Here is a 57,671-nt window from a genome sequence, read left to right as displayed (position 1 = left end):
TGAACACGAATCTGATGGGTCCGCCCCGTCTCCAAATGCACTTCCACCAGAGAGGCCTTGCCAAAAGCTTCAAGTACCTCATAGTGAGTTATTGATGGGCGACCGTCTTCAATGACGGCGAAACGCCAGTCATAGCCCGGGTGCCGGCCAATGGGGGCGTCGATAGTGCCCTTTAAGGGATCGGGCAGTCCCTGCACCATGGCGTGGTAAATCTTCTCAACAGTCCGCTCCCGGAAAGCCTGCTTTAGGACCGTATAAGCGTGTTCGGTTTTTGCCACCACCATGGCACCGGATGTACCAACATCCAAACGATGCACAATACCGACACGCTCTTGGGCACCGGAGGTTGAAATGTTGTATCCGGCGGCTGCCAATCCACCCACAACGGTGGGGCCAACCCATCCCGGCGACGGGTGCGCAGCAACACCAACGGGCTTATCGACCACAACGAAGTCATCGTCATCCAACAAGATGTTCAGACCATCAACAGCCTCAACGACAACCTCGAGTGGGTCGCGGCGCTGTGGAATAGTAACCTCTACACTGGCTCCGGCTACGAACTTCTCGCTCTTGCCAACTGCAGTGCCGTTCTGGCGAACATTCCCTTCGTTGCACAACAGGGCCGCAGCGGATCGTGAGATGCCCAGCAAGGCCGCCAGAGAGGCGTCGGCCCGCCGTCCTGCAACGTCCTCGGGAACGGTGAACGTTTCAGTCATTGTTCCTTTTTCCACTTTCGGTATCGGCAATGGCCGGATTGTTCTCAACAACCAGTTCCGTGTCTGCTTCTGAGCGCACGACTTTTTCTTCTGCGACTTCTTCTTTTATCGCGCTGTCCACCGGCTTAACCCCGCTCAAAGGAATTCCCAGGAGGGTGAGAATACAGATGGCTATGACCCCGCCCACAACCCCCATATCTGCCATATTGAAGATGGCGAAGTTGGGGAAGGAAATGAAGTCAACCACGTGTCCCATGCCGAACGACGGCGGACGGAACAGTCTGTCGGTCAGGTTCCCTAATGCCCCGCCCAGGACTAAACCGAGGCCGATGGCCCACCAAGCCGAGCCGATCCGACGGGCCAAAATGATGATGGTGATGGACACAGCTGCCATGATCAAGGTGAAGAACCAGGTGAAATCTTCACCGATCGAGAAAGCCGCACCCGAGTTGCGAATGAAGAACCATTGCAGAACGCCCGGGATCACCGGAGTTCTCTGTCCCTCAATCATGGTGGAGGTAACCCACCACTTAGTCATTTGGTCACAAGTATAGGCAAAGGCGGCAAATCCCAACCAAAGCCACCAGAAACGCCGGAGGAACTTCGGTGCGGTAGTGCGGTCCTGCAAAGAGTTTTCGCTCATGGTGCTTTCATTAGTTCTTGGGCAAAACGTTCTTCTCAATTATAGGTGGCCGTTTCAAGAACGTGACGCGCAGGTCACGTTCGGTCCAGCCACCGCGTCCAACCACAACCATTGCAGCATAAAGACTTTATTGAGGTTAATAAACAAAAAGACCGGTGGCACAAGTTTCCTTGCACCACCGGTCTTTAGTTTTTCCTTAGGATGCCGAGTTGCCCTCGGCGAAGTCCGGTGCTGCCACCGAACCACGAGCATCCAAATCACGCAGTTGACCTTCAATGTAGGTCTTCAGGCGTGAACGGTAGTCGCGCTCAAATCCGCGCAACTGCTCAACCTTGCGCTCAAGCACCGAACGCTGCTGTTCCAGGGCACCGAGCGTTTTACGGCTCTTCTCCTGGGCGTCGTTGACAAGCGTGCTGGCTTCGATCTGTGCTTCAGCAATGATCTTGTCGCGCTGCTCAACACCTGCATTGACGTATTCGTCATGGAGGCGCTGGGCTAGGGCGATAACGCCGGTAGCGGATTCAGCGGAGTTGTTTGTAGCAACTGCCGGGGCAGGTGCTACAACTACTGGCGCTTCCTCAACAACAGGCTCCGGCTCAGCCTTGACAGGCTCAATAACTTCAGGCTCAGCCTTGGCTGGCGCTTCCGTTACGACTTCTTCCTTGGCAAGCAGCGGGGCCGCTTGTGCGGGAACTGCACCAGTGTCGGATGAAGACTGTGCAAGTTGTTTGCGCAGGTCCTCATTCTCTTGATGCAATCGGCGAAGCTCTACGACGATCTCGTCAAGAAAATCGTCGACTTCGTCCTGGTCATAGCCTTCGCGAAACTTGGTCGGCTGGAACCGTTTGTTGACAACGTCTTCTGGCGTAAGCGCCATCTGGTCACCTCATTGGTCTTAGTGAGTCTGAAACCGGTCGAAACCGTTCCGACTGCGGTACCGAATACATATCTGGAGATCTGCACTTGGGGTCTATCGCTTTTTACAATATAGCTTTTCGTCGGCGAAAACTAACGACGCGGCGCTAACTGACAAAACTTTTTGTGACACTCATCCCAATACCCACCGCAACGAGCAATAAAATGAAGCCAATATCAAGGGCAACTGAGCCGATACGCAATGGAGGAATCATCGCCCGCAGCTTTCGAAGCGGCGGGTCGGTCATCCGATACACCACCGAGGCGCCTACGAGCGCGGCACCCTTTGGCCGCCAATCACGGGAAAAAACCTGTATCCAATCGAACACCATACGCAATAGCAGCGTGAGGAAGTAGAGCAGCAGCAACAGGTAGAGAAGAGCAAAAACAATTGTCACGTGAGTGCACACAATCCCTAAGTGGATGAAATCTGAAACGTCGTTTTTAAGAATAGCCCAGCACCAGCCAAGTCGTCATGGTGGAGCAAACTCACGCATCCATGATTCGGCTGGCAACTCATACAACGAACTGCCCGGGCACAAAGTGCCCGGGCAGTTCTAAAACGTGTGGGACTACGATTTAGCTTTGGTTGAAGAAACTCGCCTGGGTGTCCGAGATCTTCTTGTCGTCACCAAGGACTTCAATATATGACGGGGATAGCAAAAACACCTTGTTGGTCACGCGCTCAATAGAGCCACGCAGTCCAAAGACCAGCCCAGCCGAGAAATCAACCAGTCGCTTGGCATCCGCTTCGCCCATGTCCGTGACGTTCATGATGACAGGTATGCCATCCCTGAAGCTCTCGCCAATGATTTTGGCATCATTATAGGATCGGGGATGTACGGTGGTGATTTGACGCAAACTGACTGCCTCTTCCCGATTCGATGCGGCGCGCTTGATAGGGGTCACGGGCGCACGATACTCTTCGTCGCCGGCTTTGGGTGTTGTCGCTTCAGCGGCAACAGCTGGCGCAGAATCACGCTCATATGTCTCCGCGTTCTCTTCATCCCTGGAGAAGGACGGAGCATGCTCCGCGTCGTAGTGCTCGTCACCGTCGGCGAGCCCAAGAAAGATCATTGTCTTGCGCATAGCGCCAGCCATGGTAGCTCCTCATTAGTCTGCAAAGCACAAGCACTCTCTCCGGTACGTGTGCGGTAAAACAAGTTGTTGCCAACATACAAAACGCTACAGCACCTCAGGACGAGGGCCGAGTATATCCGAACCGACACGCAGGTGTGTCGCCCCGACGGCCAGCGCTGCTTCAAGATCGTGACTCATGCCAGCTGAGATCCCGCCAGCTCGCGGATGTATGGCTTTCAAAGCCGCGGAGGCAGAGGCCAACAACTCAAAGGCCGGCTCCGGAGCGACTCCTCGTGGCGCAACCGCCATGAGACCTGCCAGTGCGAGCCCGCTTGTGTTCGCAATCAGCTCTGCCAGTTCCTCAATGCCCGACGGCGCGACCCCTCCCCTGCCGCCGTGGCCAACGGCGCCGCTGGTGATTGGATCCGGGTAGGCCTGCGAGAGGTCCACTTGAATAAAGCACTGCAGATCCGTCCTGCCGTTTTCCTGCTGCCTCACAGCCATGGCTCGGCCAAGAGATGTCACTAACGAAGGCCTATCAACAGAGTGGACGGCGTGGGCGTAGGCGGCCACTGACTTTGCCTTGTTTGTCTGCATTTGTCCAATGAAATGCCAGCGCATGTCAGGGTCATTGACCTGCCCAGCCTTTGCCGCAGCCTCTTGATCCCGATTTTCACCAACGTCTCTAACCCCCAAGCTCCGCAGTCTTAGGACGTCAGAGGCTGGATGGAACTTCGTCACAACAATGAGCGTGGGCTTGAGCTCATTCCCAGCGGCGGCATTGATCCGCTCCTTCACGGCGGTGAGACTGCTGGCCAGTTCCGCTGTGCGGGTTTCTTCCGAGGTCATTCTCTGTTGCTCTTTCCATCCGGTCACACAGTGCTTGCTAAATAGATTCGGGGGGGTGTTATTCGCCTGCGTTGTGAAACAGCCCGGAAGCCGCGGCGATAAAGCCGATGAACCGGCCTTCGGGCTCCCCGTCCCGCTGTGAACGCCTATGCGAGAAGTACCTTTGATCTTCAAGGGTGCAGATACCAGATGGGTGCCCCGTCACACCGGCATTCCTCAACTGTGCCAGAACCGCCGCGGGAAGGTCTAGTGCGGGCGTTCCCCAGGATGTGCTTGCAAAGGCTTCCAAAACCTTCTGCGAGACTGTTGCGCGCATTGCTTCAGGGACCTCATAGCAACGCCCGCATATGCTGGGGCCAAGCCAGGCCTCGATGTTAACAGCTCCCGAAGCGCGCATCTGCGCTACAACGTTGGCAATAACACCCTGCTCCACCCCCGGCCGTCCAGCGTGAGCAACGGCAAGGACGGCAATACCGGTGGCGGTCATGCCAAGGCACACCACGGGGACGCAGTCAGCAACCATGACTGAGAGGCCGGTTGCAATGAATTCACCACCGCCCGATTCTTCACCAAGCGGGCCAGCATTCTTCGGAGCCGCACTGTTCGGAGCCGCACAGCACAGCACCATAGCATCAGCCATGGGGGCCTCACTGCGGGGTCCCCCTGCGTCAATAACCGCTGCGTCAATAACCTCTACATGACTGCCATGCACCTGGTTCATATAGGTCAGGTGCGCGCTGCCACCCAAACCCGGACTGTGGTTTGCTGGCAGCTCTTGAGCCAGGTCCTGACACACGTTCGAGGCCAGGGACGCCCTGCGGAGCTTCACACCATCCGGGTCGTCATTAACATGAAAAGCCAGGTTGCCAGCAGAGGTATCGGTGAAGCCCACCCATATTCCGGGGCGAACCTGCATTGAAGACCACATACCAACAACCTGACCATTCAAGGGTGCCACCAGTTCACACCGGCAACGAGAGACAGATGTACTGAGATAACTTGGGTTTACTTCAGGAAGTCAGGGACATCCAAGTCATCGGAACGATGCCCGGTGAGATCCGGTTCCACGATGGCAGGGAGTTCAACATCAAAACCTCCGTCAGCGGGAACCTGAGTACCTGACTGCTGTCCCCACTGGTTGAGGTTTGTCACTGAGGCACTAGCAGGTACAGCTACCGGGACGGGTGGTGCCGTTTGGGCAGCTGGTTCATGTGTCTCGGTAGCCTGATCAGGGGCATCGAAGCCGGCCGCGATAACCGTCACGCGCACTTCGTCACCGAGCGCGTCATCAATGACGGCACCGAAGATGATGTTCGCCTCCGGGTGTGCAACTTCTTGAACCAGTCGAGCAGCCTCGTTGATCTCGAACAAGCCCAGATCGGAGCCACCCTGGATGGACAGCAACACACCATGTGCGCCATCAATGGATGCCTCAAGCAGCGGGGACGCGATGGCCAGCTCCGCAGCCTTGACCGCGCGATCCTCGCCACGGGCGGAACCGATGCCCATCAAAGCAGAACCTGCACCTTGCATCACGGATTTCACGTCAGCAAAGTCAAGGTTGATCAAGCCGGGCGTTGTGATGAGGTCCGTGATGCCCTGAACACCGGACAACAGCACCTGATCTGCCGTACGGAACGCTTCAATGACTGAGACGTTGCGGTCGCTGATGGAGAGCAGACGATCGTTGGGGATAACAATCAACGTATCCACTTCATCGCGCAGAGCCTCGATACCGCTGTCGGCGCTAGTAGCACGACGGCGACCCTCGAAAGTGAATGGACGCGTGACCACACCGATTGTCAAGGCACCCAAGCCACGGGCGATCCGGGCCACTACGGGCGCGCCACCCGTTCCGGTGCCACCACCCTCGCCTGCTGTCACGAACACCATGTCGGCGCCGCGAAGCACTTCTTCGATTTCCTCTGCGTGGTCTTCCGCCGCCTGGCGCCCGACGTCCGGATTGGCTCCGGCCCCCAATCCACGGGTCAGCTCACGGCCGACGTCAAGCTTAACGTCGGCATCACTCATCAGTAGTGCCTGCGCATCTGTGTTAATGGCGATGAACTCCACGCCGCGCAGACCCACGTCAATCATGCGGTTCACTGCATTTACGCCGCCACCGCCGATACCGACGACTTTGATGACTGCCAAGTAGTTCTGGGGTGCTGCCACGTTAGGTGTCCCTTGTTCGTATGTTGCTGAAAGATCAATATTTGCTGCTTCTGACACAGAATTTACCCCTTTTCAAGGCGCCGGCTGCGGTTCCCGGGGTAACCTTGAAGCGCTGCTTGAAACTTTGCGTAGCTTAACCCTCAACTTGAAGGTTATAGTTATGTCAACTAGTTCTTGTCACGACGCTATGGTGCATCCGTGCTGCATGCAATTACCATCGCCGCGTGTCGCCCTAATCCCATCAAAAAACACAGAAAACTGTCGCTCTCGAAGTTAAAGCAGTCATTCGCCGAACTTTGTCACCCCATCATCGTGTCACAGGGTGCCGCGGTGCACTGACATCAAAAACCTTCACAGGTGCCGGTTCAGGCTTCCCCTCCGCAGCCGTGGGTGGCGGCGCACTCAGCAGCGCTTCCAACACCTGGGCCTTGAGCTCCATGTCATTCGCATTGCCCCAGATGATGGACCTGCCGTCTGCGAGTTTTAGCTCTACCGCATCCGGGGACTTCGCCGTTGCATTGGCAAGCTGTCCAAGAATCGACTGGGGCAAATTGGCCAGAACGGCTGTCATAGCTTGAAACGTATCTTGTCCAATGGCCGCTTTGCCACCGTCGATCAGCGGCAGAGCCACGGATCCAGGGTCCTTGGTGGAGCCCAGCTGTACGCCGTCCTGGTCAACCAACAGGTAATCATCATCGTTTTTTAGCAAGGCAACCGGCACCCGCTCCACAATATGGATCAGCAAGGTAGAAGGTGGTCTTGCTTCTATACGGGAACTTTTGACCTGAATAACGTCACTGAGTAAATCTTGCACCTGCACGTCTGTGACCTGCGGGAGGGGTTTAGCAAGAATAGGTGCAACCGCATCTTGGAGGACTTGGTCGCTAACTAACTTGCTGCCGTCAAACACGACTGTCTTCACCGCCAACACTGGCGAAAACAACGCGATCACCATCACCAGGACCAACACGGCGAGCACCCCGGCTGCTGTAAACACAAGGTTTCGGCGACGCCGCTTATATTCAGGGACAGGAAAAGCAAGCACCGTGGCATCACGGCCCGAGCCTGAATCGCCGTATGCCGTGTTCGTTGGCTCTCGTGGCATCACGGCTTTGGAAGTACCAGTACCGGGCTTCGCAGTGCCCGTCTTACCTGGGCCCGACTTGGCTGGGCCCGGCTTAACTGGGCCAGCCTGGTTGCCAGACTTCGCCTCGCCAGACTCAGTTGCGGCCGGCTGAACCTTGGTACTTTCTCCGGCGCCAACCCTAGCCAGGAGTGACTTCCACTTGGGTGTCTTGGGGCTCATAATCTGAGCAGCGCCGGCGTCTTCCGATTCAGTGCTGGGCACCCGCTCCACAGAAACTTTGGCGCTGGTGCTGCGCACTGACCCTGCAGGCGGCGCTGCTGCCATATTGGCCCCTGACGCCTCGGCGGTCCCCACATCAGCGGTCCCCGCGTCGGCGGTCCCCACATCGTCTACTGAGCCACTGGTTCCTGGCGTCTCGGCTGCCGCCGGGGGCAAATCTGTTGGGCGGGTTCTTATAACTCTCGGTTTACGGGGCTCAACCATGGGTATTTCCGTTGGCCGTGCCTGCATCCGAGAGTTTGCCGCTGTTCAGCTCGGCTACCAAAGCAGGACCAAACTCAGTGACATCACCGGCACCAATGGTCAAAATAATGTCCCCTGCCACTGCCAACCCGGCCAGACGCTGCACCGCGGCAGCACTATCAGGAGCATAGCCAAATGGCTTATGCAAAGCCGCAGTGATCAATTCACTGGTGACCCCCGGGATGGGCTCTTCACGTGCAGGATAAATATCCAGGACCGCCACGGTATCCGCGAGATCCAAGGCGCGAGCAAATTCCGTGGCAAACTCGGCAGTCCGTGAGAAAAGGTGCGGCTGGAAAAGGACATGAACCCGTTTGTCTCCGGCCACAGTTCTTGCTGCCAGCAGCGCAGCTGTCACCTCGGTTGGATGGTGGGCATAGTCATCAAAAACCGCGACCCCCCGCCCCTCCCCCTTGGCTTCAAACCTTCTGGCCGCACCGCTGAAAGCAGCCAGCGCTTCCACGGCACGGCCAACATCGACTCCCAGCACAACGGCCACTGCCACCGCTGCCGCGGCATTGCTTAGATTGTGCTTACCCGGAACTTGCAAAGTTAACGTCAGTTGAGCTGTTTGCCCTGCAGCAATAACACCTTCTTTGAACACCACAGCGGCCGTGGTGTGCAGTCCGGCCTGCGTGCCAGGAAGGAGCCGGATATCGGCAGTTGGTGCAAAACCGTAGGTCAGGCAGCGCTGCCCGGACGCGCGTGCGTGGGCTGCCAAGGCTGCTGACCCGGCGTCGTCGGCGCACGCCACCAAAGTACCCTCCGCAGGCAGCAAAGTGATGAACTGCTCAAACGCTGCGAAAACTGCCTCAGCGGTGCCGTAATGGTCAAGATGGTCTGCTTCAAGGTTGGTTACTACTGCAATGTCGGGGCAGTAGTTCAGGAAAGATGCATCTGATTCATCCGCTTCGGCTATAAAAACCCCTGCTGCGCCGTGGGCAGCATTGACACCTATGCCCTGCACAGTCCCACCCACGGCAAAGGAGGCGTCAACTCCCGTGCCTCTCAACATGACAGTGATCATCGATGTGGTGGTTGTTTTGCCGTGTGTTCCGGCCACGGCCACTACCGTGTCATTGGCCATGGTGGCTGCCAGCGCCTGAGAACGGTGCAGGATGCGCAGTCCCAAGAGACGGGCAGCCGCCAACTCAGGATTACTCTCTCGGATGGCTGTGGAAATCACCACGGTGTCAACATCTTCAACGTTGGCTGCGCTCTGGCCGATGTGAACAGTTGCACCGAGGGTGCCAAGCTCAAGGAGTCCGGCCGAGTCCTTCGCGTCTGAACCGCTCACAGGCACTCCCTGACTGAGCATGATTCTGGCGATTGCCGACATACCGGCACCGCCCATACCGATAAAATGGACGCGACCGAGTTCGGCCAATGTGGGTGGACTGTACGCAACGGCGTGGCTGTTGTTCATCATGTGGTTCACTTTCTGCCAGCCGCAAATATCATGTCCGCCATGCGCTCGGCCGCATCTCGAATTCCCAGTTCTATAGCCGTTGCCCCCATGCGGGCCAGGCGCGGAGTGTCCAGACACAGCGGTATCAGCTCGGCTTGGATCCATTTAGCATCCAGCGTTTCATCTAGGACAAGCAAGGCAGCACCCGCTTCCACTAGTCCGGCAGCATTACGGGCCTGTTCACCGTTGCCAATGGGTAGGGGAACAAAGACGGCAGGAACCCCAACGGCTGCCACCTCTGAGACGGTGCCTGCCCCGGAACGGCATAATAAGAGGTCCGCTGCCGCGTATGCGTCCTCCATACCATCAATGTACTCAACCTGTCGGTACAGCTCTGCGCGAAGCGGCTCTTCGCTCTTATCAATCACAGCCTTACCCTTGCCCGTGATGTGCAAAGTTTGGATGCCCGCTGCGGCCAAAGCATCAACACACCCGGCCACAGCCTGATTAAGCCGAAGGGCACCCAGAGAACCGCCTGTGACAATGAGAGTTGGTTTGTCTGCAAGTAAGCCCAGGCGTTCACGAGCACTGCGCTGCACAGCTAGTCGATCCAACGTTGCAATGCTGGCACGCATGGGCATTCCCACCCAGTGGGCGTGACGAATCTTTGTCTCAGCAAACGCCGTCCCCACATAAGTTGTGTATCTGGCACCGACTTTGTTGGCCAGCCCGGCCCTGGTGTTGGCTTCATGGATCACGATTGGTACGCCCAGAGACTTGGCGGCAAGGTACATGGGGGTACAGACGTACCCGCCTACACCAACAAGAACATCCGCGTGGGCATTGCGCAGGATCGTTTTAGCCGCAAAAACAGCCCTGATCATCCGTAGTGGGAGTTTAATTACGTCAAGGGATGGCTTACGCGGTAACGGGATGCGCTCAATGAACGCCAGCTCATAGCCGGCCGCCGGAACAAGGGTTTCTTCCAGTCCGCCCTTAGTACCTACAGCCACAATGCCGGTGTTAGGATCGCACCGCCGAAGGGCCGCAGCCATGGCTAGCAGTGGACTGACGTGCCCGGCGGAGCCACCCCCGGCAAAGACAACGGACAGGGCTGGCTGTGAGGAGTTGGAATGGCCCGCGGCTTCACCCGGTGTTGTGTTGTTGGTGTTGGTGGTGTTGTTCATGAAGGACTCGAGGCACTTTCTTGTTCAGCGTCGGCGGCAGGGTCGGTTCGGGCAAAGGACAGGACTACCCCAATCGCCGCGAGCACCATCACCAATGCGCTGCCGCCATAGGAAATTAAGGGTAAGGGAACCCCGATCACGGGCAACAGTCCAGTGACCATGGCGATGTTGACAAAAGCCTGGCCAATGATCCAGGTCAGGATAGAACCACAGACCACGCGAGCAAAGGAGTCATTGCGCTTCATGATGACACGGAAAACGGCGAATGCCAGAGCACCATAGAGGGCAATGATCACCAGGCTGCCAAGCAGACCCAGTTCCTCTCCAAGGATCGCAAAGATGAAGTCGTTGTGAGCCTCGGGGATCCAGCTCCATTTTTGCCTGCTCTGGCCCAGGCCTACTCCAAACCAGCCACCAGAGGCCAAAGCGTACAAACCATTTTGGGCCTGGTCACACAGCCCCTGCCCGTCGTCGCAATTGCCCAACCAGCCAGAGAGCCTGGCGGTCCGGTTTCCACTGACAGCCGCCATAACTACAGCGGCAGCGAGTCCTATACCAACGGCCCCCAACAGCACACGCTTGCTGCCTCCACCGAAGAACAGCCCGACCCCCACAACGCCCATGACAATGACAGCGGTACCCAAGTCATGTCCCCACAGGATCAACCCCACCAGGATCACCCCGACGGGTACCACTGGCAGTAGCGTGTGCCGCCAGTCGCCAACCAAGCGTCCTTTACGCGATAGCACCATACCCATCCACAACGCCAAGGCCAGTTTGGCTGCTTCCGATGGCTGAAAGCTGAAGGATTCTCCGAGTTTGATCCAGTTTCGGTTTCCGTTAATTTCCGACCCCAGTGGGGTCAGCACGGCAACCAACAGAAAAAATGACAGGCCCAACGCCGGCCAGGCGAACTTCTTTAGCAACGCCGGAGTGGCGAAGGACAAAGCCATCATCAGCACCAGCCCAAAGCCGGCAAACATGGCAGCCTTTAAAAACAAGGAATATGGGTCTACGCCAGCGGATATCGATTCAGCCGCGGAGGCAGAAAGCACAGCCATCAAGCCCACACAGGTGAGGGCCACGGTAGTGGCAATGATCCAGTAATAGGCAGCGCTTGGCCGGCCAGAGAATGCATATAACCTGCCGCGCAGACGCGTCCAATGTCCGTCCACAGCTGGCGGCACAGTGGTGGCTGTTTTCTTCTTCGTTGGTTTTGCAGGCTTTGCACTGATCGCTTGGGTCGTGCCGGCATCCGGGTGCGCGCCAGCCCTGGTCCGCAGTGCGCGTGCGCGTGCAAGCGATGAGCCCGGCTGTGCGGGGGTCTTGGCCACTATGACTCCTTATTAGCGCTTGCCCGAGTTTCCAGCAGCTCCCGCACGGCATCAATGAAGGCCTGGCCACGGTGAGCATAGGAGGTGAACTGATCCATCGAGGCCGACGCCGGGGCCATGAGCACCGTGTCCCCGTCACTGGCCAATGACGCCGCCGCTGCGACAGCCTCGGCCATTACCGCCTCGCCACGCAGGAGAGCTGAGTCTGTGTGCCTGCCGCCCTGAGCTCTTGTCAGAATCACCGGAACCCCGCTGGCATGACGCGCCAGCGAACTGGCCAGGTCGGTGCTGTTTGCACCGATCAGAACAACTGCTTTGAGACGCGGTGCTTGCTCCCGAACCAGTTCGTCATAGTCAACTCCCTTGGACAAGCCACCGGCGATCCAAATAACAGGGTCGAACGCTGATAGTGAGGCTGACGCCGCGTGGGGGTTGGTCGCCTTTGAATCGTTGATCCACAGAACGCCCTCAGAGCTGGCCACCGGTTGAATTCGGTGCTCCCCGTTGTCATATTCTCGCAGTCCCTTGGCAACATCTGCTGGTGTGAGCCCATAGGCAAGCACCAGAGCCGCCGCGGCAGCTGCATTGGCCACCAGGTGACGCGGCACCAGGTCTCCAATGTCGCTGATTTTGGCGAGTTCGGCGGCGCTATCTTTGCGTTCTGCAATAAATGCCCTGTCAACCAGGAGACCTTCAACAACCCCGACCATGCTGATGGCTGGAATGCCTGTGGTGAAACCAACTGCCCTGCAGCCTTCTTTCACGTCGGCTTCCTGGACCATGCGTTCGGTTTCAATCTGCTCGGCGTTGTATACACAAGCCACTTGGGTGTTCGCGTAGATCTTGGCCTTATCCGTGGCGTAAGCGGCAAAACTTCCATGCCAATCGACATGATCCTCAGCGAGGTTCAGGCACACACTTGAGATGGGCTCCAAGGACTCGCTCCAATGCAGCTGGAACGAAGAGAGCTCAACTGCCAGCACGTCATAACCCTCCGGGTCACGAACAGCGTCAAGAATGGGCGTGCCAATATTACCTGCCGCGATTGCACGCAGGCCAGCACCCTGGAGCATCGCTTCAACCATGGTGGTTGTGGTGGTCTTGCCGTTGGTCCCAGTGATGGCAATCCACTGCGCCGTTTTTCGCCCCTCTTTGACCCGCACACGCCAAGCCAGCTCTACATCTCCCCAAATGGGGATACCGGCAGAGGCTGCTGCGATGAGCAGTGGGTGGCTGGGTTTGAACCCCGGGCTGGTGATAACAAGCTGTGCCTGCTGCCCATCAACCAGTGGCAGGGCAGTGGAGGAATCAGCCCCAAGGATGACTTCCTTGACCCCTACAATCTTGAGTGTATCGGCATGCGCCCGGGATTCGTCGTCATCCGATGCTGCGATGACAACCACGTGCGCACCCAACTCCGCCAAGGTATCGGCAACCGAGAACCCTGTTTTGGAGATACCGGTGACAACCACACGCAATCCGGCCCAATCAGCGTCCCAACTCGTCAGTGCACCCAAACGATTCTCGCAGGCACTCACAGTCGGACAATCCATTCAGCGTAGAAGGCACCGAGGCCCACAGCCACCATCAGTCCTGCCAGAATCCAGAACCTGACAACAACAGTGACTTCCTTCCAGCCCTTGAGCTCGAAGTGGTGTTGCAGAGGTGCCATCAAGAAGACTCGTTTACCTTTGGAAAGCTTGAAGAAACCAACCTGGATGATGACGGAGAGGGCAATGAGGACGAAGAGTCCGCCAATGATTGCCAGCAGAATTTCGGTGCGGGAGAGAATGGCAAACCCCGCCATGGCGCCGCCAATGGCCAGCGATCCGGTGTCGCCCATGAAAATCTTGGCGGGAGAGGTATTCCACCACAGGAAGCCGATCAGTGCGGCAAACATGATCACGGCAAGTAGGGACAAATCCAACGGATCCCGAACTTCATAGCAAACGGTTTCGGAAGGTACTTTGCGGGATCCGCAGGCCTGGCTACTCTGCCAGAGACCGATGAGTGTGTAGGCGCCAAAAACGAGGATCGAAGCCCCTGTGGCCAGACCGTCAAGCCCGTCAGTGAGGTTCACACCGTTCGTGGCTGCAGTAATGATCAGGTTTGACCAAATCACAAACAACACCACGCCTAAGCCTGCCCCGGCAAATGCCAGGTTCAACGAGGGGATGTCCCGCGCAAAGGAGATGAACGTACTGGCCGGGGTGCGCCCAGAACTGTTCGGGAACCCCAACGCCATAATAGCGAAGGAGATGCCTACAACAGCCTGGCCAATAAGCTTGCCTTTGGGATTCAGCCCGGTGTTGTGTTGTTTGGTGATCTTCAGGAAGTCATCCAAGAACCCAACCAATCCCATACCCACCATCAGGTAGATCATGAGCAGACCGGACGCAGTTGGTCCAGAAGTGCCAGGGTTAATCAGCCAGACGATTAAATGCGTGATGAAATAGGCAGCAACCACGGCGCCAACAACGATCGTGCCACCCATGGTGGGGGTACCTCGTTTGATCTGGTGCGTGGTGGGACCATCTTCTCGGATGATCTGTCCGTAACCTTGTTTAACAAGGAATCGAATGAATATGGGAGTGCCGACCATGGCAAAGGCCAAGGCCAAGCCGGCACCGATGAGCAATGCAATCATGGCTTGGAGGTCCTTTCGCCTGGGGTAGGGTCACTAGTATTTGCGGGGTTGTTCCCCGTGGGTAATGCTATCCGATCACCTAGGAACCGCAGTCCGGCGCCATTCGAAGACTTAACTAAAACAATGTCTCCCGGTGCCAGCTCGGCGGAAAGTAGGGCGTAAGCGGCTTCCGCGTCGGGAACAAACATGGATTCGTTTCCCCATGAGCCTTCCATGACGGCGCCCACGTGCATGGCACGGGCTCCGGCCCCAACAACAATCAGCCGAGAGATATTCAGCCGAACGGCCACCCGGCCAACCGCGTCATGATCCAGCACTGAGCTCTCGCCCAGCTCAAGCATTTCACCCAGCACTGCCCAGGTACGGCGCGCTCCGCTTCCGCCGAGCTCGGCCAGAGTACGCAGTGCTGCACGCATGGACTCCGGGTTGGCGTTATAAGCGTCATTAACAATGCTCACGCCGTCACTACGGTCCGTGCGTTCCATCCTGTACCTACTTACCGCACGCTGCTCACTAAGTGAGAAGGCAATACGCTCAGGGGAAACGCCGAGGACATGTGCGGCTGAAGCTGCAGCCAATAAATTTGTGACATGGTGCAAGCCGAGTAGTTTGCTCTGCACTTTTAGCGTTTCTATCCGGTCTGGAAAGGCTAGATCAAAAACTGGCTGACCATCCGCATCCGTGTGCACGTTACGTGCCTGCAAGAATTCGGCGCCACCGGGCACGTCAGTTTCTGGTGCATCAGCGCTGCTGAAGAACGTCACGGGCGCCCCTGAACGGGCAGCCATGCTCCGGACTCTACCGTCATCGTAGTTCAGCACGGCCCGGCCCCGCGGGGTTAGCGCTGCAACCAGCTCCCCCTTAGCAACCGCAATGTTCTCTATGGAGCCAAACTCCCCCGCGTGCGCACTTCCCACACACAGGACAACACCGAGATCAGGGTTCACGATCTTACTAAGATATGAAATCTGGCCCATCTTTGTGGCGCCCATTTCAATGATCAGATACCGCGTACCCTCAACGGCCCGAAACACTGTCATGGGGACACCGACTTCACCGTTATAGGAACCCACCGGCGCTACGGTAGGGCCCTCGGTGGCTAGTATTCCAGACAACAAGTCCTTCGTGGTGGTCTTGCCGGCTGACCCGGTGATGCCGATGACGCTCAGTGGCGAGTGCGCCCGAATCCTGCGGACAACCTCGGCCGCCAGCGTCCCCATTGCAAGCACAGCGTCGGTGACGACAACAGCTGGAAACACACCTCCGGCGTCGTCCGCGGGCGGCGTGCGTTCGGCCAGTGCCAGCACAGCACCGGCTTCAAAGGCAGCGGCAATAAAGCCGTGTCCATCAGTATTTTCCCCAGCTTTAGCCACGTACATACTGCCCGGAGTCACATCTCGAGAGTCGGTTGCAATCTTTGCCACGTCCAACAGCATGGCCGGATCAGTGCCGAAGGAAAGTGTGCCTTGGGTCAGTTCGGCAATCTGTGCCGCGGAAATTTCAATCATTAGTTGAGGATTCTATCTTGCTTGCTCCACTGAGCGGGAATCCGTGGGAAGTCAGGGCTGCCCGCAACTCCACCCTGTCATCGAGAGAAATATTGACTCCTTTGACCTCTTGATAGATTTCGTGGCCGCGTCCAGCCACCAGAATCACGTCCTCGGCCCTAGCAAGTTCCACGGCGCGTTCGATCGCGGCTGCCCGTGAACCATGTTCCTCCACAACTCGTCCCAAGCACTCTTGTTCGTTAGTTTCACGGGCTCCGGCCAGCACGTCGGCACGAATTGCCGCCGGATCTTCGTCATGCGGGTCATCGTCGGTAATAATAACCACGTCTGCACCCCTGGCAACGACGGCACCCATCAGCGGACGCTTGGTGACATCACGCTCTCCGGTAGCGCCAAAGACAACTATCACCTTGGCAGCCGGGGAGTCCGGGCGCACTGCCGCCAGCGCCCGCTTCAGTGCATCCGGATTATGCGCAAAATCAACCACGGCAACCGGTGCTGTGCCGATGAGCTGCATGCGTCCGGGGACCTCGATCGTAAACGGGTCATGGGCGTCAAGCACTGATTGTAGCTCTGTCACAACGTCTTTGGCACTCTTGCTTCCATAGCGGACGACGCCGGAATCTTCTTCCGTGGCAACGGCCAGCAGGCGGGTGAGAACCATGAGTAACGCAAGGGCTGCGTTGGAGACATTGAACTCTCCCGGCAGCCCAGTGCGGACCGTGAGAGTTGCGCCATCCGGACCGCAGAGGTTAAAGCGGGATCCTATCCCGTCCCGGCGGATGTCCTGAACCTGCCAGTCGGCGCTACCTTCTGTAGCCGCATGCTTGAGAGTTGAAAGAGTCACTGTAGGCACCGTGCTGGTGCGCGCCATCCGCTGACCCCAGGCGTCATCAATTGTTATGACAGCCGCCCCTGCATGCGCGGGGGTGAAAAGGGCCGCCTTGGTGGCAAAATACTCTTCCATGCCTCCGTGGAGGTCAAGATGATCCTGGGTGAGGTTGGTGAATCCAGCCACGTCAAACACCACTGAGTCGACCCGGCCAAAGGCTAGTGCATGGGAGGAGACCTCCATTGATGCGGCACCGAGGCCTCTTTCAGCCATCACGGCTAAAAGAGCGTGCACATCCGTGGACTCCGGTGTTGTGAGCTTGCTGGGGATGGATTCACTGCCAGCTAAGATCTCGATGGTGCCAATTAGCCCGGTCGTTTTTCCCTGTGCTTTCAAAAGAGAGTTCAGGAAGTAAGTTGTGGTTGTTTTTCCGTTGGTGCCTGTCACCCCAAACAAGTCCATGTTTTCCAAAGCGTTTTCCAAAGCGCCGCCCCCGGACTCCCCTGCAGTCCCGGCACAGGTGCCATAGATAGTGGCGGCAAGTACTCCAGTGACTGCACGAGGGTCCGCCACTGTCAGAACAGGCACCGCGCAAGCCTTCCCTAGAACTTCCGCGCCTGCATGGTCCGTTAAAATCGCGATAGCGCCTCCGGCTACGGCCTGCGCGGCGAATTGCGCGCCATGAGCCCGTGTTCCTGGCAAGGCAACATAGAGATCACCGGCACATATAGTGCGCGAGTCCAAGCTGACACCATTCACTGTCACGGGCTCAATACCTCCCTCGCGTTCAGCACCCACGACCTCGGCCAGCTGCGCCAGCGTTACTGACCCGCGGTGACTGGGACGCAGGGGGGCAGACGAATTATTTACAGGCACTTCTTTAGAATCCTTTGCTTGCATAGAGTGCATTGACGTTTCTTTGGGCTACCAGTGCGGAACCCATCAGCGGGAACATCATTTGTAGAACTTTGGGAGCTTTACCGGCGGTGTGGTTGACGGCGGAACATCGTAGCTGCGCAACACCTGCCCCATGACCTGATTAAAGGTATACCCCTGGGTGACTCCATAGATGCTTCCTTGCGGGCGTTGGACAGTAATACCAACCACATACTTGGGATCCTCCATGGGAGCCATCCCGATAAATGAGGAGGTGTAGCCGTCAAAACCCACACCATTATCTGCCGGGGCCTCAGCGGTTCCTGTTTTGCCGCCTGTGCGGTAACCGGGGATGTTGACAACCTTGTAATCGCTCATGGTGACAACACCTTCAAGCATGTCCCTGGCTGATTGCGCTGTTGCCGGGCTGATGACTTCCACTCCCGGGGCCTGCGGGACGCTCTGCACTGCACCGTCAGCTGCGGTGAATGAGTCAATGATCGCCGGCTTAAGCCGCACACCGTTGTTGGCAACCGTCTGGAAGATCATGGTTGTTTGCAAAGGTGTCTGCGCTACGCCCTGCCCGAACAACACCGTATAGCGTTGGCGACCATCCCAGTTCTGCCAGTCGGCCAAAATACCGGGGCTTTCGCCGGGAAGAGCTATTCCGGTTTTTTCGCCCACACCAAATTTTCGCATGTAGTCATAGCGTTGCTTAAGACTCAGCTTGGAGCCCGCCATCACAGTTCCCGTGTTCATTGAATCGGCAATGATGCCCGCCAGTGTGCGCTGCTCAGTTCCATGTACAAAGGAATCGGAGAAGTTCTGTCCATCAATGTTTAACGTAGGTGGCACAAGATATTGGCTCATAGGAGTGGCCAGACCCTCTTGAACCAAAGCTGCGGCTGTCATGATTTTACTGGTTGACCCCGGCTCAACCACTGAACTCACCGTGCGTGAGCCGACGTTGGCTTTGTCGGCGGCCCCAACGTTATTTGGGTCATAGGAGTCGCTGTCGGCCAGCGCAATGACTTTTCCGGTCTTCACTTCAATAACACTGATGCTGGCCCAACTGGCATTGTACTGTTCTTTTTGCTGCTGGGCAGCTTGCTGTGCGTAGTACTGAATGTCTTGGTCTATTGTCAGTTTCACTGTCTGACCGTCAACCGCTGGTTCGGTCCGCACGGGAGCGGTGGGAATGATGATGCCGTTCTTACCTGCTTGGTAAGTCCGGGTTCCGTCGATCCCGGTGAGTTTGTCATTCATGGTTTGTTCAATGCCAGCCAACGGCGTGCCCTCAGCATCGACGAAACCAACGATGGGGCCACCTACGGCTCCCATGGGATAGACGCGTTTTGTCACTGCCTCGGAATAGATGCCGGGGATCCCCAGTTCAGCAACGTCCTTTTCAAGCAACGGGCTGACGTCCTGGGTAATGTAATTGAAGTTTTTATCTCCTGTGGCGTTCTTTTTTACGTCCTCGAACTTCAGCCCCAGTAGGTCTGCTAACTTCTGCAGTCCTTCGTCTTTGGTGATCTTTTCAATGCTGGACTTACCCGTTTTTTTATCAACGGTCCTGTGCTTATAGGTTGGGTACTCTGCCATGTTCACCTGGGAGACGGTGATGTTATAGCGAATAATACTCTCGGCTAAAACCTTACCCTTGGCATCAATAATCTTGCCTCTAACAGCGGGTAACTTTTGTACTACCGTGCGCTGATTTTCAGCAGCTTGGGCCATATTTGCAGTGTCTAGACCTTGAACCATGACCAACCGGCCAGCAATGACAAGCAGTAGGGCCATCATAAAGACAAAACCGACGCGCATCCGCCCGCGGCCAACCTTATTCAGTTGTAGTGGCTTAGCACCACGTGCTGACTTGATGGATTTGTTTGCCACTACTGTTTTCCTTGCGTTTTGACATTGGGAAGATCACTACTTCCCGTCGCGGTTATGACAGTGGTTAAACTTTAGCTGTCCTTTTGGCTGGGTGCCGGTATGGTTCCACCGTTAAGGTCCGGAGTCGCTGTAGCTGGTACGGGCGCGGGCTCAGATTTGGCGGCAGCCTTCTGGGCAGCCTGCTCCTTCTGGGTAATTGCGCCCGGGCTCAGTGGAACAACTGCTGGTGGGGTATCCGCCGCTGGCACAGGCTTGTCAATCAATGCAGGTGGGATACTCACCAGGCCTTTGGTGTCAGGTGAGGCAGGCTGAGGAGACCCACTAACTTTTTTGGTCCGTACATCAATCTGCCCTGTCGAACCAGCAGGGACCATGCCTAACGCGGCAGCACGGGAGACAAGCTCCTGAGGCGCCTGCTTCGCAGCAATTTCCTGCTCCATCGTTTGATTAGCCTTGAGTAAGTCAGACTGCTGGTTCTTCAAACCCACCAATTCATATTGGCCTTTTGTGACGGAGATGCTCATCACAAGGACAACAGTCAGCGCGGCGACGACAACCAAGAACAAGATCACCACCAGTGAGGAACGGCTCCGCTTGGGAACGGAGGCCACCAGAGACAGCGGGGCGCGGGCTTTCCACGACGTCGGTTTCGGTGCTGTTACTCCAACGTCCGGGGTAGCCACTGGCATGTTCAGGGCCCGGGCATTGTTACCTACGGTCACCGCTGTGGTGCGTGGTGCAAGCTGGCTCATTTGGCGCTCCCGACCCTGATTTTTTCAACTGCCCGAAGGCGCGCTGATGCGGCCCTGGGGTTTTCTGCAATTTCTTCACTCGTGGGAATCTCGGTGCCCTTGGTGAGGCGTTTAAGTGTCGCTTTGTGCTCGTCCAACTCCACGGGAAATCCTGCCGGAGCAGATGAACGTGAACCTGCGGCGAAGACAGCTTTGACGATCTTGTCTTCCAAAGAGTGGTATGACATAACAACTGCACGCCCGTGCAGAACCAGGGCATCAACCGCTGCCGGGATGGCTGTATCGAGAGCACTCAGCTCCTCGTTAACCTCAATGCGTAACGCTTGGAAGGTTCGTTTTGCTGGGTGTCCACCTGTCCGCGCGGCCCCTGAGGGCACCACATTGCGAATGATTTCCACCAATTCACCGGTGCGCATCAGGGGTGCCTTGTCGCGGGCCGCCACAATGTGGTTTGCGATGCGACCGGCAAATTTTTCCTCGCCCCATTTGCGGATAATCCGCACCAGGTCTTCTTCCGAGTAGCTGTTAAGGATGTCGGCTGCGGTTTGGCCACGACTGGTATCCATGCGCATGTCAAGGGGCGCATCAAAGGAATAAGCAAACCCGCGGTCGCGCTCATCCAGTTGAAGTGATGAAACACCTAGATCCATGAGGATTCCGTCAATACTGGGAATACCAAGATCAGCCAGCACCTCGGTGATCTCGTCGTAGACCGCATGCACTAGATCAGTGCGGTCCTGGAAGGGCGCCAACCGCTCCCCTGCCAACCCCAGCGCTTCTGTGTCCCTGTCAATGCCGATCAGGTGCAGGTCCGGGTAGCGTTGCAGCATGGCTTCGCTGTGCCCACCCATCCCCAAGGTGGCGTCAATAACCACAGGAGTGCGGCCGGCGGATCGGGCCAATTCAAAGGCTGGGGCCAACAGGTTTACGCATCGATCTTTCAGAACCGGAGTGTGGCGTTCAGACGTAGGTGGCGTGGGCAGTTCCGACGTCATCACGACTCCGTTTCTCTTGGGTCAAAATCGCAGGGGGTTGTGGACCCTCGCGGAAATCTAAATCTGGTAAAAGAAAATCTAATCCTGCAATTTTTCTAGCCTTACATTGGACAGTTGTCCTCCGTTAGTCAGCTGGCCTTGCTGGTTCACTTCACGCAACCGCAGGATTGGAATACGTGTCCTTAAACCAGATCCCCCTCCGCGCCGAGCCTTACCACGCCTGGCACCGGGGAAGGTGAGCCAGGATTGGTGTTGCTGGGCGGCTGGAGATCTCATTCAAGAGCACCTGCTAAGCCGAAGGAACTGCTACGTCGAGACGAGATTTTTCAAATTATTCCAACTGCGGGTACTTCATGTTGTGCAAACTTCCCGTAGGAGGCTTTCCTCAGTTAACGCCGGGTATTGCTGTTTCGTCAGTAGCCGAGAATCCGCTCTCCTTGGCTTCCAAATATGCATGCCACGAAGTTGCATCCCAGATCTCTGCCCGGCTGCCGGCGCCAATGACCACCAGTTCCTTCTCGAGACCGGCGTAGGAACGAAGGGTTCCAGGGATTGTCACCCGTCCTTGCTTGTCTGGCACTTCATCAGACGCACCAGAAAGAAAGATACGAATGTAATCCCGTGCCGCCATGTTGGACAGTGGAGCATCCTGCATCTGGGCTAGTACTTTTTCAAACTCTCGTGCACTGAAGACGTAAATGCAGTTTTCCTGCCCCTTAGTAAGGACAAGTCCGCTGGCTAGTTCCTCCCGGAACTTGGCGGGAAGAATGATCCGACCCTTCTCATCAAGGCGCGGTGAGTGTGTTCCAAGAAACAATCCCCCACCACCTTCATTTGTCGAGTCTGGAAACTACTCCAACCCATTCCCCTCTTACCTGCTCCACATTACTCCACAATCCTCCACCGTCAACTCAAGACATACCCATCTTTGCTACGTGTCGTGCATCAGTTCCTTGTTGTAGCGGCAATTTTCTCGGTGGGTCGGGGGTGGAGGAAAAAATTCAGATGTGGACGTTGCTGCGTGTCCGGGGTGCCTTGGAAGCCACTTTTATGAAGAGTTTCAGCGGCAAATGCCCTCTGGTGGGGCAAAGTGGAGGATGTTCTGGCCCGTGCAAGTTCTCAGCTAGAGCCGGTTCACGGATTCCGCAGGAAACTCAGCCGCTCACTTCTCCAGATCTCCAGATTGTCCCCGGTCGCAAAAGCAACGATGGGCACGCAGGCTCACCCCGTCACGCGGCCGGCTATCTCTTCTGCCCGCGACAAGGGTTGACTTCGTTTCAAGTACCCCGCTGTTTTAAGTACCCCGGTCATCGCAGCACTCGGAATCCTGGAAAAAATGTGCCGCAGCAGAAACTACGACCCATAAGAGCCATTGGAGTGCGGGGCGCCAGGGACGCAGGAAAGCGGAGGGAAAGATTTGATTTTTCTAAAAAATCTAGGGAACCCATAGTGGTTTCGCACGCATCAACGTAGGTCACTCAGCGCTGGAAGCGAACATTTTTGAGTGCATTTTGTGAGCATCTGGTCCGAATTGGCCATCTGTCCCACCGCAGGTGTTCCACTGCAGGTGTTCTACTGCAGGTGTTCTACTGCAGGCTGGCGGGAGTTGCTACGGAGACGCTGATGATGGCCCACACCTCTGGGCACTGGAGGGAGCGAGCGTGTTCTCAGTGAATGGGCACAATGCAGCGCTGGCCAGTTTGTGAAGTCCGTAATGGGAACACCAGCACAACAGCACTGTGCAGTGCGTACTGGAAGAAACCTACTGAAGGTGCCTACTGCAGGTGCGTACTGCATGAAAGGTCTACGGCTGGCGGCGACGCTCTTCCCATTTTTCTTCAAGACCGTTCATAAATCCGCTTTTTTGCTTGGCCCGGGTCTTATCCCCTGGCTTGTGCTCAGTCTGGTGCTGCGAGCCAAATCTCGGCTTTGAGACAGCCACGTAGACACCTCCACCCATGACTAGGAAGCCAACGATTCCAAGCGGGATCAAATGCAACGCCACACCGGCTAATAGCACCAACAAACCTGTGATCATGATCAACACACCAATGACGATGTTGCGTGTTGACAATGACTTCGTTGGGGCCGTTGACAGGGCGTGGGCAAACTTGGGATCTTCCGCATGCAGCTGCTGTTCTAATTGGTCCAGCAGTCTCTGCTCGTGCTCAGAGAGGGGCATGACGACCTCCTTCAGGTCAGGGCCATGGGCGTGTTAAAACGTTAACGAACATACTTGCCTATTGATTCCCACTGAACCGAATCCGCAATGCACTAGGTGCAATCTGGGTCCCGAGCGCCCGGGTATGAACAAGCGACGAAGTCATCTATGAATTAACTCCTACCACTAACAATAGGCTTGATTCTCTGGAACGGAAACCCATATCAGGTGCGTCAGCGATCGGGGTGCTGGGAACATTTTTTGATCACGTACGGATCACGTAGGGAACCCTTGGATTTGGGCACTTTTTACCCGCGTTGAGATGAGAGCCATGCGCTTTTATTGGCGTCGCTAGGGAGCTCTTTACGCTCTGTCGCGAGGCTTAATGAGGCGTGCGGGAACAATTTTGGCGCTACCGAACCTTGCCGCAATAGCATCACCAACCACTTCGGCATTGCGTGAGTTGTCATCCCGAGGGTCCAAGGTGAACTGCAGCGGTGCGCCCGCAAGAGCATCCAGCTTTTCCATGCGCACCCCAATCAATCGCACACTTTGGGACCGGACTCCTAGCGCGCGCAGAAGGGTCACCGCGCCGGCATAAATTTGTGTCGCACTGTCAGTTCCTGCGCTGAGCGTCTTGGACCGCGTGATGGATGAGAAGTCGGAATACTTGATTTTCAAAGAAAGCGTGTGCCCGCTCAACCCTGCTTCTCGAAGACGCCCTGCCACACGGTGGGAAAGTCTCAACAGTTCCCTGGTGAGGACTTCGTCGTCGAAGGTATCCACGGCGAACGTTTCCTCAGAACCGATGCTCTTCTCCTGGCGTTCACCGGTCACCGGCCTCGGATCTATCCCCCAGGAAAGCGAATGCAGTGCAGCCCCCGTGCTACCTAGCGCCTTCTGCAGGGAGGGCAGGGGTGTTGCAGCCACATCTGCCACAGTAAAGATCCCCAATCGAGCAAGGACCTGGCGCGTCTTTACTCCTACACCCCACAGGGCCTCAACAGGCAGGCTGTGGAGGTACTCCACGGTTTGCTCTTTTTCGATCAGGAGCATTCCGTTGGGTTTGCAACGCGTTGAGGCGACTTTAGCCACAAATTTACTGGCTGCAATACCCACCGACGCCGTGATGCCCACCTCTGCGGAAATGCGCGACCGAATCAACGCACCAATTTCTAGAGGTGTTCCCAACCGTCGCAATGAGCCACTGATATCAAGAAAGGCTTCATCCACGCTCAATTGCTCAACTTTGTCTGTAATGGAGCGGAAGACCGTCATGATCTCTCCTGAGACCTGCTGGTAAAGCTGGTGTCGAGGTGGGATTACGACGGCGGTTGGGCACAATCGCAGGGCCGTCACCATGGGCATAGCGGAACGAACCCCCACGCTGCGCGCTTCATAGGAAGCTGAAAGTACCACCGAACGTCCCTCAGGCTGGCCAACGATCACCATTTTGCCTCGTAGATCCGGGCTATCCCGCAGTTCAACAGTTACATAAAAGGCGTCCATGTCCACATGCATGATTGTGCAACCCTCTTGCTGGGACCCTCGGCGCTGCTGCGGTTGCTCATTCACCTCTCAAGTCTAGTGAGTGAACTTCTCTTGAACTCACTAGCGTGCTTGGAGCTCATCACAGTGACGGGCACAACACCTCCAGTATGCCTGGGCCTCTTCTTGGGTAAACTGGAGCCGATGCCATCGCACCAGCTCCGGCAGCTAAGGAAACAGTCATGACCAAATTCATCCCCCGCTCCTCGCGCATAGTGCCGTTATCGCGCATCGTGCCGTTATCTCGCAGATGTCTCTGGGCAGCTGGCGCAGTTTCTACCATTGTCCTTCTGACGGCTTGCACCAGCCAGAGCACTCCTGTTTCGTCCGCCTCGGCCGCTTCGTCTGCTTCGTCCGCTTCGGCCTCCGCTGCCGCAACATCACCATCGGCGCCCATTAGCGCCGCCGCGGAAAGTTCGGCCACCCCGTCAGCACAGTCTGCGGTGAAGAAACTGGTTGCGGGTTTCCCTACAACAGTTTTGCCGCTCATGCCGGACGCCACAATTCAAGCTTCAAGCCTTGAGCACAACACTGACGTTTCGATGGCTTCAATGACAGCAAGTGTCACGGCCAGTTCAGCAGATGTATTGGCTTACTACACCAAGTCGTTGACCAGCCAAGGCTTTGAAGCGCAGCCTGGCGACGCAGTGGACGGCGTTCCGTTGAAGACATTCGTTCGGGCTCAGGGTCAGGAAATTGCCACAGTCTCTATAGTCCAGAGCGCGTCCACCGCGACCTTCACTATCGGCGCAACACTCCTGCCTGCCTCGTTTAGGTAAACCATCGACTCAAGTGACTACTCGATGTAAATACTCACTGACGCTGTCCAGACACTGGCACAAAGTCAGAACTCCAGCATTTTTGATCCCACAGGAAGGAATCTTGAAAGCATGAACACTACTTCCGTCCAAACCGGAGAACCCATGCGTGGGGAACACGACGCATTTATTACGGCTGTAGCGCAGCAATTGACTGAGTTCCTAGCCGAAAAGCACCAGCTACTGACGCAAATATCCCCAGCAACATTGGTTTTGGTGGATTCGATCTCGAAGCTCGTCACCGGCGGGAAACGGATGCGGGCGCTACTGTGCTATTGGGGATGGCGTGGTGCAGGGGGCGCTCCTGAGGCAAAGGCCATCATTCAGGCGGGGGCGGCGCTTGAACTGTTTCAGGCTGCGGCATTGATCCACGATGACATCATTGACCGCTCTGATACCCGCCGCGGAAGTCCAAGCGTGCACCGGCAGTTCAGCACTCTGCATAGCGAGAGCCAGTGGGCTTTAGATGATGAACGGTTTGGCCAGGCAGCCGCGATCCTTACTGGTGACTTGTGTTTGTCTCTCAGTGAAGAGATGTTTGCACGGATCAGCTCCGAAGGCGACAACCGCGCTCGGGAAATTTTTAATCTCATGCGCACGGAAGTCATGGCAGGGCAGTACCTGGATATTTTGGAGGAGGTTGCTGGCCCGTCCCAACCGCATAGCACTGCGGTGGCTCGAGCTTTGGCCATTATCCGTTTTAAGAGCGCAAAGTACTCCTCCGAGCATCCGCTGGTGCTGGGAGGGGCCTTGGCCGGTGGTGAAGATAGTTTACTGGCAGGCTACAGCTCGTTTGCCCTGCCACTGGGAGAGGCTTTCCAGTTGCGCGATGACGTCTTGGGAGTCTTTGGTGATCCGGTTCAAACCGGCAAGCCTGCTGGCGATGACCTGCGTGAAGGCAAGCGGACGGTGTTGGTGGGCTTGACTATAGATGCAAGCGTTGGGGCCGAACGAGAATTTGTTGATAGGAACTTGGGGAACCCTGAGCTAAGCGAGGACGACGTGGAGAGAGTCCGTTCCATCATGGTCCAGTGCGGTGCCCTTGAAAGCGCCGAAGAGCTGATTGCCCAGAGAAGCGATACTGCATTTGCTGCCCTTGCTCAGCTGCCCATTGAGGAGACCGTGACTGCTGCACTTGCGACTGTGGGCCGAGGCGCCGTCGCTAGAACGTCCTGAGCCTCGACTGATGGTGCTTAACTACTGATTCTTAACTAGTAGTAAAGGCCGGTGTCTTTGCGGGTTAGCAACCTCTGGCTGTCAACCCGCAAAGCTATCGAAAAATCTACCAGCCCAGGGCTGCCGCACGGCGGCGGATTTCAGTTTTGCGGCCCTCGCGCAGGGCATCTATTGGCCGCCCTGGCAGTGAATCATCCGCGGTGTAGAGCCATTCGATTGCTTGATTGTCCTCGAAGCCGGCATCGTGAAGCACGGAGATGGTGCCACGCAGGCTTTCCAGGATGTGGTCTCCTGCAATGAACTCAGCGGGAACTGCCCTGATTGAGCGCTCACCCACGCGGGAGGCCAGAAGGGAACCATCTTTAACCAAGGCATGAACTTTAGTGACCGAGACGTCAAGCATCTCGGCAACATCGGGTAGGGGCAACCATTCGCTAACTACTTTTTCAACATTACTCACAGATAAATGTTCCCACATATTGCTCTCAAGCATGCAAACACATGGGCGCTCAACCGATAATCCCAACAATTCCCACGTTCTTGTGTTCATTTTGTGCTCAATCCACATTGAAATTACCATCGAAGTCCCATTCGCACGGACTTTAGTGTAAATTCACTTCTAGTCACATGAGTAACATAAACACCAATGGCATCATCCGTAACGGAAATTTGAGGTACGCCCCGATGACTCCCCCACGCCCATCGCCCACTAGCGCCAAACAGTTGGTCGCAGTGGCCACAGCAGCCATTCCCGTGGTCATGCTTTCCTCCTTGGCTTTGGCCAGTCCCGCGACAGCGGCTCCGACGCAGATCAAGCCCCACGGCAGTCATGGCACCCTTGACGCACAGAAGGTCCTTGCGGCCGTAAAGGCGCGTACTGCTTCAAGTCACATTCCGGCCGCTGTGGTGGCTAGTTCAGTGCCCCGTACAGTTAGCACACAGGCTGTTAGCGCACGTGCTGCTAGCACACCAGTTGTTAAGGCACAGGCTGTTAGGGCACAGGCGTCGGCTTCCTCGACTCATACAGTCGCTGCTGGTGACACGGTCTCCGGCATCGCAGCCACCTTCGGTGTATCCGTTGAGTCTGTTCTTGCTTTAAATAAGATCTCAGCATCCACGATCATCCATCCCGGCAAGGTCCTGACCATCTCCGGATCCGGCGCTCCGGCGGGTGAATCTTCAAGCCCGGCGTCGTCCACTCAGAGCCACACTGTTCGTGCAGGTGAAACCCTCAGCGGGATTTCTGCCCAGTACGGCGTAAGCCTGGAAAGTGTTTACGCGTTGAACAGCCTCACTGGCAGTTCGATCATTCAGCCGGGGCAAGAAATTAAGGTCTCCGGAGAAACTGCAGAAGCACCCCAAGTCACCGAAAACGTGGCGGTTCCTGCCAGTGGCAATCAGTACGTGATCAAGGCTGGTGACACACTTTCCGCTATTGCGGCCAAGAACGATGTGAGCCTCGCGTCCCTCGTCGCTGCAAATGGTGGGGATGCTAAATCAGCGATCTACCCCGGAAAGACCTTGTCAATCCCGGGTTTGACTGCGGCCTCAAGCGATATCGTTCCCATCACGCCAGCTGAGTCTGGCACGGCTGCATCCACGGCGGAACTGACTCCAGAGCAGCAGGTCCCCAGCACTTTTCTGCACTACACCTACCCTGAGGCAGTAGTTAGTGATGCAAACGTCAACAAGTCTGCGCTCCTGGCAGCCCCGGCACCTTCCAGGGCACAGATGAAGGAAATGGTGGCCAGAACTGCGGCAGCAATGGGCGTCGATCCGGCACTTGCCATGGCGTTTGCCCAACAGGAGTCCGGATTCAACCACCAATCAGTCTCCCCAGCCAACGCCATCGGCACCATGCAGGTCATTCCTGATGCTGGCGAGTGGGCATCGGGTCTAGTGGGCCGCACACTGAACCTGCTTGATCCGCAGGACAACGTCACGGCAGGGGTCGCCATCATCCGGGCGTTGCATTCCGGTGCACCGAATGAAGATCAGGCCATTGCAGGCTATTACCAGGGCCAGTACTCCGTCAGCGTCCATGGCATGTTCAACGACACTGTGAATTACGTAGCCGGCATTAAAGCTAACCGCGAGCTTTTCCGCTAACAACTGCCAGCCAGTGACTGCAGGGAGCAAAAAGTACGCTCTCAACGAAAAGGGGACCCCCGCACGGTGTTGCGGGAGGTCCCCTTTGCTTTCAACTCCTAAGCTGGAAGAGTGCAAGAAGTCTCCCCTGACCCCCTGATAGGGTCCACGATCGATGGGCGCTACCTAGTTCTCTCAAAGGTGGCGCACGGCGGCATGTCCACTGTGTACCTAGCAACTGACCTCCGGCTGGGGCGGAACATCGCATTAAAGATCCTACATCCGCATTTAGCCACGGACAGTGCCTTCATCGAACGGCTGGGTCGTGAGGCGCAGAGCGCTGCCAGCCTCTCACACCCGCACGTGGTGCAGATCCATGACCACGGGGTGGGACCGCAGCACGCCTACCTAGTTTTTGAATTCATCGATGGCAATACTTTGCGCGATGTTATTAATGAGAACGGTGCGCTGAGCCCGCGCCAGGCTTTGGATCTTTTGGACCCGATCGTGGAAGGTTTGGCCGCAGCACACAACGCCGGGTTAGTGCACCGGGACGTGAAGCCTGAAAATGTTCTGATTTCTCGTCAAGGGTGGGTAAAGATTGGCGACTTTGGGCTCTCCCGCGCCATCAGCACCTCCACTAACACGGCCACTCTTCTGGGTACTGTCGGGTACATTGCCCCGGAGCTTGCAAGCGGTCACGGCGGGGATGCGCGTAGCGATATTTATTCCGCAGGCATTATGCTCTACGAGCTTCTCACGGGTGTGCAGCCTTTCCGGGGCACCATGCCTGTGGCTGTGGTCATGGCCCACATTCAGGACGATGTCCCAGCCCCCTCCTTGGCGGTTCCCACCCTGCCACCTGTCATGGACGAACTTGTTCGCTACATGACCGAAAAGGATCCCGAAAACCGCCCTGCCAATGGCGCAGCGCTACTGGAGGATCTTCGTCATATTCGCCAGACCCTGACACCAACCGAACTGGACGCTGGCGCCAGCGGCAACAGCGCTACCGGCAACAGCGGCAGTCCCACAGGCAGTCCCACAGAAATCATCACAACAGCTACCCCGGCCTCTGAACCCACGGGCATCGTGGCATCCCCCAACTTCCCCACTTCTGTCTTACCTCAGCCGTCAAGGTTGTATGCCGATGATCCCCGCCAGAGCCATCAGGGTGCGGGCAATGCGGGAAGTTCCGGCGCTTACGGCGTGTCGCAGGAGAAGTACGACGCCGGTCCGAACCTCACCGCGGCCATCGGCGCAGGTGCCTACCTCGGGATAGGTGAGAAGGAAAATACTCTCTCACTATCGAAGCGCCAACGTGCAGCAGCCGCAAAATCGCGCGCCAAGGCTGCAGCAACTCCGCAAAAGACGTTGGGTTCAAAGAATCCTCGTCGTCGGGCTCTGCTGTGGATCATGTTGGTGGTTGTTCTTGGTGTCATTGCTGCCACTGCAGGCTGGTTCTTGGCATTGGGTCCAGGCGCCTTGGCGACGGTGCCTGATGTACACAATAAGACTGTGCCGCAAGCGCAGGACATACTCCGCACGGCAGGATTCGGGCTGACTCCCACTACGGATGTGTTTGATGAAAAGGTGGCGGCCGGCTTCGTCGTTTCCACCGACCCCACAGCTGGGGAATCAATCCGAAAATTCAACGGTGTCACCCTGGCAGTCTCCCGCGGTCCGCTCCTCTACGCAGTGCCCACACTTGTTGGGCTACAGCTCGGTGATGCGAAACAAGCTCTCTCTGATGCGCATCTGGCTGTTGGCAACGTCACCGAAGCCTTTGATGAAAAGGTCGCTACCGGCGTCGTAGTGGCCCAGGAGATTGCTGCAGGTAAGGAATTCCGTGGGAACACAAAAGTAAATATTTCTGTCTCTAAGGGCCCCAAACCCATTCCCGTGCCGTCCGTGACGGGACAGCCACAGGATCAGGCAGTGGCCGCGTTGAAGGCTGTTGGACTCGTCGCCGCCATTGCCCCGGAGCAAGCCAACAGCGCTTCCATTCCCGCTGGGTCTGTTATCTCCGCTTCCCCCGATTCCGGAGAGCTCAAGGCCGGGGACTCAGTCACCCTTACCCTCTCTAAAGGGCCACGCTTGATCGAAGTACCGAGTTTTGTTGGAAAACAGCTGAACGTGGCCCGCCCCGCCTTGGAAGAATTGGGCTTTAAGGTCGAGATCAAAGAAGGCGCGTTCGGCATAATCTTCGGTACCGTGGCCACCCAAAATCCAAGATCCGGGCAGCACCCTGAAGGCACAACCATCACGTTGGGTGTTGTGTAACTCTCCGCAAGAGAAAACTGCCGGCCCCCACCTTTTTTACAAGGTGAGGCCGGCATTTTTGTCATGTATTGATTTTTTGCAATAAATTACTTGGACTTGCGTAGAGCCTCGGAGACTAGGAACGCCATTTCAAGTGATTGCTTATGGTTCAAGCGTGGATCACACACCGACTCATAGCCGGTGAGGAAAGCTTCCTGGTCAATGGGATCCGCGCCACCAAGGCACTCCGCTACGTCATCCCCTGTCATCTCCACATGCAGACCACCGGGGAAGGTGCCCTGGGCCTCATGAACTTCAAAGAAACCGCGTACTTCATCAATGACGTCGTCAAAGTTGCGGGTTTTGTACCCGTTGGGCGAGGTGACAGTGTTGCCGTGCATCGGATCGGTGACCCAGAGGACTTGAGCTCCGGAAGCTGTCACCTTTTCAACCAGGTTCGGTAGCTTCTCACGGATATTTGTAGCACCCATCCGAGTGATGAATGTCAGGCGTCCAGGTTCGCGGTTGGGATCCAGCTTCTCGATGAGGCGCAGCGCATCATCTGAAGTTGTGGTGGGGCCAAGTTTGACACCAATGGGGTTGCGGACTCGAGAAAGAAAATCGACGTGGGCCGAATCCAGATCCCGGGTACGCTCGCCGATCCACAAGAAGTGGGCGGATGTGTCGTAAGGCAGCCCTGTGCGTGAGTCAATGCGTGTCAACGCCCGCTCATAGTCAAGTAGCAGTGCCTCGTGACTGGCGAAGAACTCCACTGTCTTGAGTGCTTCAAAGTCCGCACCGCAGGAGGTCATGAACTTAATGGCGCTGTCGATATCCTTGGCCAAGCGCTCATAACGGCTGTGCGCCGGGTTGGAGGTGAAACCGCGGTTCCATTCGTGCACGCTGCGCAGATCCGCGAATCCACCCTGCGTGAACGCCCGGATGAGGTTCAGCGTTGAGGCCGAGGTATGGTACGCCTTGAGCATGCGTGCTGGGTCATGCCGCCGGGACTCAGGGGTGAATTCGAAACCGTTGACGATGTCGCCGCGGTAAGCAGGCAACGTCACCCCGTCACGCGTTTCATCGTTGGAGGAACGCGGTTTGGCGAATTGACCCGCCATACGCCCCATCTTGATGACGGGAAGCTGTGCCCCATAGGTAAGTACCACGGCCATCTGCAAAATTGTCTTTACCCGTGCACTGATCTTATCGGCCGTTGCAGCCTCGAAGGTTTCAGCACAGTCTCCACCTTGGAGAAGGAACGCCTCACCTTGAGCGGCCTTGGCCAGACGTGAACGCAGGACATCAACTTCGCCAGCAAACACCAGCGGCGGCACGGAGGAAAGTTCCTTCACGGTAGCCGCGAAGTGGGGGTCCTTTGCCCATGTAGGCTGCTGCGCGATGGGCAGCTCACGCCAGCTGTCAAGCCCCGGATAAACAGCCGCCCCAGGGACGGGCGTTGTAGCAATGGGGTCTTGCGAGGCAGTGTATGTTAGATCGTTCACCGCTTAAGCCTATCCCGCCCGAGCGCACGCCACCAACCAGTCCGCTTCATGAGATGCCGACGCTTTTACCAGCGCTATTGAGCGGGCCTTGGACGCCTCATTTTTCGGTAGGATCCGCATCGGGGTCGGTAGTTTCTTCAACGGTTGCAGGCTCCGGGGTGGGCTTGGCTTTTTTAGTGCCGATCACTGTTACCGTCCCCGGCAACACAGCAGAAGCTGCTCCCAGTCTCACTGCGTCACCAGCATTTTTTGCGGCTTGGGCTACTTTGGCAGGTACGGCCTTGATTGCCTTCTCGGTAGCAAGTTTATCCTTGACAGTCGTGGCATAGGAATCAACATATTCCTGTCCGGAAAGCCTCATGAGTTCGTACATGATCTCATCGGTGACAGAACGTTGCACAAATCTGTCATCCGACATTCCCTGGTACCTGCTGAAATCCATAGGCTCCCCAAAAATCACGCCAAGGCGTCGAATCGTGGGAATCCGGCGCCCAATGGGCTGAACCTTGTCAGTGCCAATCATGGCAACGGGGATCACGGGCACGTTGGCAGTCAGTATCAACTTAGCTACTCCCACTTTTCCCCGGTAAAGGCGGCCATCGTGGCTACGGGTACCTTCGGGATATATCCCCAGCAAGCCGCCACCGTTGAGCACATCAACACCAGTTTGCAAGGAATCCGCCGATGCCGCCCCACCTGAACGGTCCATAGGCAGCTGATTTGTGAGTTTAAAAAAGGCTGCTGTTAGGCGTCCTTTGATGCCACGACCAGTAAAGTAGTCACTCTTTGCCAGAAACACCACCGGCCGTGGCACCATCAGCGGCATAAAGATGGAATCTGAAAACGAAAGATGGTTACTGGCCAGCACTGCGGGCCCCTCAAGAGGCAAGTTATCCAGACCCTTCGTCCAGGGCCGGAACAGCACCTTCAAAACGGGGCCGAGGAATATTTTCTTTAGTACCCAATAGATCACGGTGGTGTTCCTCCTCTGACTCTGCCGGTTACGCTCTGGCTCTGCCGGTTACAAGCGACCCGGGTCCATTGCGCTACCCCACAACGGACGTATCAACAGTAGTCTAGTGAAAGCGGCACAAAATCGCCTCAGCACGGCCGCGTCACCATAAAAAGCGTTCCCCGGCCTCAGTTACCGGGAAGGAAAGGAGTCAGCCTCAATGGCACAGTCGTTCCGATCTCCAGGTCATGGGGATTATTCAAAAATTGGCGTGGCGGTATGCCACGGTTTCACCGGCTCACCTATCAGCATGCGGGGCTGGAGCGAGTACCTGGCAGACACAGGATTCGCCGTGAACATGCCGCTGCTGGCAGGCCACGGCACGTCATGGCAGGAATTGGCCAAAACCCCGTGGCAGCATTGGTACCGCGATTTTGAGGCTGCCTATCTGGAACTTGCTGCTCGCTGTGACACCGTTTTCGTGGCGGGCCTGTCTATGGGCGGGGCTCTAGCGCTGCGTGTGGCTGCACTGCATCCTGTGGCAGGAGTGGTAGTAGTGAATCCAGGTCTGACGTTTAATGACAACAGAGCGAAATACTCCGGTTTGCTGAAATATGTGCTCAAGAGTGTGCCAGCCATTGGCGATGACATGAAACTACAGGGCGTCAGCGAGGGGGCATACACCCGTACGCCGGTGGCGGCTGTCCATCAGCTCTCGCAACTTTTCCAGAACACCATCGAACTTCTCCCCCGCGTCACAGCACCAACCCTGGTGTTCCGCTCAACAGTGGATAACGTTGTTCCAGATTCCAGCCTTGAGCTCCTGAAGCAAAAGGTCTCCAGCACTGACGTAAAGGTTATTCCGCTGGAAAACAGTTACCATGTAGCCACAATGGACAACGATGCCCCCCTGATCTTTTCCCAGTCTGCAGACTTCTTCCGAAGGAATCTTCATGCAATCTGACCCTGGCGCGGATACCCCGCACACCGGCGGTAATGACGAGGAAGTGTGGCTGGATCTTGTCTCCCGCCTCGAATCAGGCAATGACGCGTTCATGGACGCGCCCCATTCCCTGAGCCAGGAATTAGCCACAGACCAGGACCCAGCGGACGATCAAGAATCAGAATCTAAGGGGGTCGTTGACTTTGACCCATTGGGTGTTTGGCAGCGCGAATCGGAGCCTGCACCTCACGAAGCCAGCCCCGAGGAACTTGCTGAACACTCTGGAACTGCCAATGACGTCACCACTTTTGGCCCCCGAGATTACCTTAGTGACGACGGCGAAGAAGAGTTTGTGCCGGAAGAACTACCCAGCCTGCGCAATACCGAACCAGCCCTTATGCTTGCCTGGATTGGTGCGGCAGGTGGCCCACTGTTCCTTGTCTTCTCGGCAATTTTTTGGCGATCAATACCCATGACATTTATCTTTGGCGTCATCGTGGCATTTCTGGCGGGCACGGGCTACCTATTGTTCCGTCTGCCCGATCACCGGGACCATGACAGCGGCGACGGCGCCGTCGTATAGGTTTTCCAGACCCCGGGTTATCACTACCTAGTGTTTTCATGACCCCGAACCCGTGCCAGGTCCGCGGCGCCGATCAAGCCCGCTGATGGGCCCAACTGGCCCACCGTGATCAGCGCTTCTTGGCGGTAGCCTCGTCCTGTTAGATTCCGTGAAAAAGCCCGACGCGCGGGCTCAAGCAGGAGGTCACCGGCGGCGCTGAGACCGCCACCGATGATAAAAATTGCTGGGTCAAGGGCAGCCGCCAGATTCGCTATTCCCAAACCCAGCCAGTCACCCACTTCTGCCACCAGTTCTTGGGCAGTGGCTTCGCCAGCCAAGGCTAGTTCGGTGACAACATTGCCTGTGATCTCCTTGGGGCGGCCGTGGGTTGCCGCAAGCAGACCCGCCGCCATGGGCGAGTGCTTTCTAGCCAGTTCGCGGCCTTCTCGCCCCAGTGCATTACCTGAAGCATACTGCTCCCAACATCCTCGGTTGCCACATTCGCAACGGTGCCCACCGGGCATGATGATTTGATGCCCAAACTCACCAGCCATACCAAAACTGCCGCGTTCAACCCGGCCGTTGATCATCAACGCCCCACCAATTCCTGTCCCCAGCGTCAACATAAGCAGCCTGTCGTGGCCGCGTCCGGCACCAAACCGCCATTCCGCCCAAGCAGCAGCATCTGCGTCGTTCGTTAGGACAACCGGGCGCTGAAGCAAGGTCTCCAGGGTGTCCCGCAATGGCTCATCACGCCAGGCAAGGTGGGGGCTGAAGACAACCTTGGTTCCTGCCAAGTCCATCCACCCCGCGGCTCCGATGCCAACCGATGCAAACTCGTACCTTGCACCTAGCTCATGGACTAATTCCACAATCACAGCCTCCACTGCCCGTGCGTCACGGCCGGGAGTGCAGCGCCTGAGTTCTTCAAGGATGACGCCGTTGCTGTCAACCACACCGGCAGCCACTTTTGTGCCACCAATGTCGATCCCGAGCGCTAACGGGGTTCGTGTCTTTGGAGGCTGGTTGATGCAGCCGGATGAATCGGGTCCATTGTTAGGCGGTGGCGGGAACATCCCATAATTCTAGTCAGCTATATACGCCGTCCACGCCACATTGAAAGTGTGAGCTGAACAACATAAAGTTACCAACGGGTAACATCGCGTTCGGGGCGAATCACGTACTTGGCGGATAGAGTAAAGCAACTAGATCGCAGGCCCACTTATCAAAGGAGCTATTGTGCAAGAGATTTCCGTTCCGGCCAAGGTAGTTAGTCCACGGACCATGAACACCACCGATTTTGTGCTCCGGCAAGCAAAGTTGGCTACCAACCCCGCACTTTTTTCCAAACGCAATGCTGACAATGTTTGGGTTGACGTGTCAGCCAAAGAATTCCAAGCCGACGTCAGCGCCATTGCCAAAGGCATGATTGCTTCCGGTATCAAAGTGGGAGATCGAGTAGGGATCATGGCGCGTACCCGCTATGAGTGGACACTGGTTGACTTCGCCATTTGGTTTGCGGGAGCTGTCTCCGTGCCGATCTATGAAACATCCTCCCCGTCGCAGGTGGCCTGGAACCTAGGCGACTCCGAGGCAGTAGCCGTTTTTGCTGAAACCGGATCCCACGAGAAAATCATCTCTCAAGCAGTGCACAATGAGAGCCTCACCACCCTCACCCAGGTCTGGCAGCTCGAAGGCGATGGCTTGGACGTGTTGAGGGAAGCTGGTAAGGATGTCGGTGCGGACACCCTCGAGGCTGCCCGCACGGCGAACGGCTTGGATGATGTAGCCACGATTATCTACACTTCCGGCACCACAGGCCGACCCAAAGGGTGCATGCTCACACACCACAACTTTGTGGAACTCAGTGAGAACGCTCTCTCTGTGCTAGGTCACAGCGTGGTTGTGCCGGGCTCGCAAACAATCATGTTCCTGCCCCTAGCCCATGTCTTTGCACGCTACATATCCGTTTTGGCTGTTGCTGGCGGCGCCAAGGTTGGACATACCCCAGACATTAAGCACCTGCTCGAGGACCTCCAAAGCTACAAGCCAACGTTTATTCTTGCCGTGCCTCGCGTGTTTGAAAAGGTTTATAACTCAGCAGCGCTCAAGGCTGAAGGCGAAGGCAAGGGCAAAATCTTTGCAGCAGCCGCCAAAACAGCAATCGAATACTCGCGCGCTACCCAAGACGGCAAAGTGTCCCTGGGCCTGAAGGCCAAGCACTTCGTGTTTGACAAGCTCGTCTACGTCAAACTCCGCAATGCTATGGGCGGGAACGTCCGGCACGCTGTTTCCGGCGGTGGTCCCCTGGGCGAACGCCTGGGCCACTTCTTCCAAGGTATTGGTTTGCAGATCCTCGAAGGGTATGGTCTGACCGAAACAACAGCCCCCATCACAGTTAATCGGCCCGAGCGTATCAGAATCGGTACTGTGGGCGCTCCCCTGCCAGGGAATGCGATAAAAATCGCGGACGACGGCGAAATTCTCGCCAAAGGTGTTTGCGTGATGAAAGGCTACTTTGGTCGCGAGGACCTGACGGCTGAGAACTTCATCGACGGCTGGTTCCGAACAGGCGACGTCGGAGAGCTCGACGATCAGGGCTTCCTTAAGATCACTGGTCGCAAGAAGGAAATCATTGTCACCTCCGGTGGCAAGAATGTTGTTCCGGCCCTGCTGGAAGATCAGATCCGTGCAGACGCCATCGTCTCGCAGTGCGTTGTCATTGGCGATCAGCGTCCGTTCATCGCAGCCATTGTGACCATCGATGAGGACGCGCTGGCTCAGTGGGGCAAGGCACACGGACTGCCCACAGGAATTACGGTAGCCGAGGCAGCCAAGCACTCTACAGTCATTGCGGCAGTGCAGGCGGCCGTCAACAGGGCTAACGCTTCGGTGTCTTCCGCTGAGGCTATCAAGCAGTTCAGGATTGTCGATTCGGACTTTACCGAAACTTCGGGCCACCTAACCCCATCGTTGAAGGTAAAGAGAGCCCAGGTTATGAAGGACTTCGATGCAGTGGTAGAAGAGATCTACCTGAGCAAGAAACCCGCCTAAAGCCAGGCAGCCGCGCAGCCAAAAGGCGGCGCCGGCTCCCGGAGCGGGGATGGATTTTCAAGGTCGCCCAGCGGCCGAGGAAATCTTAGCGTCCGCGAGGGAGCCGGCGCCGCCCTCTTTAGTTAATGGAGCCGGAGCCGCCATGTGCTGTTAGGAGATCACCACCAGCAGGTCCCCACCCTGCACCTGAGCTACGCCGGAGACTGCCAGGCGGGAGACTGTGCCACCCACCGGGGTAGTAATCGAAGCCTCCATTTTCATGGCTTCGATGGTGGCAACCGTCGCGCCAGCCTCAACCACATCGCCAACAACGAGCATGACGCTCACGGCTCCGGCGAAGGGTGCAGCGATTTGTCCTGGCACGCTCTCGTCAGCCTGTTCAGCAGCCTTGACGGTGCTTTCGATGCTGCGATCACGCACAGTGATGGGACGGCTTTGGCCGTTGAGCTTGCACACAACTGTGCGCATTCCCTTCTCATCCGGCTCAGAGATCGTCTCAAGTGCCGCGATCAGGCGTACGCCCTTATCCAGATCCAGAGCGTGCTCAACCCCACGGCGTAAACCAAACAAGTAGTCACGTGTGTCGAGGACTGAAACATCACCGTACGCCTCACGAACAGCTTCAAATGCTTTGGTGGGTCCAGCGAAGAGTAAGCGGTTCAACGCCGCCCTGCGGGTAGCACTGTCACCGGCGAGCTCGGCGCTGTCAGCTGGGCTGAGAACGCCCATCCGATCAGTCAGAGTGCGGCCCTGCAGCGCTTTGGTGCGGAATGGCTCAGGCCAGCCGCCCGGCGGGGTACCCAATTCTCCACCCAGGAAGCCCACCACAGAGTCCGGGATGTCATAATTTTCTGGATTCTCCTGAAAGTCGGCAGGGTCGGCCTTGATACCCACCAAATGCAGGGCAAGATCGCCCACAACTTTAGAGGAGGGGGTGACCTTTACAAGGTGGCCAAGAATTTTGTCCGCAGCCGTGTACATGTCCTCGATTTCTTCAAATCGCTCCCCCAGCCCCAGCGCAATGGCCTGCTGACGCAAATTGGAAAGTTGCCCACCGGGAATTTCATGCTGGTAAACCCTGCCGGTGGGTGCTGTAAGTCCTGATTCAAACGGTGAGTACAGGCGTCGCACGGCTTCCCAATACGGTTCAAGGGAGCTGATGGCGGCTAGGTCAATGCCAGTGTCGCGCTCGGTGTGAGCCAATGCGGCAACGAGGGCAGAGGCTGAGGGCTGGCTTGTTGTCCCTGCCAGTGCGGCGGAGGCAACGTCAACGGCGTCGACCCCTGCATTAATGGCCGCCATCAGCGTAGCCAGCTGGCCACCTGCGGTGTCATGAGTGTGCAGGTGCACCGGCAGTTCGAAGCGCTCGCGCAGGGCCGTCACCAGTTTGGCTGCCGCAGCGGGGCGCAGGACCCCCGCCATATCCTTGATCGCCAGGATATGGGCACCGGCGTCTACGATCCGCTGGGCCAGCTCCACGTAGTAATCGAGAGTGTAGATTTTTTCGGCAGGATCCAATAGATCGCCTGTGTAGCAAAGCGCCACTTCAGCCACTGCAGTTCCGGTGGCCCGCACGGCCCTAATGGCCGGCTCCATCTGGTCCACGTCGTTGAGGGCGTCGAAAATCCGGAAGATATCAATTCCGCTGGAGGCAGCCTCCTGAACAAATGCATCGGTGACTTCGCTAGGGTACGGCGTATAGCCCACCGTGTTTCGTCCGCGCAGGAGCATTTGCAGGCAGACGTTCGGCAGCGCAACACGGAGCTGCTCCAGTCGCTGCCACGGGTCTTCACCGAGGAACCGCAGCGAAACGTCATAGGTGGCCCCGCCCCAAGCCTCAACCGAGAGCAGCGCCGGAGTCAGCACAGATACGGCTGGGCCCGGCGCAAGCAGGTCCCTGGTACGCACCCTGGTGGCCAGCAATGACTGGTGGGCGTCTCTGAACGTGGTATCCGTCACAGCTACAGCGGTTTGTGCACGCAAAGCTGCAGCGAAGCCTTCCGGGCCCAGCTCTGCTAATTGTTGCCGGGTTCCGGCCGGAGCCGAGTCCAGATCAACTTCAGGGAGTTTACGGGCCGGGTCTTCTAGCGCCGTTAGCTCACCGTGAGGCTTGTTGACAGTTGTATCCGCCAACCAGGTCAGCAGCTTTGTACCGCGATCCGAAGACACGTGGGAGTTCAATAATTCCGGGCGCTCATCAATAAATGAGGTGGCCACGTCTCCGGCGTTGAATGCGGGGTCAGCAAGAACTGCCTGCAGGAAGGCGATATTTGTTGAGACGCCGCGGATGCGGAATTCAGCCAGCGCACGGCGGGCACGGGAAACGGCTGCACCGTAGTCGCGTCCGCGGCATGTGAGCTTCACCAGCATGGAATCAAAGTGCGGGCTGATCTCGGCCCCTGCATAGATGGTTCCGCCGTCGAGCCTGACACCCGCCCCACCGGCTGAACGGTAGGTAGTAATCTCTCCGACGTCTGGGCGGAACCCGTTGGACGGATCTTCAGTGGTGATTCTGCACTGCAGTGCAGCACCCTTGACATGCACAGAGTCCTGGCTCAGACCAAGATCCGCCAGGGTCTCTCCGGCAGCGATTCGCAGCTGAGCCTGGACCAGATCAACATCTGTGATTTCTTCCGTGACGGTGTGTTCAACCTGAATACGCGGGTTCATCTCAATGAAGACGTGCTGACCGGCACGTTCACCAACAGTGTCTACCAGGAACTCAACGGTGCCGGCATTGACATAGCCCATGGCTTTGGCAAACTTCACAGCGTCGCTGTGCAACGCCTTGCGGATGTTCTCGTCCAAATTGGGGGCTGGGGCGATCTCAACCACTTTTTGGTGGCGGCGCTGCAAGGAACAGTCGCGTTCAAAAAGGTGAATCACGTTACCTTCGCCGTCGGCGAGGATTTGAACCTCAATGTGGCGCGGGCGTAGTACTGCTTGCTCGAGGAACATGGTGGCGTCACCAAAGGCGGCATCCGCTTCACGCATGGCAGCCTTGAGCGCCTCCTCCAAGTCCTCAGCCTTTTCAACACGACGCATACCGCGCCCGCCGCCGCCTGCCACAGCCTTGGCAAAAATGGGGTAACCGATCTCTGCGGCAGCACCAAGGAGGAACTCCAAGTCATCGCTGGGCGCGCTTGACTTCAGAACAGGGATCCCTGCCTTGCGCGCAGCTTCCAGCGCGTGAACCTTGTTTCCGGTGAGTTCAAGCACCTCAGCCGGTGGCCCCACGAAAGTTATGCCAGCTTCTCTGGCAGCCGCTGCCAAGTCCGGATTTTCAGAGAGGAATCCGTACCCGGGGTAGATGGCATCTGCTCCGGATTCCTTAGCCACCCGAATCACTTCTGCCACATCCAGGTACGCCCGGACAGGGTGGCCCTCTTCACCAATCAGGTAGGCTTCATCTGCCTTTTGGCGGTGAATAGAGGTCCGGTCTTCGTAGGGGTATACCGCAACCGTCTTGGCACCAAGCTCGTAGCTGGCACGGAAGGCCCGGATCGCGATTTCTCCGCGGTTGGCAACCAGAATTTTCGAAAACATCCCACTCCTGTTTAAACGATTGTCAAGCGGAACAAGCTTTGGCCCTTGGCTCAAGGCTGCCAAGCTATGTCCCACTAGCCAAGACAGCTACCGCACGTGGTTACGCGCGGCGCCTGTCTCTTGGTAGAGGCTGTAATAAATCTATTGTTCGGCGAATCACATCAGTGCCCTTTAGGCGATGATTCCACTTCTGTGCCGTGACACAAAGTTGTGTTAGTTTCTCTCGCACACTAACAGCAACCAAATCTTGTGACACAAATCACTTCCATGTCCGTAATAAAAAACCCGGGAACAAAAGTGTTGACACAGTTCCATAAATATGGCCACGCCTGTTGCTCAGGACTGGGTCAAAAGACTCCAGCCAGCTCCTCCATAGACGGGCACGAGCACACAAGATTTCGATCCCCAAAAGCCTGATCAATGCGGCGCACCACCGGCCAGTACTTGGCCCGCGGATCCACCCCTGCAGGGAAAACCGCTTCCTCCCTGCTGTACGGGTGTCCCCATACCTGGGCAATACTTTGCGCCGTGTGTGGGGCGTTGCCCAGTGGATTGTCATCAGTTGGCCAGAGACCGTCCTGCACCGCCGCGATTTCCTTGCGGATAGCAATCATGGCATCGATGAACCGCTCGATCTCACCCAAGTCCTCAGACTCAGTGGGCTCGATCATCAAGGTTCCGGCTACTGGGAAAGACATGGTTGGTGCATGGAAACCGTAGTCGATCAGACGTTTAGCTACATCGTCAACACTCACTCCGGAGTCTGCGGTAATACCGCGCAGATCCAGGATGCACTCATGCGCGACCAGGTCATGGGCGCCCGTGTAGAGGACCGGGTAGTGCTCACCCAAGCGGCGGGCGATGTAGTTTGCCGACAGGATCGCTGTCTGGGTTGCCAGCCGGAGTCCGTCGGGGCCCATCATGCGAATGTAGGCCCACGAAATGGGCAGGATCGACGCCGAACCGTACGGTGCACTGGAGACCAGCCCCACCGAAGACTTAGCTCCGAGCTCACGGGCAGGCAAGTGCTTGGCCAAATGTGCACCAACGGCTACCGGGCCAACACCAGGACCCCCGCCGCCGTGCGGAATGCAGAAAGTCTTATGCAAATTCAGGTGCGAAACATCGGCACCGAACTTACCCGGCTGTGCCAACCCAACCAAAGCGTTCAGGTTGGCGCCATCAACGTAAACCTGACCACCGGCGTCGTGAATCATGGCGCAAATGCTGCTGATCGAGGTCTCAAACACACCATGCGTCGAAGGATAGGTGACCATGATGGCCGCCAAGTTTTCTTCGTGGAGGTTGATCCGCCATTTCAGATCATCTATGTCGATATTGCCAAATCCGTCAGTGGCAACCGAAACAACTTTCAATCCTGCCATGACAGCCGAGGCCGCATTAGTACCGTGCGCAGAGGTGGGGATCAAGACGATATCGCGATCCGGGTTGCCGTTCTCCACATGAAAAGCCCGGATAGCCATCAGCCCGGCAAACTCCCCCTGTGAGCCGGCATTGGGTTGCACAGAAACAGCGTCGTAGCCGGTGATCTCCGCCAACCACGCTTCCAACTGTGTTGCCAGCTCTACGATCCCTACCGTGTCCGTAGCCGGTGCGAAGGGATGTAACTGGGAGAATTCCGGCCAGGTCACTGCCGCCATTTCGGCTGTGGCATTCAATTTCATGGTGCACGAGCCCAACGGAATCATGCCACGGTCAAGGGCGTAGTCCGCGTCGGAAAGTTTGCGCAGGTAGCGCAGCATCTGCGTTTCAGAGTTGTGCGCATGAAACACCGCGTTGCTCATGTATCCGGTAGAGCGGGCGGGGGTGGGCAATTCTACGGCGCGGGCCTCCCTCGCCTCACGCGCCGGCCCGGTGCCACCGTTCTGAACGGGCACCTGACCGGCTAAGAGCCTTGAAATTTCAGCTACATCGGCATCCGTAGTAGTTTCATCAACCGCAATTTGTACATGGTCGTGGTCAACGTGGCGTAGGAGGATCCCTGCGCGGTGGGCTGCTGCAACTAGTTCAGCTGCCGCATGTCCGCTACCAGCAGCGACCCGAATTTTGAGTGTGTCGAAGTAGTTTGTGTGCACCACGGCATGCCCGGAGTCCGTGGCCGCCGTTGCTACGGCCTTGGCGCGGGTATGTACTGCGGTAGCGATCCTGCGCAGCCCGTCAGGTCCGTGGTAGAGAGCGTACATGCCTGCCATGACGGCCAAGAGTACTTGGGCGGTGCAGATGTTAGAGGTGGCCTTCTCCCGGCGGATGTGCTGCTCGCGGGTCTGCAATGCCAACCGGTATCCCGGATTACCCGCTGCATCCTTGGAGACACCCACCAAGCGGCCAGGCAGTGCGCGCTCAAGGCCCTGACGAACCGCCATGTACCCTGCGTGTGGGCCGCCAAAGCCCATAGGCACGCCGAAACGTTGAGATGTCCCCACCGCAAGGTCCGCACCCAACTCACCCGGAGATTCCAGCAGGGTCAGGGCCAGCAGGTCAGCGGCCACAGCTACTACGGCTTTCCGTTCTTTGGCTGCGGCAATGATCGGGGCAATGTCCCGGATGAGCCCGGAATCCCCCGGGTACTGCAGAAGCACACCAAAGAACGCAACATCAGGGAGCTTTTCATCAAAGTTATGCGCTAGCACCGGGATGCCCATGGCCTTGGCGCGCGTATGCACTACAGCGAGAGTCTGCGGGAACGCATCAGCATCAACCAACAGGACGGCATCCTGCGCTGCTGTGCGATTACTGCGGCGCATCAGTGCCACCGCCTCAGCTGCCGCCGTTCCTTCATCAAGCATGGAAGCGTTGGCTGTCACCATCCCGGTCAGGTCTGCCACCACTGTTTGAAAATTCAGCAGCGCCTCGAGCCGGCCCTGGGAGATTTCCGGCTGGTACGGCGTATATGCCGTGTACCACGCGGGAGACTCCAGCACGTTGCGTTGGATGACCCCAGGGGTGTGCGTGCCGTAGTAGCCTTGACCGATAAATGACTTGTTCAGCGTGTTCTTCGCTGCCAACGACTTTAACTCGGCAAGCATGGCTTCCTCCGAAGCGGCTGCCGGCAAGGCCAGGGGGGCTGTGGTGTAGATGGATTTGGGCAGCGCGGCTGTTGAAAGCTCCTCCAAAGAAGCGAATCCTAGGGTGCTCAACATATGATGAACGTGGGGTTGCGCAGTAACCCCAATGTGTCGATCACTAAAAACGGCCGACACAAGGTTGTTTGTGTCTTGGCGCCCGGGTAAATTCTCAGGGGTGTTTGTCAATGGGTTCTCCAAGTCGCGAACGTTCCACAGCTATTGTATGTGTCAGAGCTATTCGCAGCAGCACAAGATTTAGGTAAGCAACGCAAAGGGTAATGGTTCATCCGTGCAAGTAGTGAGTATCAGCAGCCTCAAAGGCGGCGTCGGCAAAACGTCAGTCACGCTTGGCTTGGCCTCAGCAGCCTTGGCCGCCGGCATCCCAACCTTGGTGATCGATCTTGATCCCCATGCCGACGCCACCACTGGGCTCGGTGTAGCCGCGCGTGGGCAATTGGACATCGGTCAACTGATCAAGAATTCTCGTAAAGCTGACTTAGCAGCCAACGTTGTGCCCAGTGGTTGGCTTGCAGCGCACCAGAGCGAGAACGAAAGCACACCAACGCTCGACGTCGCCATGGGCTCTGCCTTCAGCGGGATCTACGATAGGCCAGATCTTGGCAAACGAGACCTTCGCCGCCTTGCCACAATCTTAGCCAATGCAGACCGTGACGGCACAGCGCCATACCAACTAGTGCTTATCGATTGCCCTCCCTCACTAAACGGGCTCACCCGCATGGCGTGGACAGCAAGTAGCCGGGTGCTGTTGGTTGCCGAGCCTGGGCTGTTCTCTGTTGCCGGCACACAGCGCACGCTTCGGGCTATTGAACTTTTCCGCACCGAATTCGCTCCAGCGTTAGTTCCTGCCGGCATCGTTGCCAACAGGGTGCGCACAGGTTCCAATGAGCATGCCTACAGATTGTCTGAAATGAAGACTATGTTTGGCGAACTGCTTCTCTCACCCACGATCCCTGAGCAGGCAAACTGGCAGCAGATACAGGGTGCGGCGCACCCTGTGCACCAGTGGCCCGGAGACTCGGCAAAGAACGCCTCAGCTCTCTTTGACAGTTTGTTGGATTCAGTGCTGAACCAAAGCGCCACCCGCAGCCGCCTCTACCGCGGCTGAGCAAGCCTACTTCGCCAAGAGCCGCCAGCATGATGCTCTTGCCCGGCCAATAAATGAAACCACATTAACAGTAGCCGTTACTAGCTCTCCAGTGGTGGAGAGTCTCAACCATTACTACGGGCTAGTTGAAATACACATTGAGGGGGAAATGTATTTGAGCATGACTGACTCAAAAACCAGAACCTGTTGCTAATTCTTCCCGGTTCCACTTCTAGCTGTAGTTGGTTCTAGGAGAGTTGGTTCTAGGAAATCTTGCGGGTTTCCCGGCGCTTACCCAGCTCATCATCGGGGAAGCTCTGCACAGCTGCATGCTCACTGGGCAACGACGCCAAACTACCTTCAACTTCTCGCCAGACACGTCCCACGGCGATCCCAAAGACACCTTGGCCACCCTGGACAAGGTCAATGACCTCATCCGCTGAGGTGCATTCATAGACTGATGCGCCATCACTCATCAAAGTGATTTGGGCCAGATCTTCAACGCCACGTTCGCGCAGGTGTTCAACGGCCGCGCGAATCTGCTGCAGCGAAACACCTGTGTCCAACAACCGCTTGACAACCTTCAAAACGAGAATGTCCCGGAAACCATAGAGCCGTTGCGAACCGGAACCGGCTGCTCCGCGCACGGCAGGTTCCACCAGTCCCGTCCGGGCCCAGTAATCCAGTTGGCGGTAGGTGATACCGGCGGCCTTGCAGGCTGTTGGCCCTCGGTAGCCTGCGTTTTCATCCAGTACGGGCAGATCTTCAGTGAAAAGCAAACCCTGCGAACCTGCCTTCATGGCAGTGCTGGGGACAACGGCTGCCGTTAGCTCGCCGGCGTCACTCTTAGCACTCACGTGGATCCTCCTGTTCACAGCCCCCTGGACGGTTGGTTTGCTGACACACGGCCAAGGCCAGACACGTCGAGGGCGAGCTTTACGGGCTCGTACCTCAAGTGTGCCCGTGCCAGCCGAAGCTTGCAATGGGGAACTCGATACTCCGACGTTAGAGGGGTGCGGGACCAAGGTCAAAGACGTCTGCACAACAATTTAACCGTGTCGAAAGTTTCAGCTTCAAGTTTAACCTTAGACATTGTCCAAAAAACGTGAAATCCGGCGAAATTACTTGTCAAAGTCTTCCGGTTCGACCTCATTGAGGAATTCCCTAAATTGACGTACTTCACGTTCTTTCGCCTCATCGTCAGCGACAGCTTGCTCATTGCCATCCTGGTCGTGATCGCCAATGACAACCCCGGCTTCATCCACGAGAGACTCCGCAGCCCAAATGGGGCATTGTGCTCGCTGAGCGATGGCGATGGCGTCTGAGGCTCGCGAACCAATGATGGTTCCGTTATCAAAAACCAGTTCGGCGTAGAAGACGCTGTCTTCAACTTTTGTCAGGTTCACTTGAGAAATACTGTGGCCTAGAGCCAGTACAACTCCGCAGAGCAGGTCATGAGTCAGAGGCCTTGGCGGCACAACGCCCTGCTCTGCCAAAGCTATGGCGGTGGCCTCAGAGGCACCTATCCAGATGGGGATATGACGCTCACCCATCAATTCACGCAGTAGGACCAGCGGCTGATTTGAGGGCATCTCTATTCGAACACCGACAATTTTTACTTCAATCACGGCGTTTCCATTTCGGCTATCCGGGCCTGCACCAGAGCACTATGCAATCCCAAACATAACTCGGCTATTTCCCGGGCCGCCTCAGCCGCCCGCATAGTTGAGGTGCTGCCCTTACGCGAGGACACGGGCCCAACGGCTCGCTCAACCAAACCAAATTCTCTTTCGGCAGCAGCCTGAAAGGGCCGCAAGTGCCGCGGTTCAAGTCCGTGTGCAGCCAAGGCGGTGCACGCTTGCGCAACTTTCAGGCCGTGATCATCAAATGTGCCATCCTGGAGCCCTATCAAGCCATAGCTGAGCATAGCTTCGTACAGCTCAGCACTGGCCCCGGATTCAGCGCACAGTTGCTCGGGTGTCAGCCGTCGTGATCGACTCTTAAGTTCCTTAGCAAGGTCCTCGGAGACCATCCGCGGCGTAATCGAAACACCCGGAGGTAGGTTCACCGGGGTGAGACCGGAGTCAATAGCATCCAAGTATTCGCGGATGACTTTCAATGGCAGGTAATGATCTCGCTGGAGAGCCAAAACAAAGCGCAGCCGTTCAACGTCGGAGTCATGGAACTGACGGTAACCGGCGGGCGTCCGCTGAGGGGTGATCAATCCCTTTTCTTCATAAAAGCGGATCTTGGATGCCGTGACAGTTGGGAAATCCGTGCACAGCAGGGCCAAAACCTCGCCAATATTCAAGACACCTCCGGCACCTAGATGCCGGTTAGTTTGGACGTCCACCAATCGGCTCCGGGCTCCAGTGCTCAGACTTCCCACAACGCCCTAAGAGTCCGCAGCCGTATCGCCTGACACTGAACCGCCGGATACGGAACCGTCAGACACTGCATCGCCCACCGCTGTGTCTGCGGGCGCTGTGTCTGCTGCGCTGAAGTAGTAGGTGAGCCGGAACTTACCAATTTGAACCTCATTACCTGAACGCAAGCGCACAGCATCGACCCGGTCCCCATTGACATAGGTGCCGTTGAGGCTTCCAGCGTCAATGACTTCAAACCCGCCGTCGTACTTCAAAAAATTCACGTGCCTACGCGAAACCGTGACGTCATCTAAGAAGATGTCAGCGTCAGGGTGACGACCAGCTGTGGTGACCTTGCTGTCAAGCAAGAACCTTGCACCTGCGTTTGGCCCCACGTGGGCGATCAGCAGCGCCGAACCCGTGGGAAGCGAGCTCACTGCATTTTCCTCATCCGATGCCAAAACAGGGACCGTCAAGGACCCAGCTTGGACGGGAGGCAGATGAATTGAGGTGGTATCTGTTGCACCGGAGTGATCTTGGGCGTTGGCCTGATCATTCACCCCGGCGTCGTTGCCCTTGTCAACCATTGGTACTCCTCCTTGCCGCAAAGTAGTAGGAAACCCTGTTGGGCCCCAAATAAAACTCTATAGAACTAAGTACTAGCCTACCTTTTTCTGGTAGTCCTCCGCACTGAGCAACGAGTCGAAAGTGGACGTCTCAGAAAGAGTGATTTCCATGAGCCAGCCGGCACCGTAAGGAGCTGAGTTGATGAGCGCCGGATCGGTATCAAGAGCTTCATTGCGGGCAGTCACTTTCCCCGTCAGCGGTGCGTAAATATCGCTGACACTCTTCGTTGATTCAACTTCACCCACCACCGTGTCTGCCGTGACTTCGGTGCCAAGTTCAGGAACCTGGACGTACACAACGTCACCAAGGGCATCTTGAGCGAAATCGGTGATGCCAACTCGCACCACGCCATCAGCTGTGGGTGCCATAACCCATTCATGCTCTGCTGTATAGGACAGGTCTGCGGGAATGCTGCTCATTATGGGCGCCTTTCAGGGTTCACTCGCGGCCGCGCGAAGAGAAACTGGAGTTTACATTAAAGAAAATCAAAACTAGGGTCATGGCTGATTTTACCCACAAACCACAACCAGTCTTTAGTGTGGGGCCGCTCTTTACAAGTCGAAGGTACTTTCTAAGGCCTCTAGTGGCAAATCTACCCCGTCCTGCAACGAATCTGGGATGATTTACCTATGACCGATTCAGTTACTCCTACTTACTCCGGTGACGGGCAAGCCCCAGACACCCGGGGCAGCACGCCCACACATTTGCCGACGGCACCAGGAACCAGCAATGAAACGAAAATGCCCAGCTGGCTTTTTCGCACCATTCTTGGCATGGGCGCCGCTGCTGTGCTGGTCATTGTTTATTTTGTGGCCTCTGTGACTGTGCCGCTGATGTGGGCCAACTCGATCAGGGACCAGATCGGCGGTCAACTGGGCAACAGCATTCCGCTTGGCATGTTTTACGGATTTGTCTTCTCGTTCTTCCCTGTCGTCATCGCCTGGCAAGCTCACAGGCGTCGGCTCAATAAGTGGGTACGGGTTTCCTTGCTCGCACTCGCTGTGCTCCTAACCATCCCCAACCTACTGACACTCGCCGTCCTGTTCGGGAACACAAAAACTGCCGCCGATGCACGGTCCATCTGGGCCAATAGCGCCAACTGGTTTGGTACATGGAGTCAGTTGTTCATGGTTGTCGGGGTGGTGTGCGCAGTGGCGTTGGTTGTGTTGGGACGCATGTGGCGCCGCCGCGGGAAACGGATCAGGGAGATTAAAACCGCCGAGAAATTAGTTTATAAGGACAAACTGGCCCAGAAGCTCGCGGGCAGGGATGCCGCCAAGGTGGCTGACAAGCAGGCTAAAGCCGATGCCCGAGCAGCCGAAAAAGCAACCAAGGCAACCGCCCGTTTGGAACGTCGCACGGCCCCGGCCCAGCAAGATGCTGGGCCCGACACCATCGAATCTACCCCAGCATCAGAAGCGCTGCCCCCAGCCCCGCACACCGACACGCCTCCGAACTAGAGCTCGGCTATGGAACAGATTCAGCCCTGCACACTAGTTGGCGTCCAGCCAGGGCAGTCGTCCACCATCGTGGCTGAAGGAGCACGCCTAGCGGCCGATCTCCCGGCACAACTCGCCTACTCATTGGAACAAAAAACCGGAGCCCTGGATTTGCAGTGGCCGCTCCGGTGGCCCGGCTCGCCCGCGCCGGCTATCCCCCGGGGCGTGCAGACGCTCAAGTCAAACACGACTCTGGGAGGCACGCACGGAGACAGCCGGACTTCGCTGCATAAAAAATGCCACCGTTGCGTGGCGGTGAAACGTGCCTGCACTGACCACATTCCGGTTTTGGTGATCACCACCAAGCTGGGGTTGCCGGGGCAGGCCAGCAAGTGAAAATACCGTATCTAGACGTCCGAACCTTATCCGTTGTCGCCGTGGGTGGCACGCTGGGGGCCGGAGCTCGACAGGCTCTTGTTTTGGCCGTGCCTGATGCCGGTCCTCTGCCCGTGTCCATCATCGTTGCAAACATCGTTGGCGCTTTTCTCTTGGGGCTCCTTTACGCCATTCTCAACCGCCAAGATGCGCTTAATAACCGCCCGCACTCAAGCAACGACGCGGAAGGCTATCCGCCGTCGAATTCTTCCAGAAATGCACTGGAGCGCAACCGACGACTGCGATTGCTGTTGGGAACCGGGTTTTGTGGCGGCTTCACAACCTACAGTGCACTGGCCGTTGGCGTCGTACTCATCGCTGGAGGCTCCAGTTCAGGTGGATCGGCCTGGGCCTGGGCTGCTGCCTATGGACTGGGCACGGTGTTCACAGGTGTCTTGGCTACCTGGGCTGGGATAGCACTCGGTACCTGTTCCGAAAGAGTCGGTACCTTTTCCGAAAGAGTCGGTCACGACACTCCTGAGAAACCCAGAATTCAGCGAGAAAGCCAGCCATGACACCTTTGGTCTTTGCTGCTCTGGCGGTTGCCGGCGGGATCGGTGCCGCTGCCCGGTTTGCTGTCGATGGAGCGGTTGGAAGCCGTTTGCGAACAATTTTTCCGCTGGCCACGTTCATCATCAACGTTTCAGGGTCGTTGGCGCTGGGCCTATTGACCTCGTTGGCGGCCGGGCATTTATTTTCCCAGGAATGGGCGCTATTCTTGGGCGCCGGTTTTTTGGGTGGCTACACCACTTTCAGTACCGCCAGTTATGAAACTGTGCGCTTGATGGGTGAAGAACGGTACTTTGCTTCATTGGCCAACGCTTTGGGATCTCTAATTTCCACTGTGGCAGCCGCAGCTTTTGGCTTTTGGCTTGGTTCGCTCTTTTAGTGCGTTCCGGGGCCACCAAAGATCGGCCACGGCACGTTTAGCTGTCCTGGCCGGTCTGGCCGCTAACCCTGAGCAGCCAAGGCGATTAAAATAAGACGACCCGCAGAGCATCGGCGAGATACTCGTACGGGCCTAACCGCAGCTAACTCTGAGAAGAGCGCATTGGCTAACAAGAACACTACCTGTCCATTAGCTGAACAGTTGTATTGAAAAGCCCCGATGAGCCGTATTTCACACTGCGTGATTACACAGTGCCTGATTTCATGGTGCAGAGTTCTTACGGTGTGACATTCTTTGTGGCTCATGCTCCTCCCTAACCATCAGAGCCCCCAAGTAAAAGAAAAGCGAGTGTTGGCTAAGCAAGCTCCACAATGCCACCGACAGTTGCAGCCGTGGCCCCTGCGTAGGCAAGGATGACCACAAGGGATCGCGCACGGTGGGGTGCAATCCAGTGGGCCAATATCTCGCCCGCAATCAAACCAGCCACGATCGCTACCCCAACGGCTGCCCATGTCCATATCTCCATCTGAGGCATAGACCCGGGAGTCGCAAGGTATTTGGCGAGAATAGATGCAACTCCGATGGTTAGAAAATATGGTTGCATGGTTGCAGCAAATGAGCGCTGGTCCCACTTTGATGCAACGGCGTACACGCTCATAGCCGGTCCACCCACGCCTGCTGTGGTGTTCATAGCACCGCTCATTGTGCCCGCGAGGATCATTGGGCTCAGTCGTGATTCCTTGCTAGGCGATTTCATTCGCAACGACATGGTCAAACTGATGAGCACAACCACCCCCACTCCGACCTGCAGCCAGGCACCCGGAATGTACTTGAGGATAATTGCCCCCGGAATAACTCCGGCAAGCGCCGCGAAAGCAAGGATGAGATATTTTTTTAAAGTCAATATATTTATAGACTCTAAAGATGACCAGGGCTGAGGCGACGGCTCCGCAGACATTAACGAGCACTATCCCTGTCACAGGCCCCATGATCAACACCACGAAAGGCGCGCAGACTAGTGCGAACCCCATACCTGTTAGTCGCTGCATCGTGGCACCGGTGAATATCGCCAACACCAGGGCCAATGCCATACTCGCGTTCACGAAATCCAAATCAAGTAACTGGATTCGGTGTGTACCTTCACTGCTGGCGTTCTCCCTCCACGACCCTGCCCGATTGTTCCACACGGGCGCTTGAAGCCGAAGTTGCCCCTGTGCGCACAATGTGACCCGTGCAACATTACTGGTTAGTAACAAAATCTCGCCACAAAGGTGGTTACCAAGGTACGCTGGCGATTATGAGCCAATACCAACCCCCAATCGCAGACATTTCCTTCGCACTTGAGCATGTTGTGGGATACCAAGACATCGCCAAGTTGCCAGGTTTCGAACACGCAGACCTCGAAACGGTGACAGAGCTCCTTGAACAGTGCGGTGAGTTTATGTCGGAGGCTGTGGCCCCGACGAATCGCACGGGTGACATCCAGGGCTCCACACTCCAATCAGATGGCACTGTGGCCACCCCTGACGGTTTCAAAGAGTTGTACCAGCAGTACGTGGATGCTGGTTGGGGGTCCGTGCCCCTACCGGAGGAGTTTGGCGGTGGTGGCTTCCCTCGCACTGTAGGGCTGGTCATCCAGGAACTCATGACAAGCGCCAACATGGGCTTTTCTCTCTGCCCATTGCTGACACAGGGGGCCATTGAGGCGCTCCTACACTATGGCGACGATGAACTTAAGCAGCGCTACCTTCCCAAAATGGTAAGCGGTGAATGGACGGGAACCATGAACCTCACCGAGCCGCAGGCAGGCTCGGATGTGGGTGCACTGACCACCCGTGCGGTGAGGAATGCGGACGGCAGCTACGCCATAACGGGTCAGAAAATTTTCATTACTTATGGCGATCACGACATGGCTGAACAAATTGTTCATCTGGTTCTGGCACGAACCCCGGATGCCCCGGCTGGCACCCGCGGAATCTCCTGCTTTATAGTGCCGAAGTTCCTTGTTAATGAGGATGGCTCCCTAGGGGAACGCAACACTGTAGAAACACTCTCCCTTGAACACAAAATGGGTATCCACGCCTCTCCCACCTGCGTACTCTCCTATGAGAATGCCACCGGTTACCTGATCGGTGAGGAAAACAAGGGTATGCGGATCATGTTCGTCATGATGAACAGCGCACGGCTCGGTGTTGGTGTGCAGGGACTGGCCGTGGCCGAACGCGCGTACCAGCAGTCGCTCACCTACGCCCAAGATAGGCAGCAGGGCCAGGCCATCGGTGTTACCACGGGCAGCTCACCCATCATCGAGTTTCCGGACGTGCGCCGCATGCTGATGACACAGCGTGCCTCCATTGCCGGCTTGCGCTACCTCACCTTGCTCGACGCCACCTACGTTGACCGCAGCACCAACGATCCAGACCCGGCTGTCAGGGCTCGTGCCGATGAAATTGTTGGCCTCCTTACTCCGATTTGCAAGTCTTTCGGAACGGACCTTGGCAATGAACTCACGTCTTTGGCGCTCCAGATTCAGGGCGGTATGGGGTTCATAGAGGAGACAGGAGCAGCTCAGCACGTACGCGACGTACGTATTGCTGCGATTTACGAAGGTACCAACGGGATACAGGCTGCAGACCTTGTGGGTCGCAAGCTTGCAATCCGTGGCGGCGCCTCGATCCTGGAGTTCCTGTCCACAATGCGGGAGATCGACATGGATCTTGCGGGGGCCGGAACCGACTTCTCTACGATTCGTGCGGAACTTGCCAAACAGTTCGATGCGCTTGAAAAAGCTACTCACTGGATGCTAAAGACAGGCCAGAGCGATCCCAACGCGGTACTTTCGGGCTCAACTCCGTACCTGCGCATGTGGGGGCTCTGCACCTCCGCATGGATGCTGGCCCGAGCTGCCGTGGCCGCCGCAGGAACAGGTGACACGGCCCTGGCACAGAGCCAGCTGGTACTGGCCCGTTTCCATGCGGAACAGCTACTCCCCCAATGCGGTAGCTTACTGGGTGCTGCCACCGCCGGTTCTGCAGACTTGTTCGCACTGGATGCACGTCAACTCTCGGGCTCAGCTCGAAAGTAGAAAAGCCAGCATTTACAAGTGCGGCAAAAGTGCCCGGCTCCCATCCCCATCGTGGATCGGGAGCCGGGCATTGTTAGGTGCTACCAGCCAGTCGGTTTGCGGCACCAAAAAACCCGCTGTCCTCTAGTTTGAAACCAGAGAACAGCGGGTTTGTTGTGGTCGGGCTGACAAGATTTGAACTTGCGACCCCTTGACCCCCAGTCAAGTGCGCTACCAAGCTGCGCTACAGCCCGAAAGTTCAGCATCCAGAAGGTATCTCCCGTGGCTGAACCACCTGAAGAAGCTTACCTCATATTTACCCGAGACAGGACCAAAACAGGTTGAACTGTGAGTCAGCTTACTTCTTCCGGCTCCGTTTTTCACGTACTCGCATGGCCACTTCGATGGGTGTTCCTTCGAAGCCGAAGGTTTCACGCAGGCGGCGAGTAATGAAGCGGCGGTATCCGGGGTCAAGGAAGCCTGTGGTGAACAGGACGAACTTCGGCGGTCGGCTCGATGCCTGAGTGCCGAACAAAATACGTGGCTGCTTGCCGCCCCGCACGGGGTGCGGGTGTTCCGAAACCAATTCCCCCAGGAAAGCATTGAGGCGACCTGTGGGGATGCGCCGATCCCAGTTCTCCAGTGCTATGTCCAGGGCGGGAACCAATTTGTCCTTGTGCCAACCAGTTTTAGCTGAAATGTTCACCCGCGGTGCCCATTCGACGTGGGCAAGATCCTGATCGATTTCACGTTCTAGGTACTTGCGGCGTTCATCGTCCATCAAGTCCCACTTATTGAACGCCAACACCAGTGCACGCCCTGACTCAATAACCAACTGCAGGATGCGCACATCCTGCTCACTGAGTACCTCATCCACCGCCATCAGCACTACAGCAACTTCCGCCTTTTCCAAGGCAGTCTGGGTACGTAGCGACGCGTAGAAGTCGGCACCCTGGGCCATGTGCACGCGGCGACGTATTCCTGCTGTGTCCACGAAGCGCCAGGTGCGATCGCCAAGCTCAATCAGCTCATCTACCGGATCGCGGGTGGTGCCTGCAACGTTATCAACTACCACGCGCTCCGTGCCTGCGAGCTTGTTCAGCAGTGAAGACTTTCCCACGTTGGGCCGTCCCAGCAAAGCGATGCGGCGGGGCCCTCCCGTGCGTTCGATGCCGTCAACTGCGGAAAACTCCGGCAGAACCTCCATGACCCGATCAAGCATGTCCGCCACACCACGGCCATGGACGGCGGAAACGGGGTGCGGTTCCCCCAGCCCCAACCCCCACAGAGTTGCGGCATCGGCTTCCTGGACGAGGTCATCAATTTTATTACCTACAAGGATGACAGGCTTCTTGGACTTGCGCAGCATGCGCACAATAGCCTCATCGGAGGCAGTAATTCCTACTATCGCATCCACTACCAGGAGTACTGCATCAGCCATCTCCACAGCCAGTTCGGCCTGCTCAGCAACACGCAAATCCAGTCCACGCGCATCGCGCTCCCAGCCACCGGTATCAACCACGGTGAAATTGCGTCCAAGCCAGTCGGCTGTGTACTGGACCCGGTCGCGGGTTACTCCGGGGGTGTCCTCGACAACCGCTTCACGGCGGCCCAGGATACGGTTGACAAGTGTTGACTTGCCCACGTTGGGACGGCCAACAATGGCAAGTATCGGATCCTGACGTAGCGCATCAAAGTCGTCGCCTTCGTCGAACCCACCCGAAAGCAGTGCCGCATCTTCGTCGTCGAGCTCGTAGTTGGCAAGGCCTGCAAGGAGCCCTGCCGCGCGGGCATCGGCGTCCTCGTCAGAGATCGCCGCCAGCCTCTCAGCTATCTGGTCAGTACCCGTGGGTACGTAGTCCTGGTGACCAACCTCGCCGTCACCGGCGGGTGTGGTTGACTTGGAGTCGCTCATGGTTACTGTCCTTTATGCTTTGAAGATAGGTGATCGTCCGCAGGCAAATCCTGCCCCGTTACGGCTTGTGCGGCGGCTATGTGTGTCGCCAGCCGCAGGCGGATTTGTTCGGTTGCTCTGTCCATTGAAACACGGCCGGAAACTCCCGGCTCACCCGTGATTGACAATGGTTCCCCAAACACCACATAGAGCCTACGCCGCGGTGCTGGAATTTTATCGAGATGTTCCCCCGTATACCGGGTTCCCAGAATAGCTACCGGGACGACGAAGGCACTTGAGTTAAGTGCCAGCCACGCTACCCCACCGCTCATGGCAGAGGCATCTCCGCTGCCCCTGGTACCTTCTGGCAGGATTCCAACGCAGTCTCCGCGGTCCAGGACCGCTTTAGCGCATTGTAGGGCTGTACGGTCTCCACCCCGGTTGACTGGGATCTGTCCGGAGGCGTGCAAAATCCAACCGAGAAGTCCTTTAAACATGTTATGGCGAACCAAAACATGCATGTACCTGCTGCTAGCGCCAACCAGCACAGGGCCATCAAGGTAGCTGAGGTGATTTGCAGCAAACACGACAGCGCCCTCGCAAGGAATGTTAGCCCGCCCCAAGACTGTTGTCCTGTACACGGCGTGGTCAATCACACGCCCCAGAGGCCGGCTCCAGCGCGTTTTCCACCGCGGAGGTGGAACAGTAATCATCGCCAACGGTTTT

The 57,671-nt window shown here is 56.9% G+C and carries 50 protein-coding genes and 1 tRNA gene (1 of these 51 cut by a window edge); 13 read left to right on the top strand and 38 right to left on the bottom strand.

Features of this window, described 5'->3' with window-relative positions:
• From AAFM46_RS06290 to AAFM46_RS06180, 23 genes are all read right to left on the bottom strand, one after another.
• On the bottom strand, positions 1-716 hold the 5' portion of the coding sequence (locus AAFM46_RS06290) for an RluA family pseudouridine synthase (protein WP_283531557.1). It extends 208 nt beyond the left edge of the window; 716 of the gene's 924 nt are visible here — the first part of the coding sequence; the start codon lies at positions 714-716; its stop codon lies off the left edge, out of view.
• Positions 709-1,359 (bottom strand): signal peptidase II, encoded by a 651-nt coding sequence (lspA, locus tag AAFM46_RS06285; RefSeq protein ID WP_343320069.1) that lies wholly within the window; start codon positions 1,357-1,359, stop codon positions 709-711. Before lspA ends, AAFM46_RS06290 begins: the two co-directional genes overlap by 8 nt.
• Before the next feature lie 196 nt (positions 1,360-1,555).
• Positions 1,556-2,236, bottom strand: a complete 681-nt coding sequence (locus AAFM46_RS06280; RefSeq protein WP_283531559.1) for a DivIVA domain-containing protein — start codon at positions 2,234-2,236, stop codon at positions 1,556-1,558.
• A 145-nt stretch (positions 2,237-2,381) separates the two neighbouring features.
• The gene (locus AAFM46_RS06275; RefSeq protein WP_283531560.1) at positions 2,382-2,672 is read right to left on the bottom strand and encodes a YggT family protein; all 291 of its coding nucleotides are present in this window, start codon (positions 2,670-2,672) and stop codon (positions 2,382-2,384) included.
• Positions 2,673-2,853: 181 nt separating this feature from the next.
• Positions 2,854-3,375 carry a cell division protein SepF gene (sepF, locus tag AAFM46_RS06270; RefSeq protein WP_343320067.1) on the bottom strand — a complete coding sequence of 174 codons (522 nt, stop codon included), beginning with the start codon at positions 3,373-3,375 and terminating at the stop codon, positions 2,854-2,856.
• A gap of 84 nt (positions 3,376-3,459) precedes the next feature.
• The gene (locus AAFM46_RS06265) at positions 3,460-4,203 is read right to left on the bottom strand and encodes an alanine racemase (RefSeq protein WP_283531562.1); all 744 of its coding nucleotides are present in this window, start codon (positions 4,201-4,203) and stop codon (positions 3,460-3,462) included.
• 58 nt (positions 4,204-4,261) lie between these two features.
• Complete coding sequence (locus AAFM46_RS06260; RefSeq protein ID WP_343320066.1) at positions 4,262-5,131, bottom strand: polyphenol oxidase family protein; 870 nt, start codon at positions 5,129-5,131, stop codon at positions 4,262-4,264.
• Between the two features lie 77 nt (positions 5,132-5,208).
• Positions 5,209-6,378 (bottom strand): cell division protein FtsZ, encoded by a 1,170-nt coding sequence (gene ftsZ, locus AAFM46_RS06255; RefSeq protein WP_343320386.1) that lies wholly within the window; start codon positions 6,376-6,378, stop codon positions 5,209-5,211.
• 307 nt (positions 6,379-6,685) lie between these two features.
• Positions 6,686-7,948, bottom strand: coding sequence for a cell division protein FtsQ/DivIB (locus AAFM46_RS06250; protein WP_343320065.1), 1,263 nt, complete (start codon positions 7,946-7,948; stop codon positions 6,686-6,688).
• On the bottom strand, positions 7,941-9,413 hold the full coding sequence (gene murC, locus AAFM46_RS06245) for a UDP-N-acetylmuramate--L-alanine ligase (protein ID WP_343320384.1): 1,473 nt from the start codon (positions 9,411-9,413) through the stop codon (positions 7,941-7,943). Before murC ends, AAFM46_RS06250 begins: the two co-directional genes overlap by 8 nt.
• Before the next feature lie 8 nt (positions 9,414-9,421).
• Positions 9,422-10,582 (bottom strand): undecaprenyldiphospho-muramoylpentapeptide beta-N-acetylglucosaminyltransferase, encoded by a 1,161-nt coding sequence (gene murG / locus AAFM46_RS06240; protein WP_283531565.1) that lies wholly within the window; start codon positions 10,580-10,582, stop codon positions 9,422-9,424.
• Positions 10,579-11,916 (bottom strand): putative lipid II flippase FtsW, encoded by a 1,338-nt coding sequence (gene ftsW / locus AAFM46_RS06235; RefSeq protein ID WP_343320063.1) that lies wholly within the window; start codon positions 11,914-11,916, stop codon positions 10,579-10,581. The genes murG and ftsW overlap by 4 nt, the downstream gene beginning before the upstream one ends.
• Complete coding sequence (murD, locus tag AAFM46_RS06230) at positions 11,916-13,454, bottom strand: UDP-N-acetylmuramoyl-L-alanine--D-glutamate ligase (RefSeq protein ID WP_343320062.1); 1,539 nt, start codon at positions 13,452-13,454, stop codon at positions 11,916-11,918. Before murD ends, ftsW begins: the two co-directional genes overlap by 1 nt.
• Positions 13,451-14,563, bottom strand: coding sequence for a phospho-N-acetylmuramoyl-pentapeptide-transferase (gene mraY / locus AAFM46_RS06225; protein ID WP_343320061.1), 1,113 nt, complete (start codon positions 14,561-14,563; stop codon positions 13,451-13,453). The genes murD and mraY overlap by 4 nt, the downstream gene beginning before the upstream one ends.
• Entirely contained in the window at positions 14,560-16,071 is a 1,512-nt protein-coding gene (gene murF, locus AAFM46_RS06220) for a UDP-N-acetylmuramoyl-tripeptide--D-alanyl-D-alanine ligase (RefSeq protein ID WP_343320059.1), read from the bottom strand. The genes mraY and murF overlap by 4 nt, the downstream gene beginning before the upstream one ends.
• Positions 16,064-17,779 carry a UDP-N-acetylmuramoyl-L-alanyl-D-glutamate--2,6-diaminopimelate ligase gene (locus AAFM46_RS06215; protein ID WP_343320058.1) on the bottom strand — a complete coding sequence of 572 codons (1,716 nt, stop codon included), beginning with the start codon at positions 17,777-17,779 and terminating at the stop codon, positions 16,064-16,066. The genes murF and AAFM46_RS06215 overlap by 8 nt, the downstream gene beginning before the upstream one ends.
• 78 nt (positions 17,780-17,857) lie before the next feature.
• Positions 17,858-19,678: a penicillin-binding protein 2 gene (locus AAFM46_RS06210; protein ID WP_283531573.1), complete on the bottom strand. Its 1,821-nt coding sequence runs from the start codon at positions 19,676-19,678 to the stop codon at positions 17,858-17,860.
• Positions 19,679-19,749: 71 nt separating this feature from the next.
• Complete coding sequence (locus AAFM46_RS06205) at positions 19,750-20,430, bottom strand: hypothetical protein (RefSeq protein ID WP_343320057.1); 681 nt, start codon at positions 20,428-20,430, stop codon at positions 19,750-19,752.
• Positions 20,427-21,425 carry a 16S rRNA (cytosine(1402)-N(4))-methyltransferase RsmH gene (gene rsmH / locus AAFM46_RS06200; RefSeq protein ID WP_343320056.1) on the bottom strand — a complete coding sequence of 333 codons (999 nt, stop codon included), beginning with the start codon at positions 21,423-21,425 and terminating at the stop codon, positions 20,427-20,429. Before rsmH ends, AAFM46_RS06205 begins: the two co-directional genes overlap by 4 nt.
• Before the next feature lie 385 nt (positions 21,426-21,810).
• Positions 21,811-22,242: a division/cell wall cluster transcriptional repressor MraZ gene (gene mraZ / locus AAFM46_RS06195; RefSeq protein WP_283531577.1), complete on the bottom strand. Its 432-nt coding sequence runs from the start codon at positions 22,240-22,242 to the stop codon at positions 21,811-21,813.
• Positions 22,243-23,229: 987 nt separating this feature from the next.
• Positions 23,230-23,607, bottom strand: a complete 378-nt coding sequence (locus tag AAFM46_RS06190) for a DUF3040 domain-containing protein (protein ID WP_283531578.1) — start codon at positions 23,605-23,607, stop codon at positions 23,230-23,232.
• Between the two features lie 342 nt (positions 23,608-23,949).
• Positions 23,950-25,107, bottom strand: a complete 1,158-nt coding sequence (gene dinB, locus AAFM46_RS06185) for a DNA polymerase IV (protein ID WP_343320382.1) — start codon at positions 25,105-25,107, stop codon at positions 23,950-23,952.
• 109 nt (positions 25,108-25,216) lie between these two features.
• Positions 25,217-25,624 (bottom strand): hypothetical protein, encoded by a 408-nt coding sequence (locus AAFM46_RS06180; RefSeq protein WP_343320055.1) that lies wholly within the window; start codon positions 25,622-25,624, stop codon positions 25,217-25,219.
• 52 nt (positions 25,625-25,676) lie between these two features.
• Here AAFM46_RS06180 and AAFM46_RS06175 point away from each other — a divergent pair, with 52 nt between their 5' ends.
• On the top strand, positions 25,677-25,913 hold the full coding sequence (locus tag AAFM46_RS06175; protein ID WP_283531580.1) for a hypothetical protein: 237 nt from the start codon (positions 25,677-25,679) through the stop codon (positions 25,911-25,913).
• Positions 25,914-26,024: 111 nt separating this feature from the next.
• Entirely contained in the window at positions 26,025-27,128 is a 1,104-nt protein-coding gene (locus AAFM46_RS06170) for a polyprenyl synthetase family protein (RefSeq protein WP_283531581.1), read from the top strand.
• 106 nt (positions 27,129-27,234) lie between these two features.
• Here the strand turns inward: AAFM46_RS06170 and AAFM46_RS06165 are convergent, their stop codons facing one another.
• Positions 27,235-27,588 carry an Rv2175c family DNA-binding protein gene (locus AAFM46_RS06165; protein WP_283531582.1) on the bottom strand — a complete coding sequence of 118 codons (354 nt, stop codon included), beginning with the start codon at positions 27,586-27,588 and terminating at the stop codon, positions 27,235-27,237.
• Between the two features lie 167 nt (positions 27,589-27,755).
• On the opposite strand from AAFM46_RS06165, the gene AAFM46_RS06160 reads away from it, so the two are divergent.
• Positions 27,756-29,237 (top strand): LysM peptidoglycan-binding domain-containing protein, encoded by a 1,482-nt coding sequence (locus tag AAFM46_RS06160; protein WP_343320054.1) that lies wholly within the window; start codon positions 27,756-27,758, stop codon positions 29,235-29,237.
• Between the two features lie 111 nt (positions 29,238-29,348).
• Positions 29,349-31,499, top strand: a complete 2,151-nt coding sequence (locus AAFM46_RS06155) for a PASTA domain-containing protein (protein ID WP_343320053.1) — start codon at positions 29,349-29,351, stop codon at positions 31,497-31,499.
• 86 nt (positions 31,500-31,585) lie between these two features.
• On the opposite strand, the gene AAFM46_RS06150 is transcribed toward AAFM46_RS06155, so the two are convergent.
• Positions 31,586-32,983 carry a 3-deoxy-7-phosphoheptulonate synthase class II gene (locus AAFM46_RS06150; protein ID WP_283531584.1) on the bottom strand — a complete coding sequence of 466 codons (1,398 nt, stop codon included), beginning with the start codon at positions 32,981-32,983 and terminating at the stop codon, positions 31,586-31,588.
• Positions 32,984-33,080: 97 nt separating this feature from the next.
• On the bottom strand, positions 33,081-33,956 hold the full coding sequence (locus tag AAFM46_RS06145) for a lysophospholipid acyltransferase family protein (protein WP_283531585.1): 876 nt from the start codon (positions 33,954-33,956) through the stop codon (positions 33,081-33,083).
• A 199-nt stretch (positions 33,957-34,155) separates the two neighbouring features.
• On the opposite strand from AAFM46_RS06145, the gene AAFM46_RS06140 reads away from it, so the two are divergent.
• Together AAFM46_RS06140 and AAFM46_RS06135 are read left to right on the top strand one after the other, a co-directional pair.
• The gene (locus AAFM46_RS06140; RefSeq protein ID WP_343320052.1) at positions 34,156-34,899 is read left to right on the top strand and encodes an alpha/beta fold hydrolase; all 744 of its coding nucleotides are present in this window, start codon (positions 34,156-34,158) and stop codon (positions 34,897-34,899) included.
• Complete coding sequence (locus AAFM46_RS06135) at positions 34,889-35,461, top strand: hypothetical protein (RefSeq protein ID WP_283531587.1); 573 nt, start codon at positions 34,889-34,891, stop codon at positions 35,459-35,461. Before AAFM46_RS06140 ends, AAFM46_RS06135 begins: the two co-directional genes overlap by 11 nt.
• Positions 35,462-35,484: 23 nt before the next feature.
• Here AAFM46_RS06135 and AAFM46_RS06130 read toward each other — a convergent pair whose 3' ends face one another.
• Positions 35,485-36,516, bottom strand: coding sequence for an ROK family glucokinase (locus AAFM46_RS06130; protein WP_283531588.1), 1,032 nt, complete (start codon positions 36,514-36,516; stop codon positions 35,485-35,487).
• A 163-nt stretch (positions 36,517-36,679) separates the two neighbouring features.
• Between AAFM46_RS06130 and AAFM46_RS06125 the strand changes: the two genes are divergently transcribed.
• On the top strand, positions 36,680-38,494 hold the full coding sequence (locus tag AAFM46_RS06125) for an AMP-dependent synthetase/ligase (protein ID WP_283531589.1): 1,815 nt from the start codon (positions 36,680-36,682) through the stop codon (positions 38,492-38,494).
• Between the two features lie 150 nt (positions 38,495-38,644).
• Here the strand turns inward: AAFM46_RS06125 and AAFM46_RS06120 are convergent, their stop codons facing one another.
• Both AAFM46_RS06120 and gcvP read right to left on the bottom strand, forming a co-directional pair.
• Complete coding sequence (locus tag AAFM46_RS06120; protein WP_283531590.1) at positions 38,645-42,040, bottom strand: pyruvate carboxylase; 3,396 nt, start codon at positions 42,038-42,040, stop codon at positions 38,645-38,647.
• A gap of 347 nt (positions 42,041-42,387) precedes the next feature.
• The gene (gene gcvP, locus AAFM46_RS06115) at positions 42,388-45,261 is read right to left on the bottom strand and encodes an aminomethyl-transferring glycine dehydrogenase (RefSeq protein ID WP_343320381.1); all 2,874 of its coding nucleotides are present in this window, start codon (positions 45,259-45,261) and stop codon (positions 42,388-42,390) included.
• A 154-nt stretch (positions 45,262-45,415) separates the two neighbouring features.
• Between gcvP and AAFM46_RS06110 the strand changes: the two genes are divergently transcribed.
• Positions 45,416-46,252, top strand: a complete 837-nt coding sequence (locus AAFM46_RS06110; RefSeq protein WP_283531591.1) for a ParA family protein — start codon at positions 45,416-45,418, stop codon at positions 46,250-46,252.
• 242 nt (positions 46,253-46,494) lie between these two features.
• On the opposite strand, the gene AAFM46_RS06105 is transcribed toward AAFM46_RS06110, so the two are convergent.
• From AAFM46_RS06105 to gcvH, 5 genes are all read right to left on the bottom strand, one after another.
• A complete protein-coding gene (locus tag AAFM46_RS06105) occupies positions 46,495-47,088 on the bottom strand; it encodes a MerR family transcriptional regulator (RefSeq protein WP_283531592.1) in 594 nt (197 codons plus the stop codon).
• 264 nt (positions 47,089-47,352) lie between these two features.
• On the bottom strand, positions 47,353-47,859 hold the full coding sequence (locus tag AAFM46_RS06100) for a bifunctional nuclease family protein (protein WP_283531593.1): 507 nt from the start codon (positions 47,857-47,859) through the stop codon (positions 47,353-47,355).
• Positions 47,856-48,584 carry a MerR family transcriptional regulator gene (locus AAFM46_RS06095; protein ID WP_283531594.1) on the bottom strand — a complete coding sequence of 243 codons (729 nt, stop codon included), beginning with the start codon at positions 48,582-48,584 and terminating at the stop codon, positions 47,856-47,858. Before AAFM46_RS06095 ends, AAFM46_RS06100 begins: the two co-directional genes overlap by 4 nt.
• Positions 48,585-48,626: 42 nt before the next feature.
• Positions 48,627-49,184, bottom strand: a complete 558-nt coding sequence (locus tag AAFM46_RS06090) for an FHA domain-containing protein (protein ID WP_283531595.1) — start codon at positions 49,182-49,184, stop codon at positions 48,627-48,629.
• A gap of 72 nt (positions 49,185-49,256) precedes the next feature.
• The gene (gene gcvH / locus AAFM46_RS06085; RefSeq protein WP_283531597.1) at positions 49,257-49,643 is read right to left on the bottom strand and encodes a glycine cleavage system protein GcvH; all 387 of its coding nucleotides are present in this window, start codon (positions 49,641-49,643) and stop codon (positions 49,257-49,259) included.
• 210 nt (positions 49,644-49,853) lie between these two features.
• On the opposite strand from gcvH, the gene AAFM46_RS06080 reads away from it, so the two are divergent.
• Genes AAFM46_RS06080 through crcB form a run of 4 tightly spaced genes read left to right on the top strand, consistent with a single transcriptional unit; the run spans position 49,854 to position 51,987 of the window.
• Positions 49,854-50,684 carry a hypothetical protein gene (locus AAFM46_RS06080; RefSeq protein WP_283531598.1) on the top strand — a complete coding sequence of 277 codons (831 nt, stop codon included), beginning with the start codon at positions 49,854-49,856 and terminating at the stop codon, positions 50,682-50,684.
• A gap of 9 nt (positions 50,685-50,693) precedes the next feature.
• Positions 50,694-51,059: a hypothetical protein gene (locus AAFM46_RS06075; protein ID WP_283531599.1), complete on the top strand. Its 366-nt coding sequence runs from the start codon at positions 50,694-50,696 to the stop codon at positions 51,057-51,059.
• Positions 51,056-51,613 carry a CrcB family protein gene (locus AAFM46_RS06070; RefSeq protein ID WP_343320051.1) on the top strand — a complete coding sequence of 186 codons (558 nt, stop codon included), beginning with the start codon at positions 51,056-51,058 and terminating at the stop codon, positions 51,611-51,613. Before AAFM46_RS06075 ends, AAFM46_RS06070 begins: the two co-directional genes overlap by 4 nt.
• Complete coding sequence (gene crcB, locus AAFM46_RS06065) at positions 51,610-51,987, top strand: fluoride efflux transporter CrcB (RefSeq protein WP_343320050.1); 378 nt, start codon at positions 51,610-51,612, stop codon at positions 51,985-51,987. Before AAFM46_RS06070 ends, crcB begins: the two co-directional genes overlap by 4 nt.
• 355 nt (positions 51,988-52,342) lie before the next feature.
• Here the strand turns inward: crcB and AAFM46_RS06060 are convergent, their stop codons facing one another.
• Positions 52,343-52,891, bottom strand: a complete 549-nt coding sequence (locus tag AAFM46_RS06060; RefSeq protein WP_343320048.1) for a TSUP family transporter — start codon at positions 52,889-52,891, stop codon at positions 52,343-52,345.
• A gap of 393 nt (positions 52,892-53,284) precedes the next feature.
• Between AAFM46_RS06060 and AAFM46_RS06055 the strand changes: the two genes are divergently transcribed.
• Positions 53,285-55,072: an acyl-CoA dehydrogenase gene (locus AAFM46_RS06055; protein WP_343320047.1), complete on the top strand. Its 1,788-nt coding sequence runs from the start codon at positions 53,285-53,287 to the stop codon at positions 55,070-55,072.
• A gap of 156 nt (positions 55,073-55,228) precedes the next feature.
• On the opposite strand, the gene AAFM46_RS06050 is transcribed toward AAFM46_RS06055, so the two are convergent.
• The 3 genes from AAFM46_RS06050 to AAFM46_RS06040 form a co-directional block, all read right to left on the bottom strand.
• Positions 55,229-55,305: transfer RNA gene (locus AAFM46_RS06050), tRNA-Pro, on the bottom strand.
• 104 nt (positions 55,306-55,409) lie between these two features.
• Entirely contained in the window at positions 55,410-56,966 is a 1,557-nt protein-coding gene (gene der, locus AAFM46_RS06045; protein WP_283531605.1) for a ribosome biogenesis GTPase Der, read from the bottom strand.
• Between the two features lie 2 nt (positions 56,967-56,968).
• Positions 56,969-57,658: a lysophospholipid acyltransferase family protein gene (locus AAFM46_RS06040; protein ID WP_343320379.1), complete on the bottom strand. Its 690-nt coding sequence runs from the start codon at positions 57,656-57,658 to the stop codon at positions 56,969-56,971.
• Positions 57,659-57,671: the final 13 nt, after the last annotated feature.

The organism is Arthrobacter sp. TMP15, assembly GCF_039529835.1.
In the GTDB taxonomy this organism is placed as follows: domain Bacteria; phylum Actinomycetota; class Actinomycetes; order Actinomycetales; family Micrococcaceae; genus Specibacter.
The sequence above is the reverse complement of the archived record's forward strand: the minus strand, read 5'-3'. Positions and strand labels throughout refer to the sequence as shown.

What these genes read in the sequence shown, in the direction of transcription:
- lspA (WP_343320069.1), bottom strand. Translation starts at nt 1,359, where the DNA reads ATGAGCGAAAACTCTTTGCAGGACCGCACTACCGCACCGAAGTTCCTC.
- mraY (WP_343320061.1), bottom strand. Translation starts at nt 14,563, where the DNA reads ATGATTGCATTGCTCATCGGTGCCGGCTTGGCCTTGGCCTTTGCCATG.
- AAFM46_RS06250 (WP_343320065.1), bottom strand. Translation starts at nt 7,948, where the DNA reads ATGGTTGAGCCCCGTAAACCGAGAGTTATAAGAACCCGCCCAACAGAT.
- crcB (WP_343320050.1), top strand. Translation starts at nt 51,610, where the DNA reads ATGACACCTTTGGTCTTTGCTGCTCTGGCGGTTGCCGGCGGGATCGGT.
- AAFM46_RS06170 (WP_283531581.1), top strand. Translation starts at nt 26,025, where the DNA reads ATGAACACTACTTCCGTCCAAACCGGAGAACCCATGCGTGGGGAACAC.
- murC (WP_343320384.1), bottom strand. Translation starts at nt 9,413, where the DNA reads ATGAACAACAGCCACGCCGTTGCGTACAGTCCACCCACATTGGCCGAA.
- AAFM46_RS06135 (WP_283531587.1), top strand. Translation starts at nt 34,889, where the DNA reads ATGCAATCTGACCCTGGCGCGGATACCCCGCACACCGGCGGTAATGAC.
- AAFM46_RS06075 (WP_283531599.1), top strand. Translation starts at nt 50,694, where the DNA reads ATGGAACAGATTCAGCCCTGCACACTAGTTGGCGTCCAGCCAGGGCAG.
- AAFM46_RS06120 (WP_283531590.1), bottom strand. Translation starts at nt 42,040, where the DNA reads ATGTTTTCGAAAATTCTGGTTGCCAACCGCGGAGAAATCGCGATCCGG.
- AAFM46_RS06280 (WP_283531559.1), bottom strand. Translation starts at nt 2,236, where the DNA reads ATGGCGCTTACGCCAGAAGACGTTGTCAACAAACGGTTCCAGCCGACC.
- dinB (WP_343320382.1), bottom strand. Translation starts at nt 25,107, where the DNA reads ATGCATGTGGACATGGACGCCTTTTATGTAACTGTTGAACTGCGGGAT.
- AAFM46_RS06190 (WP_283531578.1), bottom strand. Translation starts at nt 23,607, where the DNA reads ATGCCCCTCTCTGAGCACGAGCAGAGACTGCTGGACCAATTAGAACAG.
- AAFM46_RS06260 (WP_343320066.1), bottom strand. Translation starts at nt 5,131, where the DNA reads ATGTGGTCTTCAATGCAGGTTCGCCCCGGAATATGGGTGGGCTTCACC.
- AAFM46_RS06090 (WP_283531595.1), bottom strand. Translation starts at nt 49,184, where the DNA reads ATGGTTGACAAGGGCAACGACGCCGGGGTGAATGATCAGGCCAACGCC.
- AAFM46_RS06160 (WP_343320054.1), top strand. Translation starts at nt 27,756, where the DNA reads ATGAGTAACATAAACACCAATGGCATCATCCGTAACGGAAATTTGAGG.
- sepF (WP_343320067.1), bottom strand. Translation starts at nt 3,375, where the DNA reads ATGGCTGGCGCTATGCGCAAGACAATGATCTTTCTTGGGCTCGCCGAC.
- rsmH (WP_343320056.1), bottom strand. Translation starts at nt 21,425, where the DNA reads ATGACGTCGGAACTGCCCACGCCACCTACGTCTGAACGCCACACTCCG.
- gcvH (WP_283531597.1), bottom strand. Translation starts at nt 49,643, where the DNA reads ATGAGCAGCATTCCCGCAGACCTGTCCTATACAGCAGAGCATGAATGG.
- AAFM46_RS06175 (WP_283531580.1), top strand. Translation starts at nt 25,677, where the DNA reads ATGGCTTCAATGACAGCAAGTGTCACGGCCAGTTCAGCAGATGTATTG.
- AAFM46_RS06205 (WP_343320057.1), bottom strand. Translation starts at nt 20,430, where the DNA reads ATGAGCCAGCTTGCACCACGCACCACAGCGGTGACCGTAGGTAACAAT.
- murF (WP_343320059.1), bottom strand. Translation starts at nt 16,071, where the DNA reads ATGATTGAAATTTCCGCGGCACAGATTGCCGAACTGACCCAAGGCACA.
- AAFM46_RS06040 (WP_343320379.1), bottom strand. Translation starts at nt 57,658, where the DNA reads ATGATTACTGTTCCACCTCCGCGGTGGAAAACGCGCTGGAGCCGGCCT.
- AAFM46_RS06140 (WP_343320052.1), top strand. Translation starts at nt 34,156, where the DNA reads ATGGCACAGTCGTTCCGATCTCCAGGTCATGGGGATTATTCAAAAATT.
- der (WP_283531605.1), bottom strand. Translation starts at nt 56,966, where the DNA reads ATGAGCGACTCCAAGTCAACCACACCCGCCGGTGACGGCGAGGTTGGT.
- AAFM46_RS06265 (WP_283531562.1), bottom strand. Translation starts at nt 4,203, where the DNA reads ATGACCTCGGAAGAAACCCGCACAGCGGAACTGGCCAGCAGTCTCACC.
- AAFM46_RS06180 (WP_343320055.1), bottom strand. Translation starts at nt 25,624, where the DNA reads ATGAGCGGCAAAACTGTTGTAGGGAAACCCGCAACCAGTTTCTTCACC.
- murG (WP_283531565.1), bottom strand. Translation starts at nt 10,582, where the DNA reads ATGAACAACACCACCAACACCAACAACACAACACCGGGTGAAGCCGCG.
- AAFM46_RS06130 (WP_283531588.1), bottom strand. Translation starts at nt 36,516, where the DNA reads ATGTTCCCGCCACCGCCTAACAATGGACCCGATTCATCCGGCTGCATC.
- AAFM46_RS06080 (WP_283531598.1), top strand. Translation starts at nt 49,854, where the DNA reads ATGACCGATTCAGTTACTCCTACTTACTCCGGTGACGGGCAAGCCCCA.
- AAFM46_RS06055 (WP_343320047.1), top strand. Translation starts at nt 53,285, where the DNA reads ATGAGCCAATACCAACCCCCAATCGCAGACATTTCCTTCGCACTTGAG.